Genomic DNA, 42,643 nt, shown 5'->3' with positions numbered 1-42,643 from the left:
GCATCGAGCAGCTGGGGCGGGTCCGGGTCGACGACTATCAGTGGATGAAGGACGACAACTGGCAGGGGGTGCTGCGCGACCCGACCCTGATCAAGGCCGACGTCAAGGAACATCTCGAGGCGGAAAACGCCTATCGCGAAGCCATGATGGCCTCGACCCTGCCGCTGCAGGCGGCGATGTTCGAGGAGATGAAAGGGCGGATCAAGGAGGCGGACAGCTCCGTCCCCTCGCCTGACGGCCCCTGGGAGTATTTCGTCGAATACCGGACCGGCGAGCAGCATCCCCGGTACATGCGCCAGCCGCGCGGCGGCGGCGTGGCGGATCTGCTTCTCGACGCCAACGCCCTCGCAGAGGGAAAGGCTTATTCGCAGGTCAGCGCCACCGGCCATAGCCCCGACCACGCCCTGTTCGCCTATTCCGAGGACGCACAGGGGTCCGAGGTGCACCAGAGCTTCGTCAAGGACCTGGCGAACGGCGAGGTCCTGCCTGATCCGATCGGCTCGGCCACCGGCGACTTCACCTTCTCTCCCGACAGCCAGTGGATTTTCTGGACCAACCGCGACGACAACGGTCGCCCTGACAAGATCTTCCGCCGTCCGGCCCGTGGCGGAGAGACGTCGCTGGTCTATGAGGAGAGCGACGATGGCATGTTCATCAGCGTCGGCCGCTCCGCCGACGACGCCTTCGTGATAATCTCGATCGCCAATCAGGAAACGTCCGAGGCGCGGTTTATCCCCGCCGCCGACCCGACCGCGGCCCCCGCCGTGCTGGAGCCGCGCCGCGTCGGCCGGCTGTACGACGCCGATCACTGGGGCGACCGCTGGGTGATCCGCACGAATGCCGACGATTCAATCGACTTCAGGATTGTCGAGGCTCCGACGGCCGCTCCGGGCAAGGCGCACTGGACCGACCTGGTCCCGCATACGCCCGGTCGTTACATTGAAAGCGTGGCGCTGGCGAAGAACCATATCGGCCGCCAGGAACGGGCCGACGCCAATACGAAGATCGTCATCCGCGACCGCGCAGGCGCCGAGCACGAGATCGCTGTCGACGAGCCAGCCTATTCCCTCTCCCTGCGCGGAGCCTCCGAGTTCGACACGACGGTCATGCGCTACGGCTACAACTCGCCGTCCACGCCGACATCGACCTATGACTATGACCTCGCCACGCGGGAACGGACCCTGCGCAAGGTTCAGGAGGTGCCGTCGGGCCATGACGCCTCGGACTATGTGGTCGAGCGGCTGAACGCCCCCGCTTCGGACGGTCAGTTGGTGCCGGTCACGGTGCTGCGTCGCAAATCCACGCCGGTGGACGGCTCGGCGCCCCTGCTGCTCTACGGCTACGGCTCCTATGGCATTCCGATGCCGGCCAGCTTCTCGACCAACCGGCTGTCCCTGGTGGATCGCGGCTGGATCTACGCCATCGCCCATATCCGAGGCGGCTCGGACAAGGGCTGGGGCTGGTTCCTGGACGCCCGCCGGATAACGAAGAAGAACACCTTCACCGACTTCATCGCCGCCGCCGAACACCTGATCGACCGCAAATACGCCGCGACTGGAAAAATCGTCGCCCAGGGCGGGTCGGCCGGAGGTCTGCTGATGGGGGCCGTCAACAATATGCGGCCTGACCTGTGGGCCGGCGTCATCGGCCAGGTGCCCTTCGTCGATGTGATCAACACCATGAGCGACACCTCCCTGCCGCTCACGCCGCCGGAGTGGCCCGAGTGGGGCAATCCCATCGAGGACCCCGAGGCCTACGACTATATGATGAGCTACAGCCCCTATGATCAGGTGGGGCCGAAAGCCTATCCCGCCATACTGGCGACGGGCGGCCTGTCCGATCCTCGCGTCACCTATTGGGAGCCCCAGAAATGGGTCGCCAAGCTGCGGCCGGCGACCACCTCCGGCAAGCCGGTGCTGCTGAAGATCAATATGGAGGCTGGACACGGCGGGGCGGCCGGTCGGTTCGACTATCTGAAGGAAGTCGCCCACGACTACGCCTTCGCCGTCTGGGCCGTCGACAAGGGCTGGGAACAGGCCTGACTCATCCCGTCGTCATCCGCCCCGCAACGCCCGACGATTGGCCAGGCCTCTGGCCCATCATCGAGTCGGTCGCACGCGCCGGCGAGACCTATACCTATCCGCTGGATTTGACCGAGGCCGCAGCCCGCGTGATCTGGACTCCGCCCCCGCCCGGCGCGACTCTGGTCGCGGTCGATGACGGCCGGGTTCTCGGCGCGGCCAAGATCACGCCGAACCAGCAGGGCAATGGCGCCCATGTGGCCGACGGCAGCTTCCTGGTCGCCCCACAGGCGCGCGGGCGGGGCCTGGCCCGTCGGCTGGGCGAGGTCGCGCTCGACTTCGCCCGCGACGCCGGCTTCCGGTCGATCCAGTTCAACGCTGTGGTCGAAACCAATACGGTCGCGGTGGCCCTATGGAGCAAGCTGGGCTTCGAGATCATCGGCACCTTGCCGGAGGCCTTCGACCACCCGAGGGACGGCCTGGTCGGCCTGCACGTCATGCATAGACGGCTTTAGCCCTTCGACTGCAGTCGCGCCGCCAGGCTGGAGGTGTCCCAGCGATTGCCTCCCATGGCCTGGACCTCGGCGTAGAACTGATCGACCAGGGCGGTCAGGGCCAGCCGCGCCCCGTTCGACCGCGCCTCGTCCAGCACCAGGCCCAGATCCTTGCGCATCCAGTCCACAGCGAAGCCGAATTCGAACTCGCCTTTCGCCGCCGTCTTCCAGCGATTGTCCATCTGCCAGCTCTGAGCCGCGCCCTTGGAGACGGCGTCAAAGGCGGCGTCGGTGTCCAGGCCCGCGACCTGGGCGAAATGCACCGCCTCGGCCAGGCCCTGAACCACGCCTGCGATGGCGATCTGATTGACCATCTTGGTCAACTGGCCCGATCCGGCCGGCCCCATATGTTTGATCGCCTTGGAATAGGCCATCAACACAGGCTCGACTTTGGCCAGCGCCTCGGCGTCGCCGCCGGCCATGACGCTGAGCTGGCCGTTCTCGGCGCCCGCCTGGCCGCCCGATACCGGGGCGTCGATGAAGCGGCGTCCCTGCCCCTCGGCCAGCTCCGCCATTTCGCGGGCTACCTTCGCAGACGTCGTCGTGTGATCGACGATCACCGCGCCTTCCGCCAGATTCGGCAGGGCCTCGGTCACGACGGCGCGCACGTCGTCGTCATTGCCGACGCACAGGATGAATAGATCAGCGCCCTGGGCCGCCTCCGCCACCGTCATCGCAAACCGCCCGCCCGCTGCGGAAGCCCAGGCCTCGGCCTTGGCCGGGCTGCGATTGAAACCGGTCACGTCGTGTCCCGCTTCGACCAGGTGACGCGCCATCGGGGCGCCCATGACGCCCAGGCCGGCGAATGAGATCTTCATGACAAGCTCCTTGGTCTGACGCAGGGACTAGGCCGCACCGGACCTGTGTTCAAGGCGCTGCGCCCCGATCAACGCGGGGTTAACCTTGCTGCGCCCACAATGGTCCGGAAATACTCGGGGTAGTCATCCATGTCCGTGAGCGATCGTCCGATCCTCATCAAGAAGGTCAAGAAGGTCTCCGGCGGCGGCCACCACGGCGGCGCGTGGAAGGTGGCCTATGCGGACTTCGTGACCGCCATGATGGCCTTCTTCCTGCTGATGTGGCTGATCAACACGACCGATCCGGAGCAGAAGAAGGGCATTGCCGAATATTTCGCGCCGGCCAGCGTGTCCGAAACCACGTCCGGCTCGGGCGGCATACTGGGCGGCACAGCCCTCGGCGACGACGGCCCCAAGAGCTCCGGATCTCAGTCGGTGATCGAGCAACTCGCGCCCGAAGCCCCGGCCGACGCCACGACCGCCGGATCCAGCACCAATCTCGCATCCGCCAGCGAGGCCGCGCTCCAGGCCGAGATCCAGAAGCGCGAGGCCGCCGAGTTCGCCAGCGCCGCCGAATCCCTGCGTCAGGCCATGCAGTCGATGCCGGAACTTGCCGAACTGTCGAAACAGCTGATCGTCGATCAGACGCCCGAGGGCCTGCGCATCCAGTTGGTCGATCAGGAGGGCCGCTCCATGTTCGACAACAACTCGGCCCGGCCGAACGCCCGGGCCCAGGTCCTGCTGCGCGCCGTGGCCAAGGTCATCAACCAACTGCCGAACCGTATCTCCATCACCGGCCACACCAGCGCCACGCCCGGCTCCAATCGCGCCAGCGGACCGGCCGACTGGACCCTGTCCTCGGAAAGGGCCAACGGCTCTCGCCTGGTGCTGCAGGGCGCGGGCGTAGACGCTGACCGGGTCTATTCCGTCGCCGGCAAAGCGGGTTCGGACCCCCTCTATCCCGACGACCCGACCCTGGCCGGCAACCGCCGCATCGCCATCGTTCTGCTGCGTGAGGCCCCCGTCCTGCCGATGGACACCTCGCTGTGATCCCGCTCGGCTGTGGCGCGAACACGCTTGCGGCCCGGCGAGGAATGACGCCAAATCCGACCATGAGCCTTCGACCGTCACACTCTCGGCAAGATCGGGTGCGGATCTAGCGCCGTGACGCAGCATGTCCCGACACGACAGCTCCGGTTCTTCATGACCTCGGTCGCGCCGTGTCCCTATCTGCCGGACAAGACCGAGCGTAAGGTCTTCGCCAATTTGCCCTTTTCGGACGGCGCCCACGTCAACGACGAACTGACCATCGCCGGCTTCCGGCGCAGCCAGAACATCGCCTATCGCCCGGCCTGCGAAGCCTGCGACGCCTGCGTCTCGGTCCGCCTGCCGGTCCCCGAGTTCGCCTTCAGCCGGTCGCAGCGCAAGGTGCTGGCGCGCAACGACGACCTGTCGCGCAGTCTGGTCGAGGCCGAGGCCACGACCGAACAGTTCCAGTTGCTGCGTCGCTATCTGACCACCCGCCACCCGACCGGCGGCATGAGCGACATGGGCTGGCTCGACTATGTCGCCATGGTCGAGGACACGACGGTTCGCACCCATCTGATAGAATATCGCCTGGCTTCGACCGACGGCGGCCCGGGCGATCTGGTCGCCGTCACCTTGACCGATCTGTTGAAGGACGGGCTGTCGATGGTCTACAGCTTCTATGATCCGACCCTGGAGCGCCGCAGCCTGGGCCGGTTCGCCATCCTGGACCACGTTCGCCAGGCGGCCCTGGTCGGCCTGCCCTTCGTCTATCTGGGCTACTGGGTCCAGGGCTCGGACAAGATGGACTACAAGTCGGGTTTCCGCCCGATGGAAGTGCTGGGCAAGCTCGGCTGGGTGCGGCTAGAAGATTAAGCGAACCGCCTCTCCCTCCCCGTCCGGGGAGGGGCGTCGCGCAGCGACGGGGTGGGGGCGGCCCGGCAGGGACGCACGGTCCAACTGAGCAAATCGATGTATCGCCCGGCCCGGCCCACCCGGCTTCGGCTACGCCTTCGCCCCCCTTCCCCGCAGGGGGAGGGAGAGGCCAAACCCTACCTGAACTTCCGCAAGCCTCGCGGTCCCTGACGACCCGCCCCGGCGCGCTTGCCCAGCCAGTCCTTCCAGTCGGGCCAGTTGCGACGGCGTCCGCCGCCGTCGGCCCATTCCGGGCCCTGTTCGGCGTTGAACACGGTCACATCGGCCAGGCCGCCCTGTTTGAAGCCCTGCAGCCGCACGCCCTTGCCGCGCCCCATCTCGGGCAGTTCGGCCAATGGGAAGATCAGGGTCTTGATGTTCTCGCCTATGGTCGCGACATGATCGGCCGCCGGCGTCTGCGGGATGCGCAGCATGGCCAGCATGTCGCCGTTCAGCACCTGTTTGCCGCCGCGCTTCTGGGCCAGGGTCTCGTCTTCCGGCGCGATGAAGCCATAGCCGGCCTTCGACGCGATCAACAGTTTCCCGCCCGGCTGGTGCGCCAGGACATTGATGATCTCGGCCTTCTCATCCAGGTCGATCATCAACCGCAGCGGCTCGCCATGCCCCCGACCGGACGCCAGCTTGTCGGCCCCGATGGTGAAGATCCGTCCGTCCGACGCCCCGACCAGCAGCTTGTCGGTCGTATAGGCCGGGACCAGATAGGCCAGTTGGTCGCCTTCCTTGAACTTCAGTTCCGACGGATCCTCGACCTTGCCCTTGGCGGCGCGGATCCAGCCGCGTTCCGACAGGATGACAGTGATGGCCTCGCGCGGAATAAAGGCCTCGGGGGCCACGAAGGCGGACGAGTCCACGGCGTCGGCGATGGTCGTCCGGCGCGGCGAGATCAGCGCCTTGCGCACGGCCTCCAGCTCCTTGGAGATGGCCTTCCACTGCTTGCCTTCCGACGACGTCAGGGCCTGCAGGTTCGCCAGCTCTTCCGAAAGCTCCTTGAACTCCTTCTCGATCGTCATCTCTTCCAGACGCGCCAACTGACGCAGCCGGGTGTCGAGGATGAAATCGGCCTGGACCTCGGTCAGGCCGAAGCGCGCGATCAGGACGGCCTTGGGCTGTTCCTCCTCGCGGACGATGCGGATCACCTCGTCGATGTTGAGGAAGACGATACGCAGGCCTTCCAGCAGGTGCAGCCGCTTTTCGACCCGCGCGATCCGCCATTGCGAACGCCGGTTCAGAACCTCGCGCCGGTGATCCAGGAAGGCGCGCAGACAGGGCTTCAGCCCCATGACGCGCGGCGTGCCGTCGGCGTCCAGCACGTTCATGTTGATCGGGAAGCGCACTTCCAGATCCGACAGCTTGAACAGGCTCTCCATCAGCATCTCGGGCTCGATGGTGCGGTTCTTGGGCTCCAGGATCAGGCGGATGTCTTCCGCGGACTCGTCGCGCACGTCGCCCAGCAGCGGCGCCTTCTTGTGCTCGATCAGGTCGGCCAGCGCCTCGATCAGGCGCGACTTCTGCACCTGGTACGGCATTTCGGTGACGACGATCCGCCACACGCCGCGCCCCAGGTCCTCGGTCTCCCAGCGCGCCCGCAGCCGCACCCCGCCGCGTCCCGTCTCATAGGCGTCCAGGATCGAGGCATGGCCTTCCACGGCCACCCCGCCGGTCGGGAAATCCGGACCGGGGACCAGTCGCACCAGGTCCTCGGTCGTCGCCTCGGGCCGATCCAGCAACATCTGGCAGGCGTCGATCAGTTCGCCGACATTGTGCGGCGGAATGGAGGTCGCCATGCCCACGGCGATGCCGGACGATCCATTGGCCAACAGATTGGGGAAGCCGGCCGGCAGGACGATCGGCTCTTCGTCCTGGTCGTCATAGGTCGGACGGAAATCAACCGAATCCTGGTCGATCCCGTCCAGCAGCAGCACGGCCGCCGGGGTCAGCTTACACTCGGTGTAGCGCATGGCCGCCGCGCTATCGCCGTCGATATTGCCGAAGTTGCCCTGACCGTCGACCAGCGGATAGCGCTGGGCGAAGTCCTGGGCCAGACGCACCAGGGCTTCATAGATCGAGGCGTCGCCGTGCGGGTGGTATCCGCCCATGACCTCGCCGACGACCTTGGCGCATTTACGTGCCGCCGCCTGCGGGTTCAGACGCATCTGGTGCATGGCGTAAAGGATGCGCCGGTGCACGGGCTTGAACCCGTCCCGAACGTCGGGAAGGGCGCGGTTGGTGATGGTCGACAGGGCGTAGGCCAGATAGCGGCGGCTGAGGGCCGTCTCCATCGGCTCGTCGATGATACGGCCGCCTTCCGGCGGCGGAGCGTGGATCGTCATGGGCCAGCGAATCGAGGATCGGGAGCGCGAAGTCTAGCCCGTTCAGTTCAAGACAGGGCGTCTATCTGTGGGAGAAGCCTGTCGAAAGGTAACCGAACGCCGCCCCCGGTCGTATGAGGGTGACATTCTCACGTCAGGCCCGTCACCATGATCCTGTTCCTGCTTTCCTATCTGGCCGGCGCCCTGACCATCGTCAGCCCCTGTATCCTGCCGGTCCTGCCCTTCGTCTTCGCCCGTGCCGACCGCCCGTTTGTGCGCAACGGCTTTCCGCTGCTGGTCGGCATGGCGATCACCTTCGCCGGTGTGGCCAGTCTGGCGGCCGTGGGCGGCGGCTGGGCGGTGCGGGCCAATGAGGCGGGACGCTGGATCGCGCTCGCGGTCATGGCGGTGCTGGGCCTCAGCCTGCTGATCCCCCAGTTCGGCGACCGTTTGATGCGGCCCTTCGTGGCCTTGGGCTCATGGCTGACGGAACGGGCCGAACGCCAGTCGGGCGACCAGGGCGACGTGCGCGCCTCCCTGCTGCTGGGCGTGGCCACAGGCCTGTTGTGGGCCCCCTGCGCCGGACCGATCCTGGGCGTCATCCTGACCGGGGCGGCGCTTCAAGGCGCGGGCGTCGGCACGACGGTCCTGCTTCTGGCCTATGCCCTGGGCGCCGCCACATCCCTGGCACTGGCCTTGGTCGTCGGCGGCCGAGTGTTCAAGGCGATGAAGGGGGCGCTCGGGGCCGGGGAATGGCTGCGACGCGGCCTGGGCGTCCTTGTCCTGATCGGCGTCGTCGCCATCGGCCTGGGCCTGGACACGGGCCTTCTGACCCGGATCTCGGCCGGCAGCACCGGAAGGCTGGAACAGGCGCTGCTGACCACCATCGGCCGCGGCGCGCCGATGAACGCGGCCCCGACGGACCTGGCCAACCTGCCGGTCGAGGGCGTCATGCCGCCCCTGACCGGAGCCACCACCTGGATCAACTCCCCGCCCCTGACGCCGGAGCAACTGCGCGGCAAGGTGGTGGTCGTGGATTTCTGGACCTATTCCTGCATCAACTGCCTGCGCGCCCTGCCCTATGTCCGGGCCTGGGCCGACAAGTACAAGGATCAGGGCCTGGTCGTGATCGGCGTCCATACGCCCGAGTTCGCCTTCGAGAAGTCAGAGGCCAATGTCCGCGACGCGGTGCGCCGTCTCGGCGTCGACTATCCGGTCGCCATGGACAATGATTTCGCCATCTGGCGCGCCTTCAAGAACCAGTACTGGCCCGCCCATTACTTCATCGACGCCCAGGGCCGCATTCGCCACCACCATTTCGGCGAGGGCGACTATGAGGGCTCGGAACGGGTCATCCAGCAACTGCTCAAGGAGGCCGGGGCCGCCGATGTCGCCGCCGACGTGGTCCGGGTTCAGGCCCAGGGCGCCGAGGCCGCCGCCGCCATGGACCAGCTCGGCTCGCCCGAGACCTATGTCGGCTACGCCCGCGCCGAAAACTTCCGCTCGCCGGGCGGCCTCGCCCGCGACGCCGTCAAGACCTATGTGGCCAGCCCGCTGGACCTGAACGACTGGAGCCTGGTCGGGCGCTGGCGCGTGACGCGCGAGCACGCCGAACTGGCGGCGGCGGGCGGACGGGTCTCGTTCCGCTTCAAGGCCCGCGACCTGCATCTGGTCATGGGGCCGGGCGCGACCGGCGCGACGCCGCGTTTCCGCGTCCTGATCGACGGCCAGGCGCCCGGCGCCGACGCCGGCTCCGACATCGACGCCCAAGGGGTGGGCCGCATCGACCAGCAGCGCCTGTATCAGTTGATCCGCCAGTCAGGCCCAGTGCGCGAACGCACCTTCGAGATCGAGTTTCTCGATCCCGGCGTCCAGGTCTTCGCCTTCACCTTCGGCTAAAGGTCCAGCAGCAGCCGCAGCCGGTTCTTGGCCAACTGGCGACGCTTGCGGACCAGTTCTCGGCTGATGTTCAGATGGGCGGCGATACGGTCGTCGCTCCAGTCGTCCAGATGAAGCCGCAAGGGTTCGACCAAGGCGGCCGGAAGAGCGTTCATGGCCCGGCCCCAGGCTGCATCGCTTTCCTGCTGCGACAGCGCCTCCTCCGGCGACGGCGCCGCCTTGACCCAGGCGGCGGCGGAGGGTGACGGCAGATCGGCGTCCTCTGTCGCGATGGGAATGCGATTGGCGTTCTGGCGGTGCTGATCCATGCAGGCGTTGTGCAGGATCCGCACCAGCCAGGCCCCGGGGTTCTGCACCGGCTGACGGTCAAAGGCCTGGGCCGCCCGCACCATGGCCGCGCTCAACGCGTCCTCGGCGTCGGCCCGATTGCCGCCGGAGAGCCGCAGGCTTCGCTGCCGCAGACTGCTCTGATGCGCCATCCAGATCGCCCAGAAGCGGTCCATTGACGGCGGCCGGTCCAGAGCGCGCGCGATCACGCCCGCTGGCGTCAACCCGGCTTTTGGACCCCCGCCCCGATCGCCGCCGGCCGCTCGGGCCAGAATCTCGACAGGCGACGGCGTACGCGGCGCTGAACGATGGGAAGCAGAACGCCGCTCAGGCGGCGAAGGCGTCGCAGGCGCCCTTTCCTCTCCGCTTTCCGTCTCCCAATCCGGAAACAACCGGACGACATTCATATCCGTCACTCCCCCTCGGCGTGAGGAGTGACCATCAAGCTCAAAACGAGCTCGCCCCCTACGCTTGGCCTGGCAGAACCAACGGGAGCGTACCGGTCGAGGTCTCGTCGCGATGCTGGATCGACGACGTCACATCAACCAGAGTTTGAAACAGCCCCAGTCATACTACTTAGACGGGCATTATTTCTTTTTGTGAAGCCAGTTCACGCGATGCTTGCAAATATTGACAGCTATTGGCCGGCTGACGCCTCGTGAGCCGGCGCGACGGCCGATGACGATGCGGCGGTCCGTTCGATCATTGCGCAGATCGCGAGGTCCAACTGCCGTGTCACCTCGCGCGCGATGATCTTCTGCAAGGCCTCGACGATCTCGAGACTGACCTGGGCGGAAGGCCCCCTCGCCGCGCGCTGCATGTCTTCGGGCATGGCCGCCAGGCGTTGCTCGGCCACGGCGCGTTTCAACAGCTCGCGCTGATCGGCGAAACTGTCGACGACCGTGTGTTTCTGCTCCGATATGGAGTCATAGAGATGTCGTCCACTCGCCCCTTGCGCATCCGTCATCGGGCGGATCCGTCTTCATCGGGCGGCAGCCCCAGAGCCCGCGTCAGCTGCACCTGAAGCTGCTCGATCATGGCCTCGGTGAACTGGGGAATCGGCGTGTCCGGCGGCGACTGAGCCGCCAGCAACTCCGGCAGGCGCGCAGCCGAGGTCCTGAAGACCTCGGCGACCATCCGGCGGGCCGCCACGACAATGGGATCCGCAGCCGGAACCTGCGGCTCGCCGCCGGCGGCCTCAGGCGTAGGAGAATCGTCTGTCATCAAACCCTCCTGTCCGGCCTCATTCCTTGTCGGAGCCGGCGGAGACGAACGAGATCTTCTCGACCAGCTCGCCGTCTTCGATATCGGTCAACAGGCCGCGCGCCTTGACCATCAGCTTCGCCGCCCAGGGCGCATAGGGATCGGTCAGCAACGGCTCCTGCATTCGGTACAGAATGGCGACCATCGCCTCCGCCGCAGCACGCAGTTCCTGATATCTGGACTGGCTTTCCTCAAACCGTTCGGCCGAGGGTCTGTCTTCTGCGGCGTCGCTCCACCGCTCGGTCTCGCATCGCGTCTCCCATTCCAGCGTTTCCGCTTCCTGGACGACGGCCTCGGCGTCGCTCATCTTCGATAGGGTCAAACGGGACATGGCTGCTCCTTCTCTCTCTTCGGCTAGTTTCTGGGAAAGGTCTTGACCGCCGTGGTGACGGATTCCGCCGCCAGGCCCGCCGCGATCGGCGCCGCGAACGAACTGACCAGGGCCATGGCGTAGGCGATAAGCGCCGGTTCGTTCATCCCGCCCGACGCCAGCATCATGGCCATGGCCTTGCCCTGGACGGTGGTGCTGATGGACAGCATGTTGCGCTGGTAATCGGCGGCGTCCTGCACCGACAGAGCCGCCGCCTGGGTGGCCTTGTCGTAGGCGATGGCGCCGCCGGCCGAGACGCGCGTCGAGGTCGAGGGCGTGCCCTGCTCGAGCGGCGCGAAGCCCAGCGCCCAGTTCGTCGAGGTCTGAACGGCGTCCTTGATCTGGCTGTTGACGGTCGGTTCGGTCACGGCGCGAAAGCTCTCGTTTCAGATGAAGGCGCTATTTCTGCGCCGCGTTCATGATCATGGTGACGGCGCTGGAGGTGACGGCGTTGCCGATCTGCTGCAGCCCCCCTTGCGCCTGCTGGGCGTTCTGCATGGCCAGAGAGATCGAATGGGCCATGCTCTGATAGACCAGCGCCATCGATTGGGCCGGCGCTTCGCCCAGCACCTTAACGTTGGTCTGGGTGACCGCGTCGGTGACTTGCGAGTTGACGGGCGTGTCGGCGGCCATGGTTCAGATCCTGACAATTCTAGAGATTCAGCAGTTTGGCGGCGATAAGCAGAACAAGGGCGTTTTCGAGCGGGCTGGGCGCCGGCGGTCGGGCGGCGATCCGCGTGGTGGCGATGGCCGAGACCATGCTTCCCATCTCATAGACCTGCATCACGCCCTGGTTGGTGGCGGCCTGGGCGCAGATCGAGGCCTGGCGCTGGGCCTGGACCGCGTTCTCGAACACGATCGCCGTCGAATGGGCCGCGCTCTGATAGATCGAGCCCATGGCGATCGTGGAGGCGGCGCCCAGGACCATCAGGTTCTGCTGCGTCACCGCATCGGTGATCTGACTGTTCACGGCGGTCGGATAGGCCATGGCTCAGACCGCGATTTCGAGAATCTTGGCGATCAGGGCGCCGACGGCGGCGTTATTGATCTGCTGCATGCCCCCCTGGGTCTGGCTGGCGTTCTCGACCGAAAGACTGGTGGCGTGCGCCACCGCCTGGACCGATACGGCCATGGCTTCCGCCGGCCCCTCGCCCAGCACCTTGACGTTGGTCTGGGTGACGGCGTCGGTGATCTGTGCGTTGACCGTGTCGCTCACGACGAAGCCTCCCCCTTTTCTTGATGCTCAGGTGACGACCGGCGCGCCGTAGAAGGCCGATGGCGCAGGCTCCTGACGAACTTGCGACACCGACCGCACGCCGACGTCGGCAGTCCGGACCGTGCGAACCTGCTGCATGTCAGACAGACTGGCCGCCAGTTGCCGGATCTGCAGCGTCGACAGTTCCGCCGCATGCTGCGTCGAAGCGGCCAGACGCGCGGCGAAGGCGTCCGCCGAGGCCATGATGGTGATCAGACCGGCGTTGCACACGCCGGCTCCGGCGCACAGCAGCAGGGCGTCGTCCCGACAGGCCGAGACGGCGAGCCCTTCTTCCGTTCTCAATCGCTTGTCCTCGCGTGTCATTCGAATGGCTCCTCACGACGCGGACCGATGTCCGGCCACGGAATGACGGACGGCTTGTCCATCAGCGCCTGGACGCAGTTCATGGTCGCGACCATGCCAAGGATGTTTGTGGTCTGCTGGTTGGCGACGGCGTTGTGGTACATCATCCCGCTGGCCTGATTGGCGGCCACCAGGCTCTGCATCGCCGCGAAGCTGGGACCCGAGCCGATGACGGTCAGCAGGGTATTGGCGACCGATTCCGCCGTGGGGGCCGTCGCGGGGTTCTTGCTGAGCTCCAGCATGAGCTTCAGAATCTCCTCGAAGTCGCCGAGGGTCTGTGCGGATTTTTCCGCCGTCTTCTCGTTCATCTTCGCCTCGACCATGGTCGTCCTCCAGGGGTTGGCGCGGCGGGCGCCAGCCTCCCGCCGCAGCCTTCACGGATATCCAAGGGCGGCGTCAGGCCGCCGTGGCGCGCAGGGCCGTCAGCAGGGACAACAGATTGTCAGGCGTGTCCGACTGGCTGATCTTGCTGGCCGCGACAGCGCCGGCCATGGTATCGACGCTGTAGATCTGGATGACGCCCTGATTGGTCGCGGCCTGGCCGGCGATGGCCAGTTGCTGCTGCGAAGAGGCGGCGTTTTCGTAGAGAATTCCGGTGGAGTGGGCGAGCGACTGATAGATCGCGCCCATGGCCATGGCCGGGGCGTCGCCCAGCACCTTGACGTTGGCCTGGGTGACGGCGTCGGTGATCATGCCGTTGACGGGTGTCGGAAGCGCCATGTCTCAAGTCCTTCTGTTTTGGGTTTTGCGGGACGGAAAATCAGGAAACCGCGGCCGTGGGACCGACGGCGCGCAGGGCCGTCAGAAGGGCCATCATGTTGTCGGGCGTATCCGACTGGGCGATCTTCGATGTGGCGACCGCGCCGGCCATGGTGTCGACGCTGTAGATCTGGATCACGCCCTGATTGGTCGCGGCCTGGGCGGCGATCGCCAGCTGTTGCTGCGAGGAGGTCGCGTTCTCGTAGAGAATGCCGGTGGAGTGGGCGAGCGACTGATAGATCGCGCCCATGGCCATCGCCGGGGCGTCGCCAAGGACCTTCACATTCGCCTGGGTGACGGCGTCGGTGATCTGACCGTTCACCGGTGTCGGAATAGCCATGGTTGTCTCCTTCCATTCGATTGAGGCCTCGGATGGAGGGTCGCGTGGCCCCGTTGAAAGTCGACCCCCACAACCATGACGCGCCATGTCGCCTGGCGTGAATTCCCATGGTTGTTTTTCGAGACAGACTTGAAGAAGGGTTCAGGCGAACGCCGTCGCCTCACGCTTGCGAGGCGCAAAAATGAACGCGAGCCTCGCACCGAACCGGCGCGCTATGGGACTTGAACCAGGGCCCTCGCCTAAAGACGTCCCGTCTCGGCCAGCTTGTCCAGCATCCAGACACGCGCGGCCGGCAGGGGCTTGTTTTGCGGATGAAAGACGAACTGCTCCAGGAAATGCCCCGTCAGGTCGAATCCCGCCTTGACGTCCCCCTCGACCAGTCCCGCCTGCGCCCCAAGCATGAAGGGCGGCAGCGTCAGCATCTTGTCGGCATAGGGGGCGCCGGCTTCGCGGCTGACGGCCCGTCCGGTGCGAGGGCTGACATAGATCAGGTCGTCCGCCGTCCCGGTCGCCGCGCATTTCGACAGATCAAGACCAAAGCCCAGGTCCTCCAGCAAGCCCGCCTCGAACCGCACGAAGATGGCCGGCCAGACGTCCGGCAGGGCGAAGGCCCCCATCAGGGCCTCGAAAGCCAGGAAGACGCCGGGATGAGGCTCGCGCTCCGGCAGAGCGCCCTGGGCCACCCCCGCCGCCGCCGCCAGTCCGGTCAGGGCCAGGGCGTCGTCGAACAGGGCGCTAGGCCCCTCGCCCACCGGCTCCAGCCGCGCCCCGCCCAGATGATCCGACGTCCGCGCCCGATAATCCGCCACCACCCGCGCCCCGGCCTGCAGAAACGGCCGCATCTTGCGTGACGCCCCGCCCGCCACATAGGCCGCGCGCCGTCCATGGGTCTCGGTCAGCAGGTCCACCACGGCGCCGGTGTCCCCATGGGCGCGCGCCGACAGGACGAAAGCCTCTTCATGAAAATCCATCAGGGAACGGGATCCGCCGCCTCCGGCGCCTCGATCAGGGCCACCACGGCCTTCGCCTTGTCCTTCGGAATGGGCATGCTCAACACATACTGCTCGATCTTCCAGCCGTCCTCGGTCCGCCGCAGCACGCCCGAACCGCGCGTCAGCCCATAGGCGTCATTGTCCAGCAGTTCGTCGAACCAGACGATGCAGCGACAGTCGCCGGGCGCCAGGGTCGCCACCCGGTCGTGCGGCCGATAGGTCCACCCCTGCCCGCGCGAGAAATAGGGCGTCGCATAGGCCTTGAACTGCGCCAGCGTCCAGCGCTCGGTCGCGTCCGTCCCGATGAAGCGGGCATCTGCTGTAAACAGATCGAAATAGGCGTCGGCGTCAGCGCGCGACGCCGCCCCATGCATCTGGTCCACCACGGCCTCTGCGGCGAAGACGGGGTCCTGCATGGCTTGCGACGGGGCGGATATCAGGGCCAGGGCGGCGAGAGCGGCGATCATGAGTTCGTTCTACTCCTGTTCTCGGCTTTCGAAAACAGGCTAGGGCCTGATCGCCGCCGGTGCTTAGCCTTTGAACATTTGACGAAGATCATGGACGAAGGGGACAAGCTCGACCAAGGTCCAATGGACCGTCGAGACCGCGACGCCCAAGCCCAGCCCCGACCTGCCAGGCCCTCCCCGGCCGTAACCTTGAAGAGCCCCATGTCGCGTATTCGCAGCCAATCCCTGCGCTCCAAACTGATGTCCGCCCAGGACGCGGCCGCTCTGATTCCCGCCGGCTCGACCGTGGGCATGAGCGGCTTCACCGGCTCGGGCTACCCGAAGGCCGTGCCGCCGGCTCTGGCGACGCGGATCGAGGCCGCCCACGCCGCCGGCGACGCCTTCCGCCTGAACCTCTGGACCGGCGCCTCGACCGGGCCGGAACTGGACGGCGCCCTGGCCAAGGCCGACGGCATAGAACGCCGCCTGCCCTACAACTCCGACCCCATCGCGCGTGAGAAGATCAACTCGGGCCAGATGGACTATCTGGACATGCACCTCAGCCAGCTGGCGCCCATGGTCTGGCAGGGCGTGCTGGGCCCGCTGGACACCGCCGTAGTCGAGGTCTCGGCCATCAACGCCGACGGCAGCCTGGTGCCGTCCTCGTCCATTGGCAACAACAAGACCTGGCTGGACAGGGCCGAGCGGGTGATCCTGGAGGTCAACGCCTGGCAGAATCCGGCGCTGGAGGGGATGCACGACATCTATTACGGCACCGCCCTGCCGCCCGACCGTGTGCCCATCCCCCTGACCCGTCCCGACCAGTTGATCGGCCAGCCGACCCTCCGCTGTGATCCGGCCAAGATCGTCGCCATCGTCGAGACCGAGGCTCCGGACCGCAACCTGCCCTTCGCCGCGCCGGACGCCACCGCCCGCGCCATCGCCGGCCACCTGATCGAGTTCCTGAAGCACGAGGTCCGGGTCGGCCGCCTGCCGTCCGCTTTGTTGCCGTTGCAATCAGGCGTCGGCAATGTCGCCAACGCCGTACTGGCGGGCCTGATGGACAGCCCGTTCGAGCGGATGGCCGCCTATACGGAGGTGATCCAGGACGGGATGCTGGACCTGCTGGACGCCGGCAAGCTGACCGTCGCATCGGCCACCGCCTTCTCCCTCAGCCCCGAAGCCGCTGCGGATATGAACAGTCGGATGGAGCAGTTCCGCGGCAAGATCATCCTGCGCCCGCAGGAGATCTCGAACCATCCCGAGCTGATCCGCCGCCTGGGCTGTATCGCCATGAACGGCCTGATCGAGGCCGACATCTACGGCAACGTCAACTCGACCCAGGTCATGGGGTCGCGCATTCAGAACGGAATCGGCGGCTCGGGCGACTTCTCGCGCAACGCCTTCATCTCCTGTTTCGTCACGCCTTCGACGGCCAAGGGGGGCGCCATCTCGGCCATCGTGCCCATGGCCAGCCACGTCGACCACATCACCCAGGACGTTCAGGTCATCGTCACCGAACAGGGCCTGGCGGACCTGCGCGGCCTGTCGCCGAAACAGCGCGCCAAGCTGATCATCGCCCACTGCGCCCATCCCAAATACCGCGATGCGCTGAACGACTATTACGACCGTGCGCTGAAGGGCTCCTACGGCCTTCAGTCGCCGCATCTGCTGAACGAAGCCCTGTCCTGGCACCAGCGCTACATCGAAACGGGGTCGATGCTGCCGACCTGACGGGCGATCAGCGGGCCAGGGTCGTGGGGAAGTCCCGGCCCAGGGCCTCGGCCATGGCCTGCTGGCTGATCAGGAAGACCTGGTCGCGGAGGTGATAGTTGTTCGACAGCACGATCACCGTCACATCGGCCTCGGGCTGATACAGCATCAGGTTGCGGAACCCGCCCCAGCTGCCGGTATGATAGATTTGGCGATCCTGGAAGCTGGGCCGGACCTGATCGCCCAGCCGATTGGAGAATACTCCGTATCCCCAGTCGCGGCGCGGATGGCCGCGCTCCTTGGGCGTGTCGGCCGGGGCGTGGTCGGCCAGCATCTGCTGATAGCTGAACGGCTTCAGCAGCGCCCCCCGGTGCAGCGCCCTCTGCCACACCAGCAGATCGTCCAGCGTCGAATAGACCGCGCCTGCGCCTGCGACGATGGAGGTGTTGGCGTTCGGCTGGGCCGCCAGTCCGGCCGGGAAGTTGGCGTAGCCCATGATCACCCCATGGTCGCCGCCGTCCAGGTCCAGTCCGCTATCCTTCATCCCCAGAGGGCCGAAGAAGGTCTCGTGCATATAGGCCTCATAGGGCCGGCCGCTGGCGGTCTCGACAATGGCGGCCGCCAGATTGAAGCCCGCGTTATCGTAACGAACCTTGGTCCCCGGCGAGAATTGCAGGCCGAACTGTTTCGAATCCTCGGTCAGCTCGTTCAGGGTCGCCGGCGTCGTGCGCCGCATGCCCCAACCCGGCCGCGCCATCAGGTCCGGAATGCCCGAAGTGTGCGACAACAGGTGGCTGATCCGCACCGGCTCCCAGGCCTTCGGACAGGGCTGAATCCATTTGCAGACCGGATCCGAGACGCTCAGCTTCCCTTCATCCTGCAGTCGCAGGATCGCCGTGGCGGTGAACTGTTTCGAAATCGAGGCCAGCCGGAAGCGCGAGTCCAGCTTCAGCGGGCGGTCCTGCTCATAGTTCGCCTCGCCATAGACCTGGCGGAACAGCACCTGATCGCCCTTGGCCACCAGCACCGCCCCCATGAACCGGCCGGCGGCCGCCTCTCGGTCGAGCCGCGCGGCCAGTTGCGGCAAGTCCTCGACCACCACCAGGGGCGGACGCGGCGGCGTGTCGGGACGTATGGAGGCCAGAACCGCGTCGCTGGTCGGTTTCACGGCCGTGGAAAAGCCGGCCCAGACCGCCCCGCCGAGGATCAGCGCCCCAAGGACGCCCAGAACGAGCCGGGGATGGCCCCCAGGGGTACGCGGCACTTCAAACACGGGAACTCAGACGTCGAAATCGAGACCGAACTGGGCATAGAGGGCCCGCGAATCCTGCCATTTGGGATCGACCTTGACGGTCAGGAACAGGTGGACCTGTCGGCCGAGGATCTCGTTCAGCTCCTCGCGCGACTTCTGGCCGATCCATTTCAGGGTCTGGCCGCCCTTGCCCAGGACGATGGGCCGCTGGCTCTCGCGCTCGACATAGATGGTCTGTTCGATCCGGGCCGAGCCGTCGGCGCGGTCCTCGAAACTGGTGGTCTCCACCGCCGCCGAATAGGGCAGTTCCTCGTGGACGCGCAGATAGACCTTCTCGCGCGTGATCTCGGCCGCCAGCACCCGCACGGGCACGTCCGCTGCCTGATCCTCGGGATAGAGCCAGTGCCCCTGGGGCATCGACCGCGCCAACCGCTGTTTCAGGTCCTCGACCCCGTCGCCATTGGCGGCGGAGATCATATAGACCTCCTCATAGACGCCGCTCTCGAACAGTTTCTGCGACAGGGCCAGCAGGGTGTCGCGGCGCATGCCGTCGATCTTGTTCAGCGCCAGAACCACCTTGGTTCCGGTCGACTGCAGATTGGCGATGATGGTCTCGGTATCCTCGGCCGAGCGGCGATCCGCCGCCGTGCCTTCACGGCCTTCCGAGTTGATGTGCGACTGGGCGTCGATCAGATGGACGACGATGTCCGCGTCCTGTGCCCCGCCCCAGGCCGAGGCGACCATGGCCCGGTCCAGGCGACGGCGAGGGGTGAAGATGCCGGGGGTGTCCACCAGCACGATCTGGGCGTCGCCTTCCATGGCGATGCCGCGCACGGGGAAGCGCGTCGTCTGCACCTTCTGGGTGACGATGGAGACCTTGGACCCGGTCAGCCGGTTCACCAGCGTGGACTTGCCGGCGTTCGGCGCGCCAATGATGGCGGCGAAGCCCGCCCGCTGGTTTTCGATATCGGTCAAATCACGCCTTCACGTTTCAAAAGGGCCGTTGCGGCCGCCTTCTCCGCCTCCTGACGCGAACGCCCCTGTGCGGTCAAGGGCTCCACGCCATCGACCGACACCTCGACCGTGAAAGTCGGGGCATGATCCGAACCCGTCCGATCCGCGACACGATAGGTCGGCAGTGGACGGCCCTTGGCCTGGGCCCACTCCTGCAGCGCCGACTTGGGGTTGGTCACGGTCCGCGACGGCGAGGCCGAAAACTCCTCCGCCCAGGCCTTGTCAAAGAAGGTCCGCGCCGCCTCCAGCCCGCCGTCCAGATAGACGGCCGCCAGGATGGCCTCGACCGCGTCGGCGATGACCCCGACCTTGCGGCGCCCGCCGGTCTTGGTTTCGCCTGGAGACAGACGCAGCGCAGCGCCGACGCCCAGGGCCTCGCCCACCCGCGCGCAGGCGGTCTTGTCGACCAGGGCGTGCAGGCTGGACGACAGTTCGCCCTCGTTTGCGGTGGGATAGTCCCGCGACAGCTTCTCGGCCACCAGCAGACCCAGCACCCGGTCGCCCAGGAACTCCAGCCGCTCGTTGTCACGCGGCCCGTGCACGCCGACCGGCGCGCCCTCGCCCACGCTGGCGTGGGTCAGGGCGCGCTCTAAAAGCGCCGTATCCTTGAAGGGATGGCCAATGCGCGTCTGCAGCGCCGTGACAGCCTCGGCCCGTAAATTGGCCATCAGTGCAGGACGTTGAAGAACCGGTCGAGCCGCACGTTGAACCAGCTCACAGGGTTCCACAGCGACGATCCGGGCTTCCACGAGAAAAGGATGATCTCCGCCTTGCCGACCAGGTTCTCGGCCGGGACCATGCCCACGCCGCTGGACTGTTCGACCCGGCTGTCGATCGAGTTGTCGCGATTGTCGCCCATCATGAAGTAATGGCCGACCGGCACCTCATAGACCGGGGTGTCGTCCAGGTCGTTGCCGGGGCCGAAGTCCTGGGTCATGAAGCTCTTGCCTTCCGGCAAGGTCTCGCGGACCTCGGCGACCGGGTGCGCGCCGAAGATGTCGTCGATTTCACCTTGGCTGACGACGACATCCTGAACCGGCTTGTCGTTGATATACAGCTTGTTGGCGATCATCTGGATGCGGTCGCCCGGAAGGCCGATCACCCGCTTGATGAAGTCGGTCTTGTCGTCGCGCGGCAGCTTGAACACCACGATATCGCCGCGCTTGGGCGCGGACCCCATGATGCGTCCGTCAAACAGCGGCGGGCTGAACGGGATCGAGTGTTTCGAATAGCCGTAGGACCATTTCGACACGACGATATAGTCGCCTTCGTACAGGTTCGGCTCCATCGAAGCCGACGGTATGGTGAAGGGCTGGAACAGGAAAATCCGCAGCACCATGGCGATGAGCAGAGCGAAGAAGATCGTCTTGACGATCTCCATCGTCTCGTCGCCGGCGCTCTGTTCGGCCTTGGCCTTCTTGGCCGGCTTGCGCGCATAGACCGGAGTCGTCGGCTCGTCCTCGAACGGCGCATCCCCCTTGTCGCTCCAGACCGGGCGCTTTTCGGCGGCGGGATCCTTCACCGCCTCCACAGGCGCGTCGGCCTCGGACGCGGCGAAGACTTCCTCCGGCGTGGCGTCGGTCGCGTTGGTCTTGGCCGCATCGGCGTCGTGCGGCTTCTGGTCTTCGCTCATGCGATCAGGCATCCCCTTGCCGCGTCTGCGCGGTCGTCTCGTGACGGGTATATCGCGATTACGACACCGGCAAGGCTTCGATCACCACGAAGGCGAGTGCATAGGGGTGTTCATCGCTGAGGGTCAGGTGGATTTTCGCCTCATGACCAGCCGGGGTCAGCCGCGCCAGATGGTCGGCGGCATGTCCCGTCAGGGCCAGGGTCGGCTGGCCCGAGCGCAGGTTCACCACCCCCATGTCGCGCCAATAGACATCGGCCCGCATCCCGGTGCCCAGGGCCTTGGCGCAGGCCTCCTTGGCGGCGAACCGCTTGGCGTAGCTCCAGGCGGCGTCAGGCTTGCGATCCGACCGCGTCCGCTCGATTTCGGTGAAACAGCGCTGCTTGAACCGCTCGCCGAACCGATCCAGCGAGGCCTGGATGCGGCGAATATCCGACAGGTCCGCGCCGACGCCGATGATCACAGGGCAGCGTCCATCGCCGCCCGCATACGTCGGATCGCGGAATCCAGGCCGACGAAGATGGACTCGCCGATCAGGAAATGGCCGATGTTCAGCTCACGCACTTCGGGGATCGCCAGCATGCGCGGCGCCGTGTCGTAATCCAGCCCATGGCCGGCATGAACCTCAAGCCCCAGGATATCGGCCTGGGCGGCGGCGGCGGCGATCCGTTCGAACTCGACCTCCCGCTCGCCGGGATCGGTCAGCAGGCAATAGCGACCCGTGTGGAACTCGACCACCTGAGCGCCGACGGCGGCGGCGGCCTCGACCTGGTCTTCGGACGGTTCGATGAACAGGGACACCCGGATGCCCGCCTCGGCCAGGGCCTGGGCCACCGGCGCGATCCGCGCCTCGTGCCCCGCCACGGCCAGACCGCCCTCGGTCGTGACCTCCTCACGCCGTTCGGGCACCAGACAGGCGGCGTGGGGTCGATGGCGCAGGGCGATCGCCAGCATCTCCTCCGTCACCGCCATCTCGAAGTTCAGCGGCTTGCCGGCCCGGGCGCACAGGGCGCTGAGCACGTCGATGTCGGCGTCGGTGATGTGGCGACGATCTTCGCGCAGATGGGCGGTGATTCCGTCGGCGCCGGCGGCCAGGGCCGCCTCGGCGGCACGGGCCGGATCGGGATGCGTCCCGCCCCGCGCGTTGCGCACAGTGGCGACATGGTCGATGTTGACGCCCAGCCTGACCCGTTCGCGCATCTCAGCTCCTCGCCAAACCGAACATCATTTCGAAAGTCTGCGGCTGCCCGGATCTTCGATCGGCAAGGCCGCCAGTTCCGGCGGCAGGGCGTCGGCCGGATAGGCCGGCACTTCCAGAGACGCCAGGGCGATCAGCGGCACGCCGACGTCCGCCTTGCCCCCCGAACGATCGACGATACAGGCGGCCGCAACCACTTCGCCTCCAGCAGCCTGGATGGCGGCGATGCATTCGCGCGACGACAGGCCCGTGGTGACGATGTCCTCGACCATCACCACCTTCTGCCCCGGCTCGACCGAGAAGCCGCGCCGCAGCTTGAACTGCCCGCCTTCCCGTTCGACATACATCGACGGCACGCCCAGGTGACGCGCGGTCTCATATCCCGGAATAATCCCGCCCACAGCCGGCGAAATGGCGACGTCCACCGGCCCCACGGTCGCGACGATCTTGTCCGCCAGCGCCTTGCACAGCCGCTCGCAGCGGTCCGTCTGCATGAAGACCAGGTTCTTCTGCAGGAAGACCGGGCTGTGCAGGCCGGACGACAGGACGAAATGGCCTTCGCGCAGGGCGCCGGCGTCACGGAATTCGTTGAGGACGTCTTGGGTGTTCATGGCGCGGTCTTAGCGCCTCGGCCCCTCGAGTCAAAGGCTCAGCCTCGACCGCGATCCACGTTATCGACGGACGGATTGGCCCGCAGCGCCGCCATGAGCATGGTCGCATGTTTGGCGTCTTCGACCTCGACGTCGATGGTCACATCGAAGAAGTCCTGCTGGCGGTAGGCCATCGACAGATTGATGATATTGCCGCCCGCCTCGCCGATCAGGGTCGTCACCTGGCCCAGCACGCCCGGCGCGTTGCGAATGGTCGCATTCAGTCGAACCGCCGCCACGGCGTCGGTCTCGGCCTGGGGCGTCCATTGCAGGTCGTGCCAGACCGAGTCGTCATCGGCGAAGGCCGCCAGGGACTGGCAGTCGATCGTATGGACCGTCAGGCCGATCTCGGGCTCCAGAATGCCGACAATCCGATCGCCCGGCACCGGGGTGCAGCACTGACCGAAATGGACGCTGACGCCCGGCGTCAGCCCCCCGCCGCGCACGAACAGACGGGCGGTGTCGCTTTCGATCCGCTGTTTCTCGGGTCCGGCCTTCAGCCGCCCCTTCAAGGCCGGGAATAGGGTTTCCGCCACCGCCGTCGGCGACAGACGGCCGCGGCCCAGGCTTTCGAACACATCATCATCGCCGGCGACCGCCAGGGTCTCCAGGATCGGTTTCAACGACACCTCGGCCAGGGTCTTGTCGATCCGCGCCAGGGTCTGCTGCAGCGCCACCCGGCCCAATTTCACGAACTCCTCGCGTTCCGAGGTCCGAATGTGCCGACGGATGGCCGAGCGGGCCCGGCCGGTGACGGTCAGGCTGCGCCAGTCGGCGGGCACTTCCCGTTTCGCCCCCCGGATGATCTCGATGACGTCGCCGTTCTGAAGCGGCGTCCGCATCGGCTTCAGTTCGCCGTTGACCTTCACCCCCACGGCCGTGTCCCCGACCTCAGTGTGGACGGCGTAGGCGAAGTCCAGCGGCATGCCGCCGCGCGGCAGGGTCACCAGCCGCCCCTTGGGCGTGAAGACGAACACCTGATCCAGGTACATTTCGAGCTTGGCGTGCTCGACCCAGTCTTCGCCGCCTTCGCCGTGTTCGATCACCTGCACCAGATGGCGCAGGTTCTGCAGCGGATCGCGTCCGCCGCCCTTGGCCATGGCTTCATGGTCGAAGCCATAGGACTTGTTCTTGTAGCGCCAGTGGGCCGCCACCCCGTCTTCCGCCACGCGGTCCATCGCCTCGGTGCGGATCTGCATCTCGATCCGGAGGCCGCGCGGCCCGACCACAGTGGTGTGAAGCGAGCGATAGTTGTTCGACTTGGGCGTCGAGATGAAATCCTTGAACCGCTCCGGCACCATCGGCCATTCGCGGTGGATGACGCCCAGGGCGCGGTAGCAGTCGTCTTCCGCCTCGACGATGACCCGGAAACCATAGATGTCGGACAGGGACGAGAAACCGACCGACTTGCGCTGCAGCTTGCGCCAGATCGAATAGGGCGTCTTTTGCCGCCCGAACACATGGGCGCCCACGCCCGCTTCGGACAACACCCGCTCGACCTCGCCGGACACGCCTTCGATGGCGCGACCGTGTTCAAGCTTCAACGCCTCCAGCCGCCGCTCGATGGCGGTCTTGGCGGTCGGATTCAGATGGGTGAAGGCCAGTTCTTCCAACTCGGACGCGATCGAGTGGATGCCGATCGACCGTCCCAGCGGGGCATAGACTTCCAGGGTCTCGCGGCTGATCCGCTCGCGCTTCTCCGGCTTGACGTACTGGAGGGTGCGCATGTTGTGCAGCCGGTCGGCCAGCTTGACCAGCAGCACCCGCACGTCCCGGCTGATGGCCAGAATGAATTTGCGCAGGTTCTCGGCCTGGCGGGTGTGTTCAGCCTGAAGCTCCAGCCGGCTCAGCTTGGTCACGCCTTCGACCAAGACTGCGACCTCTTCGCCGAACATCTGGGCGATGTCGTCGCGCGTCGCCGAGGTGTCCTCGACCACGTCGTGCAGCAGGGCCGTGACGATGGTGGCGGTGTCGAGCTTGTAGTCGGTCAGTATGCCCGCGACCTGGATCGGGTGGGCGAAATAGGGATCGCCCGAGGCCCGCATCTGCGAGCCGTGCATCTTCATCGCATAGACATAGGCGCGGTTCAGCAGCGCTTCGTCGGCGGTCGGGTCATAGGCCTTGACGGCCTCGATCAGCTCGAACTGACGAAGAACCGGCGCACGCTTGATGGCGGGCGCCGGTTCTGCAGTCGAAACAGGGTCGTTTTTGTTTGCAGTTTGGGGCGCCGGCGGAACCGTCTCGGTCCGCGCCGGCAGGATAGTGACGCCAGGGGCTCCCTCGGGCGTCAGTACCGCTCCTCCTGACCGCCGTCGCGGTCGCTTTGCAGCGCGCGGATCAGCTCGGCCTCGGCCATGTTCATGTGTTGCGGTTCGGCCAGCAGGGCGACCGTTTCGGCTTCGTCCTCGGCTTCGGTGCGCTCATCGACGCGTTGCAGCGTGGTGATGATGGTCTCGCGCAGTTCGTCCGGCACGACGGTGTCGTCGGCGATTTCGCGCAGGGCCACGACCGGGTTCTTGTCGTTGTCGCGGTCGATCGTCAGGGCGGCGCCATTGGCGATGCTGCGGGCGCGGTGGCCGGCCATCAGCACCAGACCAAAGCGGTTCGGTACCTTTTCGATGCAGTCTTCGACGGTGACGCGGGCCATGAAATTCCTCGAACGCGGGGGAGAACCGCGTGAAATACAGATAGGGACTGACTTTTGCAACGCCAGAGCGGCGAAAGTGCGGCCTCAGACCGGATGGGCGTCACGCCCCACCGTCGCCGAAGCCGCCAGGGCCTGGGCCAGCCCGCTGTGGGGATGGACCCAGTCCGGCGCGATCTCCGCAATCGGCCCCATAACGAAGCGGCGCTCGGCCGCGCGGGGGTGCGGCAGGATCAGTCCGTCCAGATCGCCGCTTAGCCGCCCATAGGCGATCAGGTCCAGATCCAGCGTGCGCGGGGCGTTGCGGACCGACCGCTGACGGCCGAAGACATCCTCGATCCGCCCCAGGGCCGCCATCAGGTCGTGGGGGTCATGGCGCGTGGCGACGATGACCACCCCGTTCAGGAACGGCGGGTCCTGCGGATCGGGCCAGGCCATGGACGACCACCAGGACGACCGCGCCACCACATCGATGCCCTCGCTGCGAAAACGCGCCAGGGCGGCTTCCAGCGCCTCGTGGCAGGAGGCCCAGACCCCCTTGTCATTACAGCCCAGCGCCACGATGACTGCGGCGTCCAGATCGGGGGCGCCGTCGATTCCCACATCGACCGCAGCGTCCGGCCGGGTGCCATTTTCTTCATTCCTTTTGACGGCCTCGACCATGTTTCATTCCACCGACCGCTTGGCGATCTTCATCGACGGCTCGAACCTGTATTCCGCCGCCCGCGCCTTGCAGCACGATATGGACTTCAAGCGGATGCTGGACTGGTTCCGCGAGAAATCCGTCCTGACACGCGCCTATTATTACACGGCGGTGGTCGAGGGCGAAGAGTTCTCGCCGGTAAAGCCCCTGGTCGACTGGCTGGACTACAACGGTTTTTCGGTCGTGACCAAGCCGGTGAAGCGGTTCACGGACGGCCAAGGCCACAGCCGCATCAAGGGGAATATGGATATCGAGATCGCGGTGGACATGCTGGAGCTGGCCCCGCACCTCGATCATGTCGTGCTGTTCTCGGGCGACGGCGACTTCCGCCGGCTGGTCCAGGCGGTCCAGGCCCGGGGCGTACGCGTCACCGTGGTCTCGACCCAGAAGACCCAACCGCCGCATATCGCCGACGAGCTGCGCCGCCAGGCCGACGCCTTCCTGGATCTGAACGACCTGGCGGCCGAGTTCGGCCGTCCCAAGACGGGCGCCGGTCAATGAGCCTGACGCCCGAGCCCCCCCGCGACTGTCCCCTTTGCCCGCGTCTGGTCGAGTATCGCCAGGAGAACGCGCGCCAGAACCCCGACTGGTGGAACGGCCCCGCCCCCTCTTTCGGTGATCCGAACGCCCGGCTGCTGGTCGCAGGCCTCGCGCCCGGCCGCACCGGCGCCAATCGCACGGGGCGGCCCTTCACCGGCGATCACGCCGGCTGGCTGTTGTACGACACCCTGAAAAAGGCCGGCTTCGCCAAGGGCCAATATGACCCGAACGGCGACGACGACCTCACCCTGGTCGACTGCATGATCACCAACGCCGTCCGCTGCGCCCCGCCCGGCAACAAGCCGCTGCCGATCGAAGAGACCACCTGCCGCCCTTTCCTGATCGACCGCCTGGCCTTGCTGCCGAACCTGAAGGTCATCGTGACCCTGGGCGATGTGTCGCGCCGCAACATCCTGAAGGCGTTCGGCCGTCCCGCCTCGGCTATGCCGGCCGGCCACGGCGCCGAGGGCGAGGCCGGCGGATACGTCATCCTGAACTCGTATCACTGCTCCCGATTGAACACGAACACGGGCCGGCTGACCCCCGCCATGTTCGAGGCGGTGTTTGACCGGGCGCGCGAGATCATGGCCCGCTAACCATCAACTGTTGCTCGCGTGTCGCACGACTCTGCCATGTTGAAATGAGGCGGAACAGAGGCGAACATTTGGCGTTCGTCTACCAGCAGGAGGCTGGACCATGCGACGCACTGACGGACTATTCACACGACGCGAACGCAGGATCGGAATCCTGGCCGCGATCCTCGTGGTCGTGGTCACGGCTCTCGCCCTGATTACGGGCGGTCTGTTCCACCCGTCCACAGGAACCGGCGGCGCGGGCGGCTATGGGTTCGCCGATCTGCCGGGCGTCACCGACGCCAGGCCGCTGGGCTGAGAGCGAACAGCGTCCGGCTTCAGCCCTTGTCGCGCATCAGTCGGGCCTTGTCGCGCTGCCAGTCGCGCTCAGCCGAGGCCTCGCGCTTGTCGTGCAGCTTCTTGCCCTTGGCCAGGGCGATCTCCAGCTTCGCCTTGCCCGCATCGTTCAGATACAGCTTCAGCGGAATGATCGTCTGACCGTCGCGCTGCACCGCCCCGATCAACCGGTCGATCTGCTTCCTGTGCAACAGCAGTTTGCGCGGCCGGCGCGGCTCGTGATTGAAGCGGTTGGCCTGTTTGTACGGCGGGATGTCGGCGTTGATCAGGACGATCTCGCGCCCCTCCACCGCCGCATAGCTTTCGGCGATATTGGCCCGGCCGTCGCGCAACGCCTTGATCTCGGTGCCGAGCAGCTGAATGCCCGCCTCGATATTGTCCTCAAGGAAATAGTCGAACCGTGCGCGGCGATTTTCAGCGATGAGTTTCGATTTGGACTGCGGCTGCGGCGCCATCAGACGACGCCCGCATCCGCCATGGCGCGGTCGATCAACGGCTTGACTGCGTCAGCGGTCGGCGACAGCGGCAGGCGCGCCTCCTCGCTGCACAGGCCCAACCGGGCCAGGGCGTATTTGGTCGGCGCCGGCGAATTGTCGAGGAACAGCGCCTTGCACAAGCCGATCAGCCGATTCTGCCAATCGCGGGCGGTGGCGTAATCGCCGGCCGCCAGCGCATTGTGCAGGGCGACCATGGCCTCGGGCGCGACATTGGAAGCCACCGAGATCAATCCGACCCCGCCATGGGCGTGATAACCCAGATAGCTCGAATCATCGCCCGAGATCAGGTCGAACTGTCCGCCGATGTTGGCGCGCATCCAGCTGACGCGGCCCATGTCTCCGGTGGCGTCCTTGATGCCGACGATGTTCGGATGCGCGGCCAGTCGCGCCACCGTCTCATTGGCCAGATCGGCCCCTGTCCGCGGCGGCACGTTGTACAGCAGAATCGGCAGCTGGACGGCGTCGGCGATGGCCTCGAAATGCGCCGCCATGCCCGCCTGAGAAGGGCGGATATAGTAGGGGGTGACGATCAACGCCCCGTCCGCTCCCACCGTCTTGGCGTGGCGGGTCAGGTCGATGGCTTCCTTGGTGTAGGGCGAGCCTGTGCCGGCGATGACGCTGACGCGCCCCGCCACCAGGCGTACGCACAGGTCGATCACATGCTTGTGTTCGTCCAGATCCATACTGGCGCCCTCGCCTGTCGTCCCGACAGGCACGAGCCCGCTGACGCCTGCGGCGATCTGTCTTTCGATGAGCGTGGCGAATGCGGCTTCGTCCACGTTTCCGTCATGAAGTGGTGTGATCAGGGCGGTGATCACGCCCTTGAACAAGGGGGCGGTCATGGGACTAGCTAGCCTGCGTGGGGAGGGGCGATGGACGAATGTCCAGAACCTCTGTCTTGAGAGCGCGGGACGTTAGGTCGCCAGCGGCTTCGCCGCAACCGGGATGAATGAGAACAGGAAATATCATGATCGCGACCAGCCTGGCGGCGGCCCTCGCCGTCCTCGCCCCGACCCCGCAGGACGCCCTGCCCGGTCAACCTGTTCCCTATTCCGCCGTCTCACAAACTGTTCCCGGATACAGCCCCACCTATCAGGGCCGGGTGCTCAATGATCAGGATACGGCGCTGTTCCGTCAGGGCCTGGCGGCCGCCCGGGCGCGCGACGTCCCCGGCGCCCAGTCGGCGATGTCGCAGCTACGCGACTCGACCGCCCGCAAACTGGTGGAATGGGCGCTGATCGATACATCCGGCGAACAACTGTCCTACGCCGAACTGGCCCAGGCCCAGACCGATCTCGCCGGCTGGCCTCGCGCCGAATCACGTCGCGCCGCCGCCGAGGTGGTGCTGGACCGCACAGGCGCCGCGCCGAACGCCGTCATGGCCCTGTTCTCCGACCACGCGCCCGAGACCGTGCAAGGCGCCATCGCCAATGCGGCGGCTCTGGAGCAGCGTGGACGTCGCGACGAGGCCCGCGCCCTGATCCGCGACTGGTGGCGGACCCGATCCTTCGACGAGGCGCCGCAATCGCGCATCCTGGCGCGCTGGGGCGGTTGGCTGACCCCTGACGATCATGAGGCGCGGCTGAACATGCTGCTGCTCGGCCCCCATGGCCCGGCGACGCGCGCCATGCTGAGCCTGGTCTCGCCGGAGCGCGCCAGCATCGCCAATACGGTCATGACCCTGCGCACGGCCTATAGCCCCGACGCCGTCGTCGCCGGCCTGAGCCCGGCCCAGGCGGCTGATCCGGCGGTGACGCTGGAACGGGTCCGCATCCTGCGCTCGCAGAATCGCCAATCGGAAGCCTTCCCCCTGCTGGCGAACCTGCCGCCCGCCCCGGACCATTCGGCTGGTGAAAACACCCTGTGGACCGAGCGCCGCAACTATTATCTCGATGCTCTGCAGCAGGGAAACTGGCGCGCCGCCTATGACGCCATGAACGGCCACGGCTTCACCGCCGGCGACCGGATGGTGGATGCCGAGTTCTTCGCCGGCTGGGTCGCCCTGACCAAGCTGAACCAGCCCGAGGTCGCCGCGCGGCATTTCGAGGCCCTGCGCACCGCCTCCTCGACCCCGATCACCCAGGGCCGGGCCTATTACTGGCTGGGCCGGGCCGCCGAGGCCCGGGGCGAGCGCGAGGCCGCCCAGACCTATTATCGCAACGGCGCCCAGCATTGGCAGACCTTCTACGGCCAGCTCTCCGCCGAGAAGGCGGGCATGACCAGCCTGCAGCTGCCCGGAGAACCCGCCCCGACCCAGGCCGACATCGCCCGGTTCGAGTCCAACGAGATTGTCCGCGCCACCCGCATCTTGGGCGAAACCGGCGAGACCAGCCTGTTGCGCGTCTTCGCTTATCAACTCGACAATGACCTGCCGACCATCGAGGACCTGGCCCTGCTGATGGACCTGTCGCGGGGCTATGGCGAAGGCTTCACCGCCATGATGGTCGGTCGCGCCGCCAGCCAGCGCGGCTTCGTCCTGCCCGAACGCATGTATCCGATCCGCATCCCGCCCCAGGTCGCAGGCGCCGCGCCGCTGGAGTTCACCCAGGCCATCACCCGCCAGGAATCCAGCTTCGATCCCCGCGCCCGCTCGGGCGCCGACGCGCGCGGCATGATGCAGTTCCTGCCCGCCACCGGCTCGGGCGTCGCCCGTCGACTGGGCATGAGCTTCTCGGCCGAACAGCTGTGGGACCCGGACTACAACATGACCCTGGGCAGCTATCACCTGGGCGAGCTGATGACGGCCAACAACGGCTCCATGCTGCTGGCGACCGTGGGCTACAACGCCGGCCCGGCGCGTCCGAACCAGTGGATCGCCCGCTGCGGCGACCCGCGCGGCGATTCCAATGCGGCTATCGACTTCATCGAATGCGCGCCCTTCACAGAAACGCGCAACTATATGATGCGGGTGATGGAGAATATGGCGGTCTATAAGGCCCGGCTGAACGGCGGTTCGGCCCCTCTCACGACCTCGTCCGACATCGCACGCGGCGCGGCCGCCGGTCCCCGCCCCTACGCCGCCTACTGAGCCCGGCGGGCCGCCAGCAGCGGCCCGTCCGGCCCTTCGATCCAAGTCCCATCCAGGCCGAAGACCTGGCGCAGCACCGGCTGCGCCAGGGCGTCCAGCGGCGCGGCGTCGGCGACGACGCGTCCGCCGTCCAGCACGACGACCCGGTCCGCAAAGGCCGCGGCCAGGGTCAGGTCATGCAGGCTGACCAGCACCCCGGCGGCGGCTCTAGACCGCGCCCGCAGCTGTTCCAGCACCAGCCGCTGAGCGTCCGGGTCCAGACCCGCCGTCGGCTCGTCCGCCAGCAACAGCGGCGCATCGACCACCAGGGCCCGCGCCAGCAGAACCCGCGCCCGCTCGCCGCCCGACATTTCGGCCACGCCTCGATCCGCCAGATGCCCGGCCCCAACAGCGAGCAGCGCCTCTTTGGCCCGATCCAGAGCCGCCCCGCCCGCCAGGAAGGGCGCGCCCAGGGCGGCCACCTCAACCGCAGGCAGGTTCCAGGCGATCCGCCGCTCCTGCGGCAGATAGGACAGGCGTTCGGCTCTCTGGCGCGGCGATAGACGGCCGATGTCGTCGTCGCCTAGTCGCACCGCGCCGCTTTCCAAGGCCAAGAGGCCCGCCGCCGCTCGGATGACGCTGCTCTTGCCCGCCCCGTTCGGGCCGCACAGGGCCACGACCTCGCCGGCGCAGACGTTCAGGCTGACCCCGTCCAGCACCCGCTCGCGCCCGATCCTGGCCCCGACGGCGTTCAACGACAACAGGCTCACAGCCGCCACTCCCGCGCCGCGCGCCAGGCGATCAAGGCGAACAGGGGCGCGCCGATCAAGGCGGTGAACACCCCCAGCTTCAGTTCCTGATCCGTCGGCGTCAGCCGCGCCAGCAGGTCGGCGACCACCAGCATCAAGCCGCCGGCCAGGGCCGAGGGCGCCAGTATCCGTCCTGCATCGCCGCGCACCGCCGCCCGCACCAGATGGGGCGCCGCCAGACCGACGAAGCCGATCACGCCGGCCACGGCCACCGCCGCCCCCGTCGCCACCGCCGCCGCGATCAGGGCGAAGGCGCGAATCCGTCCCATGGACAGGCCCGACGCGGCCGCCGCCTCGTCGCCCAGGGTCAGCATCCGCAGCCCTCCGGCCGACAGACCGGCGAAGACCGCCGCGACGACCACCGCCGGCGTGACCCAGGCCACATCGACCCAGCTGCGGTTCTGCACCGACCCCAGCAGCCAGGACATCACCTCGGCCTGGGCGATGGGCGACGGCGACAGATTGAAGATCAACGCCGTGACCGCCCCGGCGAAACTGGACAAGGCCACCCCGAACAGGATCAGAGCCTCCGGCGCCCGCATCAGGCCCGAGGCCGCGATCAACAGCCCGCCCGCCGCCGCCGCCCCGACAAGGGCGGACATCTCGACCACGCCCGTCACCCCGGCGCCGCCCAGGACGATGGCCAGAGCCGCCCCCAGGGCCGCCGTCGCCGACACCCCGAGAACGCCGGGATCCGCCAGCGGATTGCGCAGCAGGCCCTGCATCACCGCCCCGGCCAGACCCAGCGCGGCCCCGACCATCAGGGCGCAGACCGCACGCGGCGCACGGACCTGCCACAAGACCTCCCAGGGCCCCGACGTCGGATCGCTGAAGGCCGCTGCATACTGGGCGCCGTCAAATCCCGTCTCGCCGATCATCACCGCCGCCGCCAGGGCTGCGACGATGACCAGCCCCAGGATCAGGCACAGCCGCGCCGTCCGGCTCATGGCCGCCCTCGCGCCATCATCTCGACCCCGTCGGCCGCGAACCAGGCCGGACAGGTCAGCACCGCCGCCGGCAGTTTCGCCGCCGTCCGTCCCTGGGCCGCGCGCCGCACCACCGGATGCCGGCCCGGTCCGCGCCAGTCGGCCCGCAACTGATCGAAGAAGCCCAGCACGAACCGGATCGGCGGCTCCATGGCGATCCGCTCGACGCTGATCACGCCGAACCCCGGCGTCGTCGTCAGATTGCGAAACCCGGCGGCGCGCATCATCGCATCCATCAAGGTGCCGGGTCCGGAAGTGAACCCGCCCGAGGTCAGATAGACCGCGCCCGGCCTCGGCCCATCACGAGGCGCCGCCGCCTGGTTCAGTTTGGCCTGCATGGTCTGCTCCAACCGCGCGCCGCGCTCGACCTGGCCCAGTTCCTGGGCCGTCGTGCGGATATTGGCGCGGACCCCGTCCAGATCGGTCGCGTCCGCGATGGTGACGACCTTGACGCCCCGCATTTCCAGGGCGTTCAACAGCCGGGGTTCTCCGCCCCAATAGCGCACGACTACATCCGGCTTGAACCCCACCGCCGCCTCCAGCGTCGGCCGCAGACGCCGGTGACCGGCGGCCTCGCGCCTCAACCAGGCGTCGGGATCGTCGGCGCGCGGCGACAGGGCCAGATCGGCGTCCGGCGCCAGCGCCAGCACATACTGATCGGCGCACTGGTCCAGAGCCATGACCCGCAAGGGACGCGCCTGCGCCCCCTGGGCGACGGCCATGACCGCAGCCGCCGCCGCCAGCCCCCAAAGGCGGTTCACGATTTCAGCAGGCCGGCAAAGACGGCGTCCAGCGTGGTCTTCACCAGCGCCTCACGTTCCGCCCAAGGGAAATAGGGTTTGGTGATCATCAGGGACACGACGCCATGGGCCGAGGCCCAGATCGATTGGGCGATCGTGCGGGGATCCCCTTGCATTCGCCCTGCAGCCACGGTTTCACCGACCAGGGTCTCGAAGGCGGCGAAGACCCCCGCCCCCAGTTCCTGCGACAGGCTCTGGGCACCGTCCCGGGCCTCGACGGGGCGGGTCAGATAGATGAGGCGATAGGCGTTCGGATTGGCGAATCCGAAATCGACATAGACCTCGATCATGCGCCGAAGGCGAACCTCGGGCGGCGCATCGAGGGCGGACAGGGATTCCGCCGCCCTAATCAGCTCTTCGAACGCATGGCGGCAGATTTCCTGCAGGATCGCACCCTTGTCGGGGAAATGCATATAGAGGGCGGTCGAAGACAGGCCGACCTCGTCGGCGATCTTGCGGATCGTCGCCCCTTCATAGCCGTACTCGACGAAGATGCGTTCGGCTGCGGCGAGGATCTCGCCACGCCGCGAATGGCCCTCGCCCTTGGGTTTGCGACTGGAACGCGAGGATGGCGAAACGACGGGCAACGGCGACTCCGGATCTGGCCCGTCCTGAATAGCGACAATCTGTCATCGACGCCAATCGACGTCTCACAGAACAAGGTTGCGTCAAATGAATATTTCTAGTTGTGTTCCGCTGGGCGCGGGGGCGAACGGACATGACGACGAAGGCTGCGGCGCAGATCGGCGCGGTGCGACGGACGCCGACCTGGGGGCAAGCGATCATCGTCACGATCCTGGCGACGGCGCTTGTCGCCGCAGGGATTGTCTGGCCTCGCTCGACGCTTTCGGCGTCGCTCATCGGGATTCAAATGGGCGTCGTCGCCTCGGCCCTGTGGCGCGCGGCCTTGGTCATCGCCAGTCTTCGTCCACTTCCCCCGCCGTCCAAGCCGCCCCGGTGGCCGCGCTACACTATTCTGGCCGCCCTTCATGACGAGGCGGCCGTCGTGCCGCAGCTTATCCAGCGCCTGTCCAAAATTGACTATCCAAGGCGTCAACTCGAAGGCTTTCTCGTGCTGGAAGCCCACGATCAGGCCACCATCAATGCGGCCAAGGCTGCGCGGCGGCCGAGCTGGCTTCGAATTCTTGTGGTCCCCCCGGGCGCGCCCCAAACCAAGCCCCGCGCTCTGAACCACGCCCTGTCTTTCGCGACAGGCGAACTGCTCACCATCTACGACGCCGAGGATGAACCCGATCCAGGCCAGTTGCGCGAGGCGGCCTCGCGTTTTGCTGACCAACCGCGACTGGGATGCCTTCAGGCGCCCCTGCGGATTCGCCGGCGCAACGCCGAACTCTCGACCTTCCTCGACCGCCAATTTGCCTTCGAATACGCAGCCTTGTTCGAGGTCAACCTGCCCGGCATGGCGAAGCTGAACCTGCCCTTTCCCCTGGGCGGCACCAGCAATCACCTGCGGACCGCCGCCCTTCGTCGGGTCGGGGGCTGGGACGCCTATAATGTCACGGAAGACGCGGATCTGGGCTTCAAGCTCTGGTCTGCGGGATGGCGGTTGGGCGTGCTGGAAAGCCCGACCTGGGAAGCGCCGCCGGGGGCGCTGGAACGCTGGCTGCCGCAACGCACCCGTTGGCTGAAAGGCTATATGCAGACCTGGGGCGTCCACACGCGGACGCCTCTGGCCCTGGGTCGGCGCGGCCAGCTGTCGCTGGTCATGACGCTGGGCGCAGCCATCGTCTCGGCCGCTTCCCACGCGCCCACCCTGGCCTGGCTCATTGCGGCCCTGATGGTCGCCCTTCACGTCGGCATGGCCCCGGCCGTGCCCTTGGCGTCCCTGGCCGTCCTGACCGTGGGCGTCATCGCCGCATGGATGGGCTGTGCGGCGGGCGCAAAACGGGCCGGGCTGGACTATAGGCTGACCGACATGCTGGCCGCCCCGGCCTATTGGTCCCTACTCAGCCTGGCCTTCGTCCATGCCCTTTGGCGGCTGATCGTCGCCCCCTATGCGTGGGACAAGACGACCCACGACGCCGAGTTCGATGCCGAATGCACGTCCGGGATGACGGTGGACGCTGGACGCGAGGCCGCCTGACCGCCTATCAGCCGCACAATGGCGCCCCTGCTCTCCCCCACCCCCGAAACCCTCGTGACCCGCGGCTGGTCGGACTACGCCCTGCTGGACAGCGGCGACGGCAAGAAGCTGGAGCGCTACGGCCGCTACACCGTGGTCCGTCCCGAGCCCCAGTGCTTCTGGTCCCCGCGCGATCCGTCGGCGTTCGACAAGGCCACGGCCACCTTCGATCCCCAGCAGGAAGAGGAAGACTCCGGCCGCTGGAAATTCGACCAGCACGGCCCCATCGACGCCTTCCCCCTGAAATGGCGCGACGTGAAATTCACCGGCCGTTTCACCCCCTTCCGCCACCTGGCCTTCTTCCCGGAGCAGGCCGCGAACTGGGAATGGCTGGACAACCGCGTGCGGAGCTTTACGCGCGAAGCCGGCAGAGCGCCGAAGATCCTGAACCTCTTCGGCTACACCGGCGTCGCCAGCCTGGCCGCCGCCGCCGCTGGAGCCGAGGTCACCCACGTCGACGCCTCCAAGAAGTCGGTCAACTACGCCCGCGAAAACGCCGAACAGTCGGGCCTGGCTCAGCACCCGATCCGCTGGATCGTCGAGGACGCCCGCAAATATGTGGCCCGCGAGGTCCGTCGCGGCTCCAAATACGACGGCGTCATCCTGGACCCGCCCAAATACGGACGCGGCCCGACCGGCGAGGTCTGGCGCCTGTTCGAGGACATGCCGCCCCTGCTGAAGGACTGCGCCGCCCTTCTGGCCGACGACGCCGACTTCCTGTTGCTGAACGCCTATGCCGCGCGGGTCTCGGGCCTGTCCCTGGCCCATCTGATGGCCGAGGCGACGCATGATCGTGGCGGTCGCATCGACTGGGGCGAACTGGCCCTGTCCGAAGACGGCCCGGACGCCCGCGCCATCGGCCTGTCCTTCTTCGCGCGGTGGAGCCGATGAGCGCCCGAGACGAATATCGCGTCATCACCTCCCTGACGAACGACACGATCAAGAGCGTCCGCGCCCTGCACATGCGCAAGGAGCGCGACCTGACCGGCGCCTTCCTGGCCGAGGGTCTGAAGTTCATCGGCGAGGCCCTGGACCTGGGTCGCGCGCCGCGCATGCTGCTGGTCGGCGAGGAAGCCCGCCCCCACCCCCTGCTGGACCGGGCCAAGGCCGAAACGCGCAAGGCCGGCGGCGACATCATCATCGTCACCCACGCCATCCTCGAAAAGATCAGCCGTCGCGACAATCCTCAGACCGTGCTGGGCGTGTTCGACCAGGCCTATGCGCCTCTCGACAGCCTGGACCCGGCCTCCGCCCCCTGCTGGGTGGCCCTGGAGCAGGTGCGCGATCCCGGCAATCTGGGCACCATCATCCGCACCGCCGATGCCGCCGGCTGCGGCGGCGTCATCCTGATCGGCGACTGCGTCGATCCCTATTCGGTCGAGGCCGTGCGCGCGACCATGGGCTCGGTCTTCGCCGTCTCGATCACGAGGACCGACCCCGAGGCCTTCCTGGCCTGGCGCAAGACCTGGCCCGGCAGCGTCGTCGGCACCCGCCTGGACGCCAAGGTCAGCCACCGCTCGGCGGTGATGCAAAAACCGTCGCTGATTCTGATGGGCAACGAACAGGCCGGCCTGACCGACCAACTGGCCGCCGCCTGCGACGTCAACGTCAAGATCCCGATGCGCGGCCGGGCCGACAGCCTGAACTTGGCCATCGCCACAGGCATCATGGTCTACGCCGCCACGGACGAGACCTAAAGTTCCGTCTCCGGGCTGACCCGTCCCATGCCCCACAGGGCCAGGATGGTCACCACCGCCGACAGGGCCAAATAACCGCCGACCGCCGCCAGCCCATAGTTCTGCGCCAGCCAGGTCGCCAGATAGGGCGCCAGCGACGCCCCGACGATCCCCGCCAGATTGAAGGCCATGGACGCTCCCGTATAGCGGACCGTCGTCGGGAAGGGCCGCGCCATCGCCGCGCCTATGGGCCCATAGGTGCAGCCCATCAGCCCGAAGCCCAGGGCGAAGAAGATCAGCAGGCCCGTCAGGCCCGCTCCGAACAAGGGCGCGAACAGGGCGCCGAACAGGCCGATGCCCACCGAAGACGCAATCAGCACCCGCACCTGCCCGTATTTGTCCGCCAGCAGGGCCGTCACCGGTATGAAGGCGGCGAAGAACAGCACTCCGATCAACTGGATCGGCAGGATGTCCGCCCGCTCATATCCCATGCCCGTCGTGGCCCAGCCCAGGGCGAAGACGGTCATCAGATAGAACAGCGAGAAGGTCGTCACCCCGCTGAACGTCCCCAGGAACAACGCCATCTTGTGATGAGCGAACAGGGTGACGGCCGGCGCCTTGACCCGCTCGTTGCGGTCCACCGCCTTCTGGAACTCCGGGGTCTCGGTGATCTTCAACCGCACCCACAGCCCGACGAACACCAAAAGGGCGCTGGCCAGGAAGGGAAGACGCCACCCCCAGGCCTCGAATTGAGCCTCGCTCATGGTCGAGGTCAGCACGATGAAGGCGCCCGTCGACAGAATGAAGCCGATCGGCGCGCCCAGTTGCGGGAACATGCCGAACCAGGCCTTCTTGCCTGGCGGGGCGTTCTCGGTGGCCAGCAGCACCGCCCCGCCCCATTCGCCGCCCAGGCCCAGCCCCTGTCCGAAACGGCACAGGGCCAGCAACAACGGCGCGATGATCCCGACCGAGGCATGGGTCGGCAGCAGCCCGATGGCCACGGTCGACACGCCCATGGTCATCAGGGCGGCGACCAGCGTCGCCTTGCGCCCCACCCGGTCCCCGAAATGCCCGAAAGCCAGGGCGCCTATGGGCCGCGCGAAGAAGGCGATGGAGAAGGTGGCGAAGGACGACAGCATGGCCGTCGTCGGATCCGCGCCGGGGAAGAACAGCTTCGGAAACACCAGCACCGCCGCCGTGGCGTAGATGTAGAAGTCATAGAATTCGATCGTGGTGCCGATCAGGCTGGCGAAAAGAACCCGCCCCTTCCGGGCGGTCGGCGAAACAATCTTTGCGTCAGACACGGTGAAATCCTGCTTGGAAGCAAAGCCAATGCTTTGCGCGTCTCGCGCGGTCAAGTCCGGCGCTCAGGTGCCGCGGGGTTTGACCCGGTTGGTCGGCTGGGCCTCGGCGGGGTTCTCGGGCCAGGGATGGCGCGGATAGCGACCCCGCATATCCAACCGCACCGCCGCCCAGGATCCGGCCCAGAAACCCGGCAGGTCCTTCGTCACCTGAACAGGTCGCCGCGCCGGCGACAGCAGCGACAGGGTCAGGGGAACCCGCCCGCCCCCGACGGTCGGATGGGTGACGACGCCGAACAGTTCCTGCACCCGGATCTCGACTCGCGGCCCGCCTTCGGCGCCATAGTCGATCCCCGCCGACCCCAGGGGCGTGTCCAGCCGACTGGGCGCCAGCTCATCCAGCCTGCGCTGCAAATCCCAGGGGATCAGCCCCCGCAGGGCCTCGGCCAGCCGCCCGTCGCTGATCGCCACCAGCGACTTCGTCCCCTCCAGGAGCGGCCACAGCCAGTCCGTCCTCGCCTCCAGCAGGGCGGAGTCCGAAACATCCGGCCAGCTCGGATCCAACCCATGCAGAAAGGCCAGCCGCGCCCGCAGCCCCGTCGCCTGCTCGCCCCAACGCAGGGCGCCCAGCCCCTCGGCCTCGATTTCGGCCCGCAGAGCCGCCGTCATGGTCTTGGCGTCCGGCGCGCCGATCACCTTTTCATCCAGCACCAGGGCGCCTATCCGGCGCGCACGCCGGATCACCATCCGGCCGGACGGCTCCTTGACCAGCCGATCCTCGATCTCGATCAATCGCTCCAGGTCCGCCTCGATCCGCGTCCCGTCCAGCGCCGCCGCCAGCCGCACACGGTCGCGCGCCTCGCCCCCACCCAGTTCCGCCACCGCCAGCCAGGTTTCGCGCGCCAGATGATCGGTCGCGTCCAGCACGGCCCCGCGTCCGCTGGCCAGCAACAGTTCGCCCGTCTTGCCGCGCGCCTTGGCGATCCGTTCGGGAAAGGCCTCGGCCAGCAACAGGCCCGGTTCGACCGTCTCGCCCTTGCCCCCGCCCGCCGCCTTCGCCCACCGGTCGGCCAGTTTCAGCGCATCCCGCGCCCGGGACGACCGATCCCGTTCCAGCCCGACCAGACGATCCGCCAGATCCACCCCTGACCCGCCCAGGCCCGGCTCGCTCAGCACCGCCGCGATCCGCGCCCCGGTCATGGCGTCCCCGGCGTCCGACGCCACGGCGACCATATGGGCCAGGCGCGGCGACAACGGGATGCGGGTCAGACGTCGTCCGTGATCCGACAGTCCGCCTTCGGCGTCCAGCGCCCCCAGACGGCTCAACACCTTGCGCGCCTCCGCCATGGCCCCGGCCGGGGGCGGGTCCAGCAGCGCCAGCCCCTCGACCGACCGCGCGCCCCAGCGCGCCAGGTCCAGCGCCAGGCCGGTCAAATCCGCCTCCTGGATCTCAGGCCGCTGATGCGGAACCAGACCCCGTGTCTGTTCCTCGTCCCACAGCCGATAGCAGACGCCGGGCTCGGTCCGCCCCGCCCGTCCCCGCCGCTGTTGCGCCGACGACCGGCTGACCCGCACCGTGGCCAACCGCGTCAGGCCGCTCGCGGGCTCGAACCGGGGCACGCGCGACAGGCCGCCGTCCAGCACCACCCTCACCCCGTTGATGGTCAGACTGGTCTCCGCCACCGAGGTCGCCAGCACCAGTTTGCGCCGTCCCGCCGCCGCCGGTTCGATGGCCCGATCCTGCTCCACCCGGTCCAGACCGCCGTACAGCGGCGTCACATCGACGTTCGGCAGCCGCAGCCGTTCGTTGACCAGCCGCGCGACCCGGTGGATCTCGCCCTGTCCCGGCAGGAAGGCCAGCACCGACCCCGTCTCTTCGCCCAGAGCCGTCAGACAGGCTCGCGCCATCGCCTCCTCGAACCGCTCAGCCGGATTGCGCCCCAGATAGCGGGTCTCGACCGGATAGGCCCGCCCCTCCGCCTCGATCACCGGCGCGCCGTCTAGAAGTCTCGACACCCCCGCCACGTCCAGGGTCGCCGACATGACCAGCAGCCGCAGATCCTCGCGCAGCACCCCTTGCGTCTCGCGCGCCAGGGCCAGGCCCAGATCCGCGTCCAGGCTACGCTCGTGGAATTCGTCGAACAGGACGGCGCCGACACCCTCAAGGCCCGGATCATCCAGGATCATCCGGGTGAAGACCCCCTCGGTGATCACCTCGATTCGCGTCTGAGGCCCGATCCGGCTCTGCAGACGGGTGCGATACCCCACCGTCCCGCCGGCCTGTTGTCCCAGGGTGTCGGCCATCCGGTCCGCCGCCGCCCGTGCGGCGATACGGCGCGGCTCCAGCACCAGGATCTTCCCCTCGCCCAGCCAGGGCTGATCCAGCAGAGCCAAGGGCACGACCGTGGTCTTGCCCGCCCCCGGCGGCGCGGCCAGCACCGCCGTATTTCCGGCCGCGAGGACGGCTTTCAGCGGTTCGAGGACGGCGTGGATCGGCAACATGTCCCGCCTCTAACCCGATGCGCCCCCGATGCGCCACCGATGCGCGGTGATCACGAAAGCGTCGTGAGGGCTTTACCGCCTCGTCATGCGCGTTGCGCGCCATTCGATCCGCCGCTAGCGTCCGCCCGACGTGGCCGAGGGGCCGCTGTAAACGTGGGGGTATTCTATGTGGCGCGTTAAGTCGCTCGACGCGATTCTGGCCACGGCCGAGAAGAAATCGCTTCATCGGTCGCTCGGACCTATTCAACTGACCTTGCTGGGCATCGGCGCCATCATCGGCACCGGCATTTTCGTCCTGACGGCGGCGGCCTCGCAGAAAGCCGGCCCGGGCATGATGGTCAGCTTCGTCATCGCCGGCGCGGTCTGCGCCGTCGCGGCGCTCTGCTATTCGGAACTGGCGGCCATGGCCCCGGTGTCCGGCTCGGCCTACACCTATACCTATGCCGTCATGGGCGAACTGCTGGCCTGGACCGTCGGCTGGGCGCTTATCCTCGAATACGCCGTCGCCGCCTCGGCCGTGTCTGTCGGCTGGTCGGGCTATGTCCTGGGGCTGATAGAACAGGGGCTCGGGTTCGACTTCCCCGATCTGCTATCCGCCGGACCGACCTGGGGCATGAACGGCTTCCTCCCCATGCCCGACTTCTCGGCGGGGATCGTCAACATCCCGGCTATCGTCGTGGCCCTGCTGGTCACGGGCCTGCTGATGCTCGGCACCACGGAATCGGCGCGCGTCAACGCCGTCCTGGTCCTCATCAAGGTCGTCGCCCTGACCGTCTTCATCGTCATCACCCTGCCGGTGATCAAGACGGCCAACCTGTCGCCCTTCTCGCCCAACGGCATGTTCGGCGCTTCTTCGGGCATGGGCATCGTCGGCGCCGCCGCGTCGATCTTCTTCGCCTATGTCGGCTTCGACGCCGTTTCGACGGCGGCCGAAGAAACCAAGAACCCGCAACGCAACGTGCCGATCGGCCTGATCGGCTCGCTCGCCATCT

General features: G+C 67.2%; 48 protein-coding genes. 14 read left to right on the top strand and 34 right to left on the bottom strand.

The annotated features are described in order from the left end of the window. Positions 1 to 2 precede the first annotated feature (2 nt). Both Q7J26_RS06630 and Q7J26_RS06625 read left to right on the top strand, forming a co-directional pair. The gene (locus tag Q7J26_RS06630; protein WP_304935699.1) at positions 3 to 2,042 is read left to right on the top strand and encodes a S9 family peptidase; all 2,040 of its coding nucleotides are present in this window, start codon (positions 3 to 5) and stop codon (positions 2,040 to 2,042) included. Further along, on the top strand, positions 2,009 to 2,536 hold the full coding sequence (locus tag Q7J26_RS06625; RefSeq protein ID WP_304935702.1) for a GNAT family N-acetyltransferase: 528 nt from the start codon (positions 2,009 to 2,011) through the stop codon (positions 2,534 to 2,536). The genes Q7J26_RS06630 and Q7J26_RS06625 overlap by 34 nt, the downstream gene beginning before the upstream one ends. Here the strand turns inward: Q7J26_RS06625 and Q7J26_RS06620 are convergent. Beyond that, positions 2,533 to 3,393, bottom strand: coding sequence for an NAD(P)-dependent oxidoreductase (locus Q7J26_RS06620; RefSeq protein ID WP_304935698.1), 861 nt, complete (start codon positions 3,391 to 3,393; stop codon positions 2,533 to 2,535). The two genes, Q7J26_RS06625 and Q7J26_RS06620, sit on opposite strands and share 4 nt — an antisense overlap. A 129-nt stretch (positions 3,394 to 3,522) precedes the next feature. On the opposite strand from Q7J26_RS06620, the gene Q7J26_RS06615 reads away from it, so the two are divergent. Continuing rightward, on the top strand, positions 3,523 to 4,422 hold the full coding sequence (locus Q7J26_RS06615) for a flagellar motor protein MotB (RefSeq protein WP_304935697.1): 900 nt from the start codon (positions 3,523 to 3,525) through the stop codon (positions 4,420 to 4,422). Between the two features lie 114 nt (positions 4,423 to 4,536). Next, a complete protein-coding gene (locus tag Q7J26_RS06610; RefSeq protein ID WP_304935696.1) occupies positions 4,537 to 5,274 on the top strand; it encodes an arginyltransferase in 738 nt (245 codons plus the stop codon). Positions 5,275 to 5,450: 176 nt separating this feature from the next. Here the strand turns inward: Q7J26_RS06610 and parC are convergent, their stop codons facing one another. After that, complete coding sequence (parC, locus tag Q7J26_RS06605) at positions 5,451 to 7,664, bottom strand: DNA topoisomerase IV subunit A (RefSeq protein ID WP_304935695.1); 2,214 nt, start codon at positions 7,662 to 7,664, stop codon at positions 5,451 to 5,453. Between the two features lie 147 nt (positions 7,665 to 7,811). Here parC and Q7J26_RS06600 point away from each other — a divergent pair, with 147 nt between their 5' ends. Further along, positions 7,812 to 9,542: a cytochrome c biogenesis protein DipZ gene (locus Q7J26_RS06600; RefSeq protein WP_304935694.1), complete on the top strand. Its 1,731-nt coding sequence runs from the start codon at positions 7,812 to 7,814 to the stop codon at positions 9,540 to 9,542. On the opposite strand, the gene Q7J26_RS06595 is transcribed toward Q7J26_RS06600, so the two are convergent. From Q7J26_RS06595 to Q7J26_RS06530, 14 genes are all read right to left on the bottom strand, one after another. Next, positions 9,539 to 10,093 (bottom strand): RNA polymerase sigma factor, encoded by a 555-nt coding sequence (locus Q7J26_RS06595; protein WP_304935693.1) that lies wholly within the window; start codon positions 10,091 to 10,093, stop codon positions 9,539 to 9,541. The genes Q7J26_RS06600 and Q7J26_RS06595 overlap by 4 nt on opposite strands. A 413-nt stretch (positions 10,094 to 10,506) precedes the next feature. After that, entirely contained in the window at positions 10,507 to 10,836 is a 330-nt protein-coding gene (locus Q7J26_RS06590; protein WP_304935692.1) for a hypothetical protein, read from the bottom strand. Continuing rightward, a complete protein-coding gene (locus Q7J26_RS06585; RefSeq protein ID WP_304935691.1) occupies positions 10,833 to 11,093 on the bottom strand; it encodes a hypothetical protein in 261 nt (86 codons plus the stop codon). The genes Q7J26_RS06590 and Q7J26_RS06585 overlap by 4 nt, the downstream gene beginning before the upstream one ends. Before the next feature lie 19 nt (positions 11,094 to 11,112). Then, positions 11,113 to 11,463: a hypothetical protein gene (locus tag Q7J26_RS06580; RefSeq protein ID WP_304935690.1), complete on the bottom strand. Its 351-nt coding sequence runs from the start codon at positions 11,461 to 11,463 to the stop codon at positions 11,113 to 11,115. 23 nt (positions 11,464 to 11,486) lie between these two features. After that, positions 11,487 to 11,870, bottom strand: coding sequence for a hypothetical protein (locus Q7J26_RS06575; protein ID WP_304935689.1), 384 nt, complete (start codon positions 11,868 to 11,870; stop codon positions 11,487 to 11,489). A 31-nt stretch (positions 11,871 to 11,901) separates the two neighbouring features. Then, positions 11,902 to 12,135 carry a RebB family R body protein gene (locus Q7J26_RS06570; RefSeq protein WP_008262209.1) on the bottom strand — a complete coding sequence of 78 codons (234 nt, stop codon included), beginning with the start codon at positions 12,133 to 12,135 and terminating at the stop codon, positions 11,902 to 11,904. Positions 12,136 to 12,154: 19 nt separating this feature from the next. Then, a complete protein-coding gene (locus Q7J26_RS06565; RefSeq protein ID WP_304935688.1) occupies positions 12,155 to 12,490 on the bottom strand; it encodes a RebB family R body protein in 336 nt (111 codons plus the stop codon). Positions 12,491 to 12,493: 3 nt separating this feature from the next. Further along, entirely contained in the window at positions 12,494 to 12,718 is a 225-nt protein-coding gene (locus tag Q7J26_RS06560; protein ID WP_008260453.1) for a RebB family R body protein, read from the bottom strand. A 27-nt stretch (positions 12,719 to 12,745) separates the two neighbouring features. Next, positions 12,746 to 13,081, bottom strand: a complete 336-nt coding sequence (locus Q7J26_RS06555; protein WP_304935687.1) for a hypothetical protein — start codon at positions 13,079 to 13,081, stop codon at positions 12,746 to 12,748. Beyond that, a complete protein-coding gene (locus Q7J26_RS06550) occupies positions 13,078 to 13,443 on the bottom strand; it encodes a RebB family R body protein (RefSeq protein WP_035310418.1) in 366 nt (121 codons plus the stop codon). The genes Q7J26_RS06555 and Q7J26_RS06550 overlap by 4 nt, the downstream gene beginning before the upstream one ends. A 73-nt stretch (positions 13,444 to 13,516) precedes the next feature. Then, positions 13,517 to 13,840 (bottom strand): RebB family R body protein, encoded by a 324-nt coding sequence (locus Q7J26_RS06545; protein ID WP_008259391.1) that lies wholly within the window; start codon positions 13,838 to 13,840, stop codon positions 13,517 to 13,519. Positions 13,841 to 13,880: 40 nt separating this feature from the next. Continuing rightward, positions 13,881 to 14,219, bottom strand: a complete 339-nt coding sequence (locus tag Q7J26_RS06540; protein WP_008262254.1) for a RebB family R body protein — start codon at positions 14,217 to 14,219, stop codon at positions 13,881 to 13,883. A gap of 239 nt (positions 14,220 to 14,458) precedes the next feature. Then, complete coding sequence (gene recO / locus Q7J26_RS06535) at positions 14,459 to 15,190, bottom strand: DNA repair protein RecO (protein WP_304935686.1); 732 nt, start codon at positions 15,188 to 15,190, stop codon at positions 14,459 to 14,461. Continuing rightward, positions 15,190 to 15,678: a nuclear transport factor 2 family protein gene (locus tag Q7J26_RS06530; RefSeq protein ID WP_304935685.1), complete on the bottom strand. Its 489-nt coding sequence runs from the start codon at positions 15,676 to 15,678 to the stop codon at positions 15,190 to 15,192. Before Q7J26_RS06530 ends, recO begins: the two co-directional genes overlap by 1 nt. A 201-nt stretch (positions 15,679 to 15,879) precedes the next feature. Between Q7J26_RS06530 and Q7J26_RS06525 the strand changes: the two genes are divergently transcribed. Beyond that, positions 15,880 to 17,391 (top strand): acetyl-CoA hydrolase/transferase family protein, encoded by a 1,512-nt coding sequence (locus tag Q7J26_RS06525; RefSeq protein WP_304935684.1) that lies wholly within the window; start codon positions 15,880 to 15,882, stop codon positions 17,389 to 17,391. A 7-nt stretch (positions 17,392 to 17,398) separates the two neighbouring features. On the opposite strand, the gene Q7J26_RS06520 is transcribed toward Q7J26_RS06525, so the two are convergent. The 10 genes from Q7J26_RS06520 to folK all read right to left on the bottom strand — a co-directional run bounded on the left by Q7J26_RS06520 (position 17,399) and on the right by folK (position 26,421). Further along, the gene (locus tag Q7J26_RS06520) at positions 17,399 to 18,634 is read right to left on the bottom strand and encodes a serine hydrolase (RefSeq protein ID WP_304935683.1); all 1,236 of its coding nucleotides are present in this window, start codon (positions 18,632 to 18,634) and stop codon (positions 17,399 to 17,401) included. Positions 18,635 to 18,649: 15 nt separating this feature from the next. Then, positions 18,650 to 19,597, bottom strand: a complete 948-nt coding sequence (gene era / locus Q7J26_RS06515) for a GTPase Era (protein ID WP_304935682.1) — start codon at positions 19,595 to 19,597, stop codon at positions 18,650 to 18,652. Beyond that, complete coding sequence (gene rnc / locus Q7J26_RS06510) at positions 19,594 to 20,304, bottom strand: ribonuclease III (RefSeq protein WP_304935681.1); 711 nt, start codon at positions 20,302 to 20,304, stop codon at positions 19,594 to 19,596. The genes era and rnc overlap by 4 nt, the downstream gene beginning before the upstream one ends. Continuing rightward, positions 20,304 to 21,269: a signal peptidase I gene (gene lepB, locus Q7J26_RS06505; protein WP_304935680.1), complete on the bottom strand. Its 966-nt coding sequence runs from the start codon at positions 21,267 to 21,269 to the stop codon at positions 20,304 to 20,306. Before lepB ends, rnc begins: the two co-directional genes overlap by 1 nt. A 58-nt stretch (positions 21,270 to 21,327) precedes the next feature. Next, entirely contained in the window at positions 21,328 to 21,729 is a 402-nt protein-coding gene (gene acpS, locus Q7J26_RS06500; RefSeq protein WP_304935679.1) for a holo-ACP synthase, read from the bottom strand. Continuing rightward, entirely contained in the window at positions 21,726 to 22,466 is a 741-nt protein-coding gene (locus tag Q7J26_RS06495; RefSeq protein ID WP_008264343.1) for a pyridoxine 5'-phosphate synthase, read from the bottom strand. The genes acpS and Q7J26_RS06495 overlap by 4 nt, the downstream gene beginning before the upstream one ends. A gap of 24 nt (positions 22,467 to 22,490) precedes the next feature. Next, a complete protein-coding gene (pyrE, locus tag Q7J26_RS06490) occupies positions 22,491 to 23,075 on the bottom strand; it encodes an orotate phosphoribosyltransferase (RefSeq protein ID WP_154726190.1) in 585 nt (194 codons plus the stop codon). 38 nt (positions 23,076 to 23,113) lie between these two features. Beyond that, complete coding sequence (locus Q7J26_RS06485) at positions 23,114 to 25,180, bottom strand: bifunctional (p)ppGpp synthetase/guanosine-3',5'-bis(diphosphate) 3'-pyrophosphohydrolase (protein WP_183195238.1); 2,067 nt, start codon at positions 25,178 to 25,180, stop codon at positions 23,114 to 23,116. A gap of 221 nt (positions 25,181 to 25,401) precedes the next feature. After that, positions 25,402 to 25,761, bottom strand: coding sequence for a DNA-directed RNA polymerase subunit omega (gene rpoZ, locus Q7J26_RS06480; protein WP_008259724.1), 360 nt, complete (start codon positions 25,759 to 25,761; stop codon positions 25,402 to 25,404). 84 nt (positions 25,762 to 25,845) lie between these two features. Then, the gene (gene folK, locus Q7J26_RS06475) at positions 25,846 to 26,421 is read right to left on the bottom strand and encodes a 2-amino-4-hydroxy-6-hydroxymethyldihydropteridine diphosphokinase (RefSeq protein WP_304935678.1); all 576 of its coding nucleotides are present in this window, start codon (positions 26,419 to 26,421) and stop codon (positions 25,846 to 25,848) included. Here folK and Q7J26_RS06470 point away from each other — a divergent pair. From Q7J26_RS06470 to Q7J26_RS06460, 3 genes are all read left to right on the top strand, one after another. After that, on the top strand, positions 26,420 to 26,962 hold the full coding sequence (locus Q7J26_RS06470) for an NYN domain-containing protein (RefSeq protein WP_304935677.1): 543 nt from the start codon (positions 26,420 to 26,422) through the stop codon (positions 26,960 to 26,962). The two genes, folK and Q7J26_RS06470, sit on opposite strands and share 2 nt — an antisense overlap. Beyond that, the gene (locus Q7J26_RS06465; RefSeq protein WP_304935676.1) at positions 26,959 to 27,597 is read left to right on the top strand and encodes a uracil-DNA glycosylase; all 639 of its coding nucleotides are present in this window, start codon (positions 26,959 to 26,961) and stop codon (positions 27,595 to 27,597) included. The genes Q7J26_RS06470 and Q7J26_RS06465 overlap by 4 nt, the downstream gene beginning before the upstream one ends. A 100-nt stretch (positions 27,598 to 27,697) precedes the next feature. Next, positions 27,698 to 27,892 (top strand): hypothetical protein, encoded by a 195-nt coding sequence (locus Q7J26_RS06460; RefSeq protein WP_304935675.1) that lies wholly within the window; start codon positions 27,698 to 27,700, stop codon positions 27,890 to 27,892. 19 nt (positions 27,893 to 27,911) lie between these two features. Here Q7J26_RS06460 and smpB read toward each other — a convergent pair whose 3' ends face one another. Together smpB and dapA are read right to left on the bottom strand one after the other, a co-directional pair. Next, the gene (gene smpB / locus Q7J26_RS06455) at positions 27,912 to 28,385 is read right to left on the bottom strand and encodes an SsrA-binding protein SmpB (RefSeq protein WP_304935674.1); all 474 of its coding nucleotides are present in this window, start codon (positions 28,383 to 28,385) and stop codon (positions 27,912 to 27,914) included. Continuing rightward, positions 28,385 to 29,269 carry a 4-hydroxy-tetrahydrodipicolinate synthase gene (gene dapA / locus Q7J26_RS06450; protein WP_304935673.1) on the bottom strand — a complete coding sequence of 295 codons (885 nt, stop codon included), beginning with the start codon at positions 29,267 to 29,269 and terminating at the stop codon, positions 28,385 to 28,387. Before dapA ends, smpB begins: the two co-directional genes overlap by 1 nt. Before the next feature lie 125 nt (positions 29,270 to 29,394). On the opposite strand from dapA, the gene Q7J26_RS06445 reads away from it, so the two are divergent. Further along, the gene (locus Q7J26_RS06445; protein WP_304935672.1) at positions 29,395 to 31,455 is read left to right on the top strand and encodes a transglycosylase SLT domain-containing protein; all 2,061 of its coding nucleotides are present in this window, start codon (positions 29,395 to 29,397) and stop codon (positions 31,453 to 31,455) included. Here the strand turns inward: Q7J26_RS06445 and Q7J26_RS06440 are convergent. From Q7J26_RS06440 to Q7J26_RS06425, 4 genes are read right to left on the bottom strand one after another with little or no spacing between them, the layout of a single operon-like run. Beyond that, on the bottom strand, positions 31,449 to 32,204 hold the full coding sequence (locus Q7J26_RS06440; RefSeq protein WP_304935671.1) for an ABC transporter ATP-binding protein: 756 nt from the start codon (positions 32,202 to 32,204) through the stop codon (positions 31,449 to 31,451). The genes Q7J26_RS06445 and Q7J26_RS06440 overlap by 7 nt on opposite strands. Continuing rightward, on the bottom strand, positions 32,201 to 33,190 hold the full coding sequence (locus Q7J26_RS06435) for an iron ABC transporter permease (protein ID WP_304935670.1): 990 nt from the start codon (positions 33,188 to 33,190) through the stop codon (positions 32,201 to 32,203). Before Q7J26_RS06435 ends, Q7J26_RS06440 begins: the two co-directional genes overlap by 4 nt. Beyond that, positions 33,187 to 33,951: an ABC transporter substrate-binding protein gene (locus Q7J26_RS06430; protein WP_304935700.1), complete on the bottom strand. Its 765-nt coding sequence runs from the start codon at positions 33,949 to 33,951 to the stop codon at positions 33,187 to 33,189. The genes Q7J26_RS06435 and Q7J26_RS06430 overlap by 4 nt, the downstream gene beginning before the upstream one ends. 35 nt (positions 33,952 to 33,986) lie before the next feature. After that, positions 33,987 to 34,616, bottom strand: coding sequence for a TetR/AcrR family transcriptional regulator (locus Q7J26_RS06425; RefSeq protein ID WP_304935669.1), 630 nt, complete (start codon positions 34,614 to 34,616; stop codon positions 33,987 to 33,989). Between the two features lie 131 nt (positions 34,617 to 34,747). Here Q7J26_RS06425 and Q7J26_RS06420 point away from each other — a divergent pair, with 131 nt between their 5' ends. From Q7J26_RS06420 to Q7J26_RS06410, 3 genes are read left to right on the top strand one after another with little or no spacing between them, the layout of a single operon-like run. Next, positions 34,748 to 36,133, top strand: coding sequence for a glycosyltransferase family 2 protein (locus Q7J26_RS06420; RefSeq protein WP_304935668.1), 1,386 nt, complete (start codon positions 34,748 to 34,750; stop codon positions 36,131 to 36,133). Between the two features lie 18 nt (positions 36,134 to 36,151). After that, positions 36,152 to 37,063 (top strand): class I SAM-dependent methyltransferase, encoded by a 912-nt coding sequence (locus Q7J26_RS06415; RefSeq protein ID WP_304935667.1) that lies wholly within the window; start codon positions 36,152 to 36,154, stop codon positions 37,061 to 37,063. After that, entirely contained in the window at positions 37,060 to 37,869 is an 810-nt protein-coding gene (locus tag Q7J26_RS06410) for an RNA methyltransferase (protein ID WP_304935666.1), read from the top strand. The genes Q7J26_RS06415 and Q7J26_RS06410 overlap by 4 nt, the downstream gene beginning before the upstream one ends. On the opposite strand, the gene Q7J26_RS06405 is transcribed toward Q7J26_RS06410, so the two are convergent. Next, positions 37,866 to 39,152, bottom strand: coding sequence for an MFS transporter (locus Q7J26_RS06405; RefSeq protein ID WP_304935665.1), 1,287 nt, complete (start codon positions 39,150 to 39,152; stop codon positions 37,866 to 37,868). The two genes, Q7J26_RS06410 and Q7J26_RS06405, sit on opposite strands and share 4 nt — an antisense overlap. 63 nt (positions 39,153 to 39,215) lie before the next feature. Further along, positions 39,216 to 41,651: an ATP-dependent helicase HrpB gene (gene hrpB / locus Q7J26_RS06400; RefSeq protein ID WP_304935664.1), complete on the bottom strand. Its 2,436-nt coding sequence runs from the start codon at positions 41,649 to 41,651 to the stop codon at positions 39,216 to 39,218. 166 nt (positions 41,652 to 41,817) lie between these two features. Here hrpB and Q7J26_RS06395 point away from each other — a divergent pair. Further along, the coding region (locus Q7J26_RS06395; protein WP_304935663.1) for an amino acid permease at positions 41,818 to 42,643 on the top strand (826 nt) is incomplete at its 3' end.

This window comes from Brevundimonas sp. (genome assembly GCF_030656255.1).
Classification (GTDB): Bacteria; Pseudomonadota; Alphaproteobacteria; order Caulobacterales; family Caulobacteraceae; genus Brevundimonas.
This window is presented reverse-complemented; position numbering and strand designations above follow the sequence as displayed.

Coding starts and splice junctions, on each gene's coding strand:
- Q7J26_RS06465 (WP_304935676.1), top strand. CDS start 26,959: ATGAGCCTGACGCCCGAGCCCCCCCGCGACTGTCCCCTTTGCCCGCGT.
- Q7J26_RS06565 (WP_304935688.1), bottom strand. CDS start 12,490: ATGGCCTATCCGACCGCCGTGAACAGTCAGATCACCGATGCGGTGACG.
- Q7J26_RS06545 (WP_008259391.1), bottom strand. CDS start 13,840: ATGGCGCTTCCGACACCCGTCAACGGCATGATCACCGACGCCGTCACC.
- Q7J26_RS06415 (WP_304935667.1), top strand. CDS start 36,152: ATGGCGCCCCTGCTCTCCCCCACCCCCGAAACCCTCGTGACCCGCGGC.
- Q7J26_RS06435 (WP_304935670.1), bottom strand. CDS start 33,190: ATGAGCCGGACGGCGCGGCTGTGCCTGATCCTGGGGCTGGTCATCGTC.
- Q7J26_RS06570 (WP_008262209.1), bottom strand. CDS start 12,135: ATGGCCGCCGACACGCCCGTCAACTCGCAAGTCACCGACGCGGTCACC.
- Q7J26_RS06420 (WP_304935668.1), top strand. CDS start 34,748: ATGACGACGAAGGCTGCGGCGCAGATCGGCGCGGTGCGACGGACGCCG.
- Q7J26_RS06485 (WP_183195238.1), bottom strand. CDS start 25,180: ATGAAGATGCACGGCTCGCAGATGCGGGCCTCGGGCGATCCCTATTTC.
- rpoZ (WP_008259724.1), bottom strand. CDS start 25,761: ATGGCCCGCGTCACCGTCGAAGACTGCATCGAAAAGGTACCGAACCGC.
- smpB (WP_304935674.1), bottom strand. CDS start 28,385: ATGGCGCCGCAGCCGCAGTCCAAATCGAAACTCATCGCTGAAAATCGC.
- pyrE (WP_154726190.1), bottom strand. CDS start 23,075: ATGAACACCCAAGACGTCCTCAACGAATTCCGTGACGCCGGCGCCCTG.
- Q7J26_RS06410 (WP_304935666.1), top strand. CDS start 37,060: ATGAGCGCCCGAGACGAATATCGCGTCATCACCTCCCTGACGAACGAC.
- dapA (WP_304935673.1), bottom strand. CDS start 29,269: ATGACCGCCCCCTTGTTCAAGGGCGTGATCACCGCCCTGATCACACCA.
- Q7J26_RS06615 (WP_304935697.1), top strand. CDS start 3,523: ATGTCCGTGAGCGATCGTCCGATCCTCATCAAGAAGGTCAAGAAGGTC.
- lepB (WP_304935680.1), bottom strand. CDS start 21,269: ATGAGCGAAGACCAGAAGCCGCACGACGCCGATGCGGCCAAGACCAAC.
- Q7J26_RS06445 (WP_304935672.1), top strand. CDS start 29,395: ATGATCGCGACCAGCCTGGCGGCGGCCCTCGCCGTCCTCGCCCCGACC.
- Q7J26_RS06600 (WP_304935694.1), top strand. CDS start 7,812: ATGATCCTGTTCCTGCTTTCCTATCTGGCCGGCGCCCTGACCATCGTC.
- parC (WP_304935695.1), bottom strand. CDS start 7,664: ATGACGATCCACGCTCCGCCGCCGGAAGGCGGCCGTATCATCGACGAG.
- Q7J26_RS06540 (WP_008262254.1), bottom strand. CDS start 14,219: ATGGCTATTCCGACACCGGTGAACGGTCAGATCACCGACGCCGTCACC.
- Q7J26_RS06525 (WP_304935684.1), top strand. CDS start 15,880: ATGTCGCGTATTCGCAGCCAATCCCTGCGCTCCAAACTGATGTCCGCC.
- Q7J26_RS06430 (WP_304935700.1), bottom strand. CDS start 33,951: ATGGCCGTCGCCCAGGGGGCGCAGGCGCGTCCCTTGCGGGTCATGGCT.
- Q7J26_RS06495 (WP_008264343.1), bottom strand. CDS start 22,466: ATGCGCGAACGGGTCAGGCTGGGCGTCAACATCGACCATGTCGCCACT.
- Q7J26_RS06550 (WP_035310418.1), bottom strand. CDS start 13,443: ATGGTCGAGGCGAAGATGAACGAGAAGACGGCGGAAAAATCCGCACAG.
- rnc (WP_304935681.1), bottom strand. CDS start 20,304: ATGGCCAATTTACGGGCCGAGGCTGTCACGGCGCTGCAGACGCGCATT.
- Q7J26_RS06530 (WP_304935685.1), bottom strand. CDS start 15,678: ATGATCGCCGCTCTCGCCGCCCTGGCCCTGATATCCGCCCCGTCGCAA.
- Q7J26_RS06555 (WP_304935687.1), bottom strand. CDS start 13,081: ATGACACGCGAGGACAAGCGATTGAGAACGGAAGAAGGGCTCGCCGTC.
- hrpB (WP_304935664.1), bottom strand. CDS start 41,651: ATGTTGCCGATCCACGCCGTCCTCGAACCGCTGAAAGCCGTCCTCGCG.
- Q7J26_RS06585 (WP_304935691.1), bottom strand. CDS start 11,093: ATGACAGACGATTCTCCTACGCCTGAGGCCGCCGGCGGCGAGCCGCAG.
- Q7J26_RS06470 (WP_304935677.1), top strand. CDS start 26,420: ATGTTTCATTCCACCGACCGCTTGGCGATCTTCATCGACGGCTCGAAC.
- Q7J26_RS06580 (WP_304935690.1), bottom strand. CDS start 11,463: ATGTCCCGTTTGACCCTATCGAAGATGAGCGACGCCGAGGCCGTCGTC.
- recO (WP_304935686.1), bottom strand. CDS start 15,190: ATGGATTTTCATGAAGAGGCTTTCGTCCTGTCGGCGCGCGCCCATGGG.
- Q7J26_RS06590 (WP_304935692.1), bottom strand. CDS start 10,836: ATGACGGATGCGCAAGGGGCGAGTGGACGACATCTCTATGACTCCATA.
- Q7J26_RS06460 (WP_304935675.1), top strand. CDS start 27,698: ATGCGACGCACTGACGGACTATTCACACGACGCGAACGCAGGATCGGA.
- Q7J26_RS06620 (WP_304935698.1), bottom strand. CDS start 3,393: ATGAAGATCTCATTCGCCGGCCTGGGCGTCATGGGCGCCCCGATGGCG.
- folK (WP_304935678.1), bottom strand. CDS start 26,421: ATGGTCGAGGCCGTCAAAAGGAATGAAGAAAATGGCACCCGGCCGGAC.